Annotated in this window: 44 protein-coding genes, 1 tRNA gene and 1 pseudogene; 28 read left to right on the forward strand and 18 right to left on the reverse strand. The window is 65.7% G+C overall.

The window, feature by feature from the left end; translation table 11 throughout:
- Positions 1–349 precede the first annotated feature (349 nt).
- A complete protein-coding gene (locus JO236_RS03205; protein WP_293324627.1) occupies positions 350–1,441 on the forward strand; it encodes a calcium:proton antiporter in 1,092 nt (363 codons plus the stop codon).
- Positions 1,442–1,590: 149 nt separating this feature from the next.
- Here JO236_RS03205 and JO236_RS03210 read toward each other — a convergent pair whose 3' ends face one another.
- On the reverse strand, positions 1,591–2,046 hold the full coding sequence (locus tag JO236_RS03210; protein ID WP_293324630.1) for a peroxiredoxin: 456 nt from the start codon (positions 2,044–2,046) through the stop codon (positions 1,591–1,593).
- Between the two features lie 63 nt (positions 2,047–2,109).
- Here JO236_RS03210 and JO236_RS03215 point away from each other — a divergent pair, with 63 nt between their 5' ends.
- From JO236_RS03215 to JO236_RS03265, 11 genes are all read left to right on the forward strand, one after another.
- Complete coding sequence (locus tag JO236_RS03215) at positions 2,110–3,660, forward strand: anthranilate synthase component I (protein WP_293324633.1); 1,551 nt, start codon at positions 2,110–2,112, stop codon at positions 3,658–3,660.
- Positions 3,653–4,315: a TIGR02234 family membrane protein gene (locus tag JO236_RS03220; RefSeq protein ID WP_293324635.1), complete on the forward strand. Its 663-nt coding sequence runs from the start codon at positions 3,653–3,655 to the stop codon at positions 4,313–4,315. The genes JO236_RS03215 and JO236_RS03220 overlap by 8 nt, the downstream gene beginning before the upstream one ends.
- Positions 4,316–4,406: 91 nt before the next feature.
- Complete coding sequence (trpC, locus tag JO236_RS03225) at positions 4,407–5,225, forward strand: indole-3-glycerol phosphate synthase TrpC (RefSeq protein WP_293324638.1); 819 nt, start codon at positions 4,407–4,409, stop codon at positions 5,223–5,225.
- 35 nt (positions 5,226–5,260) lie between these two features.
- The gene (gene trpB / locus JO236_RS03230) at positions 5,261–6,571 is read left to right on the forward strand and encodes a tryptophan synthase subunit beta (RefSeq protein WP_293324640.1); all 1,311 of its coding nucleotides are present in this window, start codon (positions 5,261–5,263) and stop codon (positions 6,569–6,571) included.
- Positions 6,568–7,371: a tryptophan synthase subunit alpha gene (gene trpA / locus JO236_RS03235; protein WP_293324643.1), complete on the forward strand. Its 804-nt coding sequence runs from the start codon at positions 6,568–6,570 to the stop codon at positions 7,369–7,371. The genes trpB and trpA overlap by 4 nt, the downstream gene beginning before the upstream one ends.
- Before the next feature lie 2 nt (positions 7,372–7,373).
- Positions 7,374–9,212 (forward strand): prolipoprotein diacylglyceryl transferase, encoded by a 1,839-nt coding sequence (locus JO236_RS03240; RefSeq protein ID WP_416362141.1) that lies wholly within the window; start codon positions 7,374–7,376, stop codon positions 9,210–9,212.
- 101 nt (positions 9,213–9,313) lie between these two features.
- Positions 9,314–9,727 carry a DUF2752 domain-containing protein gene (locus JO236_RS03245; protein ID WP_293324646.1) on the forward strand — a complete coding sequence of 138 codons (414 nt, stop codon included), beginning with the start codon at positions 9,314–9,316 and terminating at the stop codon, positions 9,725–9,727.
- A gap of 122 nt (positions 9,728–9,849) precedes the next feature.
- Complete coding sequence (pyk, locus tag JO236_RS03250; RefSeq protein WP_293324648.1) at positions 9,850–11,268, forward strand: pyruvate kinase; 1,419 nt, start codon at positions 9,850–9,852, stop codon at positions 11,266–11,268.
- Positions 11,269–12,135 (forward strand): acyl-CoA thioesterase II, encoded by an 867-nt coding sequence (locus JO236_RS03255; protein WP_293324650.1) that lies wholly within the window; start codon positions 11,269–11,271, stop codon positions 12,133–12,135.
- 53 nt (positions 12,136–12,188) lie between these two features.
- Positions 12,189–13,541 carry a bifunctional lysylphosphatidylglycerol flippase/synthetase MprF gene (locus tag JO236_RS03260; protein WP_416362139.1) on the forward strand — a complete coding sequence of 451 codons (1,353 nt, stop codon included), beginning with the start codon at positions 12,189–12,191 and terminating at the stop codon, positions 13,539–13,541.
- A gap of 66 nt (positions 13,542–13,607) precedes the next feature.
- Positions 13,608–14,966: an HNH endonuclease signature motif containing protein gene (locus tag JO236_RS03265; protein WP_293324656.1), complete on the forward strand. Its 1,359-nt coding sequence runs from the start codon at positions 13,608–13,610 to the stop codon at positions 14,964–14,966.
- Here the strand turns inward: JO236_RS03265 and cydC are convergent.
- The 7 genes from cydC to JO236_RS03300 form a co-directional block, all read right to left on the reverse strand.
- Positions 14,938–16,617: a thiol reductant ABC exporter subunit CydC gene (cydC, locus tag JO236_RS03270; protein WP_293324659.1), complete on the reverse strand. Its 1,680-nt coding sequence runs from the start codon at positions 16,615–16,617 to the stop codon at positions 14,938–14,940. The genes JO236_RS03265 and cydC overlap by 29 nt on opposite strands.
- On the reverse strand, positions 16,604–18,178 hold the full coding sequence (gene cydD / locus JO236_RS03275; protein ID WP_416362140.1) for a thiol reductant ABC exporter subunit CydD: 1,575 nt from the start codon (positions 18,176–18,178) through the stop codon (positions 16,604–16,606). Before cydD ends, cydC begins: the two co-directional genes overlap by 14 nt.
- Positions 18,179–18,242: 64 nt before the next feature.
- Positions 18,243–19,313: a cytochrome d ubiquinol oxidase subunit II gene (cydB, locus tag JO236_RS03280; protein WP_293324662.1), complete on the reverse strand. Its 1,071-nt coding sequence runs from the start codon at positions 19,311–19,313 to the stop codon at positions 18,243–18,245.
- 20 nt (positions 19,314–19,333) lie between these two features.
- Positions 19,334–20,791, reverse strand: a complete 1,458-nt coding sequence (locus JO236_RS03285; RefSeq protein ID WP_293324665.1) for a cytochrome ubiquinol oxidase subunit I — start codon at positions 20,789–20,791, stop codon at positions 19,334–19,336.
- 97 nt (positions 20,792–20,888) lie between these two features.
- Complete coding sequence (locus JO236_RS03290) at positions 20,889–21,491, reverse strand: HdeD family acid-resistance protein (RefSeq protein WP_293324668.1); 603 nt, start codon at positions 21,489–21,491, stop codon at positions 20,889–20,891.
- Positions 21,492–21,542: 51 nt separating this feature from the next.
- Complete coding sequence (locus JO236_RS03295; RefSeq protein ID WP_293324671.1) at positions 21,543–22,898, reverse strand: adenylate/guanylate cyclase domain-containing protein; 1,356 nt, start codon at positions 22,896–22,898, stop codon at positions 21,543–21,545.
- A gap of 45 nt (positions 22,899–22,943) precedes the next feature.
- A tRNA-Leu gene (locus tag JO236_RS03300) sits at positions 22,944–23,020 on the reverse strand.
- Between the two features lie 72 nt (positions 23,021–23,092).
- Between JO236_RS03300 and JO236_RS03305 the strand changes: the two genes are divergently transcribed.
- The gene (locus tag JO236_RS03305; RefSeq protein ID WP_293324674.1) at positions 23,093–23,704 is read left to right on the forward strand and encodes an ANTAR domain-containing response regulator; all 612 of its coding nucleotides are present in this window, start codon (positions 23,093–23,095) and stop codon (positions 23,702–23,704) included.
- A gap of 69 nt (positions 23,705–23,773) precedes the next feature.
- On the opposite strand, the gene JO236_RS03310 is transcribed toward JO236_RS03305, so the two are convergent.
- On the reverse strand, positions 23,774–24,976 hold the full coding sequence (locus tag JO236_RS03310; protein ID WP_293324677.1) for a lipid-transfer protein: 1,203 nt from the start codon (positions 24,974–24,976) through the stop codon (positions 23,774–23,776).
- A complete protein-coding gene (locus JO236_RS03315; RefSeq protein WP_293324680.1) occupies positions 24,973–25,416 on the reverse strand; it encodes a Zn-ribbon domain-containing OB-fold protein in 444 nt (147 codons plus the stop codon). The genes JO236_RS03310 and JO236_RS03315 overlap by 4 nt, the downstream gene beginning before the upstream one ends.
- 145 nt (positions 25,417–25,561) lie before the next feature.
- Between JO236_RS03315 and polA the strand changes: the two genes are divergently transcribed.
- The 3 genes from polA (at position 25,562) to coaE (ending at position 31,053) form a co-directional block, all read left to right on the forward strand.
- Complete coding sequence (polA, locus tag JO236_RS03320) at positions 25,562–28,234, forward strand: DNA polymerase I (protein WP_293324745.1); 2,673 nt, start codon at positions 25,562–25,564, stop codon at positions 28,232–28,234.
- Between the two features lie 121 nt (positions 28,235–28,355).
- On the forward strand, positions 28,356–29,801 hold the full coding sequence (gene rpsA, locus JO236_RS03325; protein WP_293324682.1) for a 30S ribosomal protein S1: 1,446 nt from the start codon (positions 28,356–28,358) through the stop codon (positions 29,799–29,801).
- A gap of 22 nt (positions 29,802–29,823) precedes the next feature.
- Positions 29,824–31,053: a dephospho-CoA kinase gene (gene coaE, locus JO236_RS03330; protein WP_293324685.1), complete on the forward strand. Its 1,230-nt coding sequence runs from the start codon at positions 29,824–29,826 to the stop codon at positions 31,051–31,053.
- A gap of 42 nt (positions 31,054–31,095) precedes the next feature.
- Here the strand turns inward: coaE and JO236_RS03335 are convergent, their stop codons facing one another.
- Together JO236_RS03335 and JO236_RS03340 are read right to left on the reverse strand one after the other, a co-directional pair.
- The gene (locus JO236_RS03335; protein WP_293324687.1) at positions 31,096–31,878 is read right to left on the reverse strand and encodes an Fpg/Nei family DNA glycosylase; all 783 of its coding nucleotides are present in this window, start codon (positions 31,876–31,878) and stop codon (positions 31,096–31,098) included.
- 172 nt (positions 31,879–32,050) lie between these two features.
- Positions 32,051–32,719, reverse strand: a complete 669-nt coding sequence (locus JO236_RS03340) for a LuxR C-terminal-related transcriptional regulator (RefSeq protein ID WP_293324690.1) — start codon at positions 32,717–32,719, stop codon at positions 32,051–32,053.
- A gap of 120 nt (positions 32,720–32,839) precedes the next feature.
- On the opposite strand from JO236_RS03340, the gene JO236_RS03345 reads away from it, so the two are divergent.
- The 3 genes from JO236_RS03345 (at position 32,840) to JO236_RS03355 (ending at position 34,220) form a co-directional block, all read left to right on the forward strand.
- The gene (locus JO236_RS03345) at positions 32,840–32,995 is read left to right on the forward strand and encodes a DUF6131 family protein (protein ID WP_293324693.1); all 156 of its coding nucleotides are present in this window, start codon (positions 32,840–32,842) and stop codon (positions 32,993–32,995) included.
- A gap of 107 nt (positions 32,996–33,102) precedes the next feature.
- Complete coding sequence (locus tag JO236_RS03350; protein ID WP_293324695.1) at positions 33,103–33,678, forward strand: hypothetical protein; 576 nt, start codon at positions 33,103–33,105, stop codon at positions 33,676–33,678.
- On the forward strand, positions 33,675–34,220 hold the full coding sequence (locus JO236_RS03355) for a hypothetical protein (RefSeq protein WP_293324698.1): 546 nt from the start codon (positions 33,675–33,677) through the stop codon (positions 34,218–34,220). Before JO236_RS03350 ends, JO236_RS03355 begins: the two co-directional genes overlap by 4 nt.
- Positions 34,221–34,287: 67 nt before the next feature.
- Here JO236_RS03355 and JO236_RS03360 read toward each other — a convergent pair whose 3' ends face one another.
- Positions 34,288–34,743 (reverse strand): DUF402 domain-containing protein, encoded by a 456-nt coding sequence (locus JO236_RS03360; RefSeq protein WP_293324701.1) that lies wholly within the window; start codon positions 34,741–34,743, stop codon positions 34,288–34,290.
- A 132-nt stretch (positions 34,744–34,875) separates the two neighbouring features.
- Positions 34,876–37,500 (reverse strand): FHA domain-containing protein, encoded by a 2,625-nt coding sequence (locus JO236_RS03365; protein WP_293324704.1) that lies wholly within the window; start codon positions 37,498–37,500, stop codon positions 34,876–34,878.
- 291 nt (positions 37,501–37,791) lie between these two features.
- On the opposite strand from JO236_RS03365, the gene JO236_RS03370 reads away from it, so the two are divergent.
- The 3 genes from JO236_RS03370 (at position 37,792) to JO236_RS03380 (ending at position 43,541) form a co-directional block, all read left to right on the forward strand.
- Positions 37,792–39,846: a serine/threonine-protein kinase gene (locus JO236_RS03370; protein ID WP_293324707.1), complete on the forward strand. Its 2,055-nt coding sequence runs from the start codon at positions 37,792–37,794 to the stop codon at positions 39,844–39,846.
- 114 nt (positions 39,847–39,960) lie between these two features.
- Positions 39,961–42,123 carry an excinuclease ABC subunit UvrB gene (uvrB, locus tag JO236_RS03375; RefSeq protein ID WP_293324710.1) on the forward strand — a complete coding sequence of 721 codons (2,163 nt, stop codon included), beginning with the start codon at positions 39,961–39,963 and terminating at the stop codon, positions 42,121–42,123.
- The gene (locus JO236_RS03380) at positions 42,120–43,541 is read left to right on the forward strand and encodes an MFS transporter (protein ID WP_293324713.1); all 1,422 of its coding nucleotides are present in this window, start codon (positions 42,120–42,122) and stop codon (positions 43,539–43,541) included. Before uvrB ends, JO236_RS03380 begins: the two co-directional genes overlap by 4 nt.
- Positions 43,542–43,782: 241 nt before the next feature.
- On the opposite strand, the gene JO236_RS03385 is transcribed toward JO236_RS03380, so the two are convergent.
- The gene (locus JO236_RS03385; RefSeq protein ID WP_293324716.1) at positions 43,783–45,348 is read right to left on the reverse strand and encodes a glycosyltransferase family 39 protein; all 1,566 of its coding nucleotides are present in this window, start codon (positions 45,346–45,348) and stop codon (positions 43,783–43,785) included.
- Positions 45,349–45,611: 263 nt separating this feature from the next.
- Between JO236_RS03385 and JO236_RS03390 the strand changes: the two genes are divergently transcribed.
- Positions 45,612–46,052, forward strand: a complete 441-nt coding sequence (locus tag JO236_RS03390) for a universal stress protein (protein WP_293324719.1) — start codon at positions 45,612–45,614, stop codon at positions 46,050–46,052.
- 333 nt (positions 46,053–46,385) lie between these two features.
- Here the strand turns inward: JO236_RS03390 and JO236_RS03395 are convergent, their stop codons facing one another.
- On the reverse strand, positions 46,386–47,063 hold the full coding sequence (locus JO236_RS03395) for an MBL fold metallo-hydrolase (protein ID WP_293324722.1): 678 nt from the start codon (positions 47,061–47,063) through the stop codon (positions 46,386–46,388).
- A 98-nt stretch (positions 47,064–47,161) separates the two neighbouring features.
- On the opposite strand from JO236_RS03395, the gene uvrA reads away from it, so the two are divergent.
- Positions 47,162–50,074: an excinuclease ABC subunit UvrA gene (uvrA, locus tag JO236_RS03400; RefSeq protein ID WP_293324725.1), complete on the forward strand. Its 2,913-nt coding sequence runs from the start codon at positions 47,162–47,164 to the stop codon at positions 50,072–50,074.
- A 138-nt stretch (positions 50,075–50,212) separates the two neighbouring features.
- Here uvrA and JO236_RS03405 read toward each other — a convergent pair whose 3' ends face one another.
- Positions 50,213–50,443 carry a hypothetical protein gene (locus tag JO236_RS03405; protein WP_293324728.1) on the reverse strand — a complete coding sequence of 77 codons (231 nt, stop codon included), beginning with the start codon at positions 50,441–50,443 and terminating at the stop codon, positions 50,213–50,215.
- 156 nt (positions 50,444–50,599) lie between these two features.
- Complete coding sequence (lysX, locus tag JO236_RS03410; RefSeq protein ID WP_293324731.1) at positions 50,600–53,926, reverse strand: bifunctional lysylphosphatidylglycerol synthetase/lysine--tRNA ligase LysX; 3,327 nt, start codon at positions 53,924–53,926, stop codon at positions 50,600–50,602.
- Positions 53,927–54,333: 407 nt separating this feature from the next.
- Here lysX and infC point away from each other — a divergent pair, with 407 nt between their 5' ends.
- The 4 genes and pseudogenes from infC to JO236_RS03430 form a co-directional block, all read left to right on the forward strand.
- Entirely contained in the window at positions 54,334–54,918 is a 585-nt protein-coding gene (infC, locus tag JO236_RS03415; protein WP_293324748.1) for a translation initiation factor IF-3, read from the forward strand.
- A 32-nt stretch (positions 54,919–54,950) separates the two neighbouring features.
- Complete coding sequence (gene rpmI / locus JO236_RS03420) at positions 54,951–55,145, forward strand: 50S ribosomal protein L35 (protein ID WP_293324735.1); 195 nt, start codon at positions 54,951–54,953, stop codon at positions 55,143–55,145.
- 56 nt (positions 55,146–55,201) lie between these two features.
- Positions 55,202–55,591 carry a 50S ribosomal protein L20 gene (gene rplT / locus JO236_RS03425; protein ID WP_293324737.1) on the forward strand — a complete coding sequence of 130 codons (390 nt, stop codon included), beginning with the start codon at positions 55,202–55,204 and terminating at the stop codon, positions 55,589–55,591.
- A gap of 14 nt (positions 55,592–55,605) precedes the next feature.
- Positions 55,606–55,703 (forward strand): annotated as a pseudogene (locus tag JO236_RS03430) (RNA methyltransferase); the annotation flags it as partial.

The raw sequence follows: 55,703 nt of genomic DNA on the forward strand, positions 1-55,703 counted from the left end.
TGCCAGGCCTTCGCTTAGTGCCATGGGTGCATGCTACTGAGGTGATCGGCGGAGTACCCGAGCAATATGAGATCCGGCGCCGCCGGACGGGGCCGGGGCGGCCCGCCGGCACAGTCCTCTGGTTCCGGCAGCTATGGCACCTGAGCGTGTGGGGTAACGTAATCGGTTGTGGCATAGCTCTATTCGTCAAGTCCTGCTGTATGTGTACCGAATTATACTGCCGTTCAATATGATTCGCCGGTTGATCCGAGCCTGCAGACGCCCGGGCGACGTCCGATTCCAGGCCGCGGAAGGCGTGCCCGGTGGCTGATCGCGCCACATATGCTGACGTCGGCCAGAATGGCGGGCGATGCTGAAACGAGTGTCCTGGACCGTCGCCGTGCCCGTGCTTGCCCTCATCGCGCTGGCGTTGACGTGGGGCGAGGAGATCGGAACGCTACCCGCGTTGGCGGAGGCGGTGCTGCTGGGTGGGGCCGTGCTGGCGGCCGTCGAGCATGCCGAGGTGGTCGCGCACCGGGTCGGCGAGCCGCTCGGATCACTGGTGCTCGCGGTCGCAGTGACGATCATCGAGGTCGCGCTCATCCTCACGTTGATGGCGTCTGGCGGGACCGAGGCGACCACGCTCGCCCGGGACACAGTGTTCGCGGCGGTAATGCTCACCACCAACGGGATCGCCGGTTTGTCACTGCTGCTCGGTTCCCGGCGGTATGGCGTGACGGTGTTCAATGCCGAGGGCAGCGGCGCCGCACTGGCCACGGTAACCACGCTGGCGTCACTCAGCTTGGTGCTGCCCACCTTCACCACCACTTATCCGGGCCCGGAATTCACCCCCGGCCAGCTCGCCTTTGCCGCGATCGCCTCACTGGTGCTCTACCTGCTGTTCGTCTTCACCCAAACTGTGCGGCATCGCGACTTTTTCCTGCCGGTTGCGCAAGAAGGCCAAGAATTCGTGTTCGAGGACGGGCGGCATGCCGATCCGCCGAGCAATGGAGCGGCGCTGGCAAGCCTCGGGCTGCTACTCGCCGCGCTGGTCGCGGTAGTGGGTTTGGCCAAAGCGGAATCGCCTGCCCTGGAACGGGTGGCGAGGGCTGCGCAATTGCCGCATTCGTTCGTCGGCGTGGTGATCGCGGCCCTGGTGTTGCTTCCCGAGACACTGGCGGCGGTGCGCGCGGCACGCCAAGGCCGCATCCAGATCAGCCTCAACCTGGCCTACGGCTCCGCAATAGCGAGCATCGGGCTCACCATTCCGGCCATCGCGCTCGCGTCCATATGGATTACGGGCCCGTTGGTGCTCGGCCTCGGCGCCACCCAGTTGGCGCTGCTGGTGCTCACCGTCGTGATCAGCGTGCTGACCGTGGTCCCCGGGCGGGCTACCCGCCTGCAGGGCGAGCTGCATCTGGTGGTGCTCGCCGCATATGTGTTTCTTGCGATCAGCCCGTGACTGGGCGGCGAGGTCGGGGAGCAGGCCAGGTCGGGCGAGCAGACCAGGTGGGGCGAGCAGACGCAAAAGCACCCAAATCGCTGCGATTTTGGGTGCTTTTGCGCCTGCTCGCGGAGGGGGCGTTACCGCGCCTGCTCGCGCAGGGGGCGTTACCGCGCCTGCAGCTTCTCCAACGCTTTGTCGGCGTGGCTGTCCATGCTGATTTCGCTGGAAATCACGTCGAGCACCTTGTAATCGGTGTCGATGACAAAGGTCGTTCGCTTGACCGGCATCAATTTGCCCAGCAGACCGCGCTTGACGCCGAACTGAGTGGCTACGGTGCCGTCGGCATCCGATAGCAGCGGATAGTCGAACTTCCGGATGTCGGCGAATTTCGCCTGCTTCTCGACGGGATCGGTGCTGATGCCGACCCGGTTGGCGCCGACCGCAGCGAATTCTTTCGCCAAATCGCGAAAGTGGCAGGCTTCCTTGGTGCAGCCCGGAGTCATGGCGGCCGGGTAGAAGAACAGCACAACGGGCCCGTCGGCCAGCAGTTCGCTGAGCTTGCGCGGTTTCCCAGTCTGATCGGGAAGTTCGAAATCGGCCACCGTGTCACCAGTTTTCATGGCCGCCAGGCTACGCCCAGCGTGCTGGCGGGCCGGGCGACCCCCGTCTGCGAAAATGGTGCCATGCCCGCCAACCTTGCCGCCACAACTTCACGTGTGGAATTCCGCGTGCTGGCGGCCGAGCATCGGGTGGTTCCGGTGACACGCAAAGTCTTGGCCGACAGCGAGACTCCACTGTCGGCATACCGCAAGCTCGCCGCCAACCGTCCGGGGACGTTTTTGCTGGAGTCCGCCGAAAACGGCCGCTCGTGGTCCCGGTGGTCCTTCATCGGGGCCGGCGCCCCGACGGCGTTAACGGTGCGCGACGGCCAAGCGGTCTGGCTGGGCACGGTACCCAAAGACGCGCCCACCGGGGGCGACCCGCTAGCAGCGTTAGCAGCCACCCTCGAGCTGCTAGCCACCGAACCCATGCCGGGCCTGCCGCCGCTGTCGGGCGGCATGGTTGGCTTCTTCGCCTACGACATGGTGCGCCGGCTGGAGCGTTTGCCGGAACTGGCCGTCGACGACCTGCAGCTTCCGGACATGCTGCTGCTGCTGGCCACTGACGTCGCGGCGGTCGACCATCATGAGGGCACCATCACCCTGATCGCCAACGCGGTGAATTGGAACGGCACTGACGAGCGGGTCGACCGGGCCTACGACGACGCGATCGCCCGGCTGGACGTGATGACCGCGGCGCTCGGTCAGCCGCTACCCTCCACGGTCGCCACGTTCCGCAAGCCGGAGCCGCGACACGCCGCGCAGCGCACCGTGGAGGAATACGGCAAGATCGTCGACTACCTGGTGGAGCAGATCGCCGCAGGGGAAGCTTTCCAGGTGGTGCCGTCGCAGCGCTTCGAGATGGACACCAACGTCGATCCGATCGACGTGTACCGGATACTGCGGGTCACCAACCCGAGTCCCTACATGTATCTATTGCAGGTACCGAATAGTGATGGCGCGACTGACTTTTCGATCGTCGGGTCCAGTCCTGAGGCGTTGGTCACGGTGCACGACGGGCGGGCGACGACGCACCCGATCGCCGGAACCCGGTGGCGCGGCGACACCGACGAAGAGGATCAGCTACTGGAAAAGGAGCTACTGTCCGACGACAAAGAGCTGGCCGAGCACCTGATGCTGGTCGACCTGGGTCGTAACGACCTGGGCCGGGTCTGCACACCCGGCACTGTCCGCGTGGAGGATTACAGCCACATCGAACGCTATAGCCACGTGATGCACCTGGTTTCGACGGTGACCGGAGCGCTCAGTGCGGGCCACACCGCTCTGGACGCGGTGACCGCCTGCTTCCCGGCCGGCACACTCTCGGGCGCCCCGAAGGTCCGGGCCATGGAGTTGATCGAAGAGGTCGAAAAGACGCGTCGCGGCCTGTATGGCGGCGTGGTCGGCTACCTCGACTTCGCCGGTAACGCCGACTTCGCGATCGCCATCCGCACCGCGCTGATGCGTGACGGGACGGCCTATGTCCAGGCCGGCGGCGGGGTGGTCGCCGACTCCAACGGCACTTACGAATACAACGAAGCGCGCAATAAGGCGCGCGCGGTGCTGAATGCGATCGCCGCCGCCGAGACGCTGACCTCTCCCGACGGCGGCCAGAGCAGGGGCCATAGTGGCTGAAACCAGGCCCGGCCGCCTGACGATCGGGATCGCGCAGTTGCTGCTGGTGTTCGGCGCCACGGCGGTGTGGACGGCGTCGCGGCTGCCGTGGGTGGTCGTCCGGGCATTCGACGGTTTGGGGCCGCCGAAGTCGGTGACGCTGTCCGGCGCCTCCTGGTCGACGGCTTTGCTGCCGATGGCGGTGCTGCAGCTGGCCACCGCCATCGCGGCGCTCGCGGTGCGTGGCTGGGCGCTGCGCGCGTTGGCGGTGTTGTCGGCGATGGCAAGCCTCGCGGTCGGCTATCTCGCGATCAGCCTGTGGGTCGTACCGGATGTGGCCGCGCGCGGCGCCGATCTCGCCCACCTCCCGGTGATGACGCTGGTGGGGAGCGAACGGCACTATGCCGGCGCCGTCGCCGCGCTCGTCGGAGCGGTGTGCGCGGTGGTCGCGGCCGGCTTGCTGATGCGTGTGGCTTCGATTTGTGCGCCGGCGGACACCGCCACGACGACGAAGTATGCAGCGCCCGCGGCCCGACGGGCGAACGCCGCACAGCGCGCGGACGAGACGCAGACCCAAATGTCGGAGCGGATGATGTGGGATGCGCTTGACGAGGGTCGCGACCCGACCGATCGACCACGCGATTCGGACACGGGAGTCAACACCGAGGGTCGGTGACGGACGGTGCGCCGTAGGTCGCTACCCTTCAGGGACGTCGTCGAAACCGGCTGGGGACCGGTTGGGTGACCGCGGGAAGGGAAGCCACAGGATGTGTCCGGCAACCGTGCTTGACTCCATCATCGAGGGAGTCCGGGCCGACGTTGCTGCGCGCGAAGCGCGCGTGAGCCTGTCCGAGATCAAGGCCGCCGCGGCCGCGGCGCCACCACCGCTCGACGTAATGGCCGCCTTGCGGGAAACCGGAATCGGGGTCATCGCGGAGGTCAAGCGGGCCAGCCCGTCGGCGGGTGCGCTGGCGGCGATTTCCGACCCGGCAAAACTTGCCCGCGCCTACGAGGATGGCGGCGCCCGCATCATCAGTGTCCTGACCGAAGAGCGGCGTTTCCAGGGCTCACTCGACGATCTCGACACCGTGCGCGCAGCGGTGTCGATTCCGGTGTTACGCAAGGATTTTGTCGTGCAGCCTTATCAGATCCACGAGGCGCGCGCGCACGGTGCCGACATGCTGTTGCTTATCGTCGCCGCGTTGGATCAGTCGGCGCTCGTGTCGATGCTGGACCGCACCGAATCTCTCGGCATGACCGCCCTCGTGGAAGTGCACACCGAAGAGGAAGCTGACCGCGCACTGAAGGCCGGAGCGAACGTAATCGGGGTCAACGCCAGGGATCTCAAGACGCTCAAGGTCGACCGGGATTGCTTCTCGCGAATCGCCCCGGGGCTGCCCAGCAAGGTGATCAGGATCGCCGAATCCGGTGTGCGTGGGCCGGCGGATCTATTGGCGTATGCCGGCGCGGGTGCGGACGCTGTGCTCGTCGGTGAGGGTCTGATCAAAAGCGGCGACCCCCGTGCCGCCGTTGCCGATCTGGTCACTGCCGGAACCCATCCGTCCTGCCCGAAACCGGCTCGCTGACCGTTGATGAGCCGCGTGCGCATCGAGCCTTGGTGATGGCAGATTTAGCCCGTCCGGACCTTCCGCGTACGAGTGCCGCTGTCTCAGAACCCACCCGCCACGATCCTGACCCGGGTGGCCATTTCGGCGTTTACGGGGGACGTTACGTCGCGGAGGCCTTGATGGCGGTGATCGAGGAGGTCACTGCCGCCTACGAAAAGGAACGCGTCAATCCGGATTTTCTTGACACCCTGGATAAGTTGCAGACGCACTATGCCGGCAGGCCGTCTCCGCTGTACGAGGCCAGTCGACTCGGCGAATACGCCGGTTCGGCCCGTATCTTCCTCAAGCGGGAAGACTTGAACCACACCGGTTCTCACAAGATCAACAACGTGCTCGGTCAAGCCCTGTTGGCCAAGAGAATGGGCAAGTCGCGGGTGATCGCAGAGACGGGCGCCGGTCAGCACGGCGTGGCCACGGCCACCGCTTGCGCGCTGCTGGGGCTTGAGTGCGTCATTTACATGGGTGCCGTCGACACCGCGCGACAGGCGCTCAACGTGGCCCGGATGCGGTTGCTCGGCGCCGAGGTCGTCTCGGTCGAAACCGGTTCTCAGACACTCAAGGACGCCATCAACGAGGCGTTCAGGGACTGGGTCACCAACGCCGACAAAACCTATTACTGCTTCGGCACCGCCGCCGGACCGCATCCCTTCCCGACGATGGTGCGTGATTTCCAGCGGATCATTGGCTTGGAGACACGCACCCAGATCCAGGAGCAGGTCGGTCGGTTGCCGGATGCCGTCGTGGCATGTGTCGGTGGAGGATCCAACGCCATCGGGATCTTTCACGCTTTCCTCGACGATCCCGAGGTGCGCTTGATCGGGTACGAAGCGGCCGGCGATGGCGTCGAAACCGGCAGGCACGCAGCGACATTCACCGGAGGGTCGCCGGGGGCGTTTCAGGGATCGTTCTCCTACCTGCTGCAGGACGAGGACGGGCAGACTATCGAATCCCATTCGATATCAGCGGGTCTGGACTATCCGGGGGTGGGCCCGGAACACGCTTACCTCAGGGAGACCGGACGCGCCGAATATCAGCCGATCACCGACGCCGAGGCGATGGACGCATTCGGCCTGCTGTGCCGGACGGAAGGCATCATCCCGGCCATCGAGTCCGCACACGCGGTGGCTGGCGCCCTCAAGTTGGGTGCCGAGTTGGGTAGCGGTGCCGTCATTGTGGTGAACCTGTCGGGCCGCGGCGACAAGGACGTGGAAACGGCCGCCACGTGGTTTGGTCTGTTAGGGTCCGGCGACGATACGGTCCGCGGAGCGGACGGCGGAGGCGGCGGGCGATCGGACCTGAGATGACGGTGGGACAGAGCAGGCTGGGGCCGGTTTTCGAGGCGTGTCGTGCCGACAATCGCGCAGCGCTGATTGGTTATCTGCCCACCGGATACCCAGACGTGCCGACGTCGGTGGCCGCGATGACAGCGCTCGTCGAATGTGGTTGTGACATAGTCGAAGTCGGGGTGCCGTATTCGGACCCGGGGATGGATGGACCGACTATCGCCAGGGCGACAGAAGCGGCACTACGCGGCGGGGTGCGTGTGCGTGACACCCTGGCCGCGGTCGACGCCATCAGCGCGGCCGGCGGACATGCGGTTGTGATGACATACTGGAATCCTGTGCTGCGCTACGGAGTTGACGCGTTTGCTCGCGATCTGGCATCCGCCGGTGGGCATGGACTGATTACTCCTGATCTGATTCCCGAAGAGGCACAACAGTGGATGGTGGCATCCGAGGAGCATCGATTGGACCGCATTTTTCTGGTGGCGCCGTCATCGACGCCGGAGCGTTTGGTGACCACGGTAGGGGCGTCGCGCGGATTCGTCTACGCGGCGTCGACGATGGGGGTAACGGGGGCCCGCGACGCAGTCTCGCAGGCCGCCCCTGAGCTTGTGGCCAGGGTGAAGACGGTGTCCGAGATACCCGTCGGCGTCGGCCTGGGCGTGCGGTCGCGCGAACAGGCGGCGCAGATCGGTGGCTATGCCGACGGCGTCATCGTCGGGTCGGCGCTGGTATCGGCGCTGGGTGACGGCTTGCCCGGTCTGCGTGCGCTGACCGAAGAGTTGGCTACCGGTGTGCGCCAACGGGTGCCGGCGTGTTGAGCATGTTGCCCACTTATATCCCCAGTCCGTCGCAGGGCGTCTGGCACCTGGGGCCGTTGCCAGTTCGCGCTTATGCGTTGTTCATCATTGCGGGCATCGTGATTGCGTTGCTCATCACGGACCGACGCTGGGCGGCGCGTGGCGGCGAGCCTGGCGTCGTCTACGACATCGCGCTGTGGGCCGTGCCCTTCGGATTGGTCGGAGGCAGGCTGTATCACTTGGCCACCGACTGGAGGACGTATTTCGGACAGGGTGGGGCCGGGCTCGCCGCAGCGTTGCGAATCTGGGATGGGGGCCTGGGTATCTGGGGCGCCGTGGCCCTCGGTGGTGTCGGCGCGTGGATCGCGTGCCGGCGGCGTGGAATTCCGTTGCCGGCCTTCGGCGACGCGCTTGCTCCCGGACTGGTTTTGGCGCAGGCCATCGGTCGACTGGGAAACTATTTCAATCAAGAGCTGTATGGCAGGGAGACCACGATGCCGTGGGGCCTGGAGGTCTTCTATCGCCGGGACCCCGCGGGCTTCGAGGACGTGCATTCGCTCGACGGCGTCTCCACCGGGCAGCTGGCGTATGTCGTACAGCCGACGTTTCTTTATGAATTGATTTGGAACGTACTGGTTTTCGTTGCACTGATCTATATCGACCGGCGGTTCACGTTGGGTCATGCGCGACTGTTTGCCCTCTACGTTGCGGGTTATTGCACCGGTCGTTTCGTTGTCGAACTGCTTCGTGACGACACGGCCACGCACATTGCGGGGATCCGAGTCAATTCCTTCACATCGACTTTCGTGTTCATCGGTGCCATCGTCTACTTTCTTGTGGCGCCCAAGGGGCGCGAGGAGCCAGCGAGCCTACGTGGCACCCAGGCACCAGAGCCTGAGCCCGCGACCGTTGCGGCAGCTGCTGGCGGAGACGCGGGGACTGCGGGCGATGCTCCCGAGCCCGACCCCGAGACCGAGCCCGACGAAGCGGAACCCGTGGAGGGTTTAGCGAACGAGCCTGAGGGCGAAGAGCCTGAGGGCACCTCGGCGGAAGCCGAAACTGAAGAGGCGGAAGCGCCGGAGGCTGAAGAGGCCGGGACTGAAGAGGCCGAAGTGGTGGAGTCCGAGGCTGTGGAGCCTGAAGTTTCGGACGCCGTGGCGGATGAAGCTGGGGCCGAGGAGCCATCAGCCGAAGAGCCTCAAGACGCCGAGCCAGAAACCGAAGATGCCGGAAAGGCCGACGAGCCCGAGGACACCGCCGAGCCAGAAACCGAAGAGGCCGAAGACGCGGACGAGCCCGAGGACACCGCCGAGCCGGAAATCCAACAGGCCGAAGAGGCCAAAGAGCCCGAGGCGCCAGAGTTTACGCCAATGGAAGCTCAGGTTCCGAAGCCTGCGGCCGACGACGATCAGGCCGATGAGCCGGACGCCGCAGAGCCGGAAGAGCCGGACACCGAAGAACCCGACGACGCACAGCCGGAAACCGAAGAACCCGACACCGAAGAACCCGACACCGAAGTGCCTGATACTCAAGAGTCCGACGGCGAGTCAGCTGCTGAGCGGACCGATGTCGACGAGTCTGACTCGGTAGAGCCGAAAGATGAAGAATACGAGGCTGATTCGGACGTACAGGACGCTGGCGCCGAGGCGGGTGAAGGCGAAGAGTCCGGCGCCCCCGACGTCGTGGTAGGGGATGGCGAAAGCGAGCCAGCATCGGAAGCCGAGGAATCCGCCCCGGACTCCGAAGAACCGGCTGACGAGCAGGCCGACAGCCAAGCCGCGCGGGATGCCGACACGGAAAAGCCGTCGGCCACCGTCGAGTCGAGGCGTCGGTGGAGCTTCAGACGGAGAAGTCGCCGATAGCACCGGCTTTATCGGGCTCCGGCACGAGCGGGTTCGATCTGGCATGCTGAAGACCGTGACGATTCACGACGTCCGCGACCCGCAGGGCCGCCCACTGCGCAATGGCATCTGATCGGGCCACCCGGCACGACCATGGTCGTACGTACGGCGCGGCCGCTTCGGGTGTGCTGCTGGCCGGGACGCTCGGCTACATCGCGCTAGAGGACCCCCACAAGACCGATTCGGCATACCCGCTGTGTCCGTTCAAGTGGGCCACCGGCTGGAACTGCCCATTCTGTGGCGGTCTCCGGATGACGAACGATCTGCTGCACCTTCATTTGCCGGCCGCCATCAACGACAATGTCTTCGCGTTGGTCGGCATCCCGCTGCTGATCGCCTGGGTGGTTGTGCGGCGCAGGCTTGGCCGGCCGGCGTTTACCATACCGGCGATGGTGACGATCGTCACCGCGACGGTGGCTTGGACGGTGTTGCGGAACCTGCCGGGTTTTCCGTTGGTTCCGACGATCAGCGGGTAGCCGCGGGACGCGGGCCGGATCGCCGGCCTGCGCGGCGTGGTGAACAACGGTGCGACCTTGGTGCTCAAAGCGTCACAAGCTCGGAACCCCGCCGACAACGAGCGCGACTATGCTAGGGCGTCGTGACAAGACGCGGAAAGATCGTCTGCACCCTTGGGCCAGCCACTCACAGCGACGACCTGATCTTGGCGCTGGTCGAGGCCGGAATGGACGTCGCCCGGCTGAACTTCAGCCACGGCGACTATGCGGACCACAAGGTGTCCTACGACAGGGTCCGGGCCGCTTCCGACGCAACCGGCCGCGCCGTCGGTGTCCTCGCCGATCTGCAGGGCCCGAAGATCAGGCTGGGGCGCTTCGCGACTGGGCCGACCTACTGGGCCGACGGTGAAACGGTCCGCATCACCGTTGCGGACTGCCCGGGCAGCCACGACAAGGTTTCCACCACTTATAAGAAGCTGGCGCAGGACGCCGCCGTGGGCGACCGGGTCCTGATCGACGACGGCAAGGTCGGACTGATCGTCGACGGCATCGACGGCGACGACGTCGTCTGCACCGTCACCGAGGGTGGCCCCGTCAGCAACAACAAGGGCATGTCGCTGCCCGGGATGGACGTGTCGGCTCCGGCTTTGTCGGACAAGGACGTCGAGGATCTCACCTTCGCCCTCAACCTCGGCGTCGATCTGGTCGCGCTGTCCTTCGTGCGTTCGCCGTCCGACGTCGAGCTCGTGCACGAAATAATGGATCGAATCGGGCGTCGCGTTCCGGTGATCGCCAAGTTGGAGAAGCCGGAGGCCATCGACAACCTGGAAGCCGTCGTCCTGGCGTTTGACGCGATCATGGTGGCCCGCGGCGACCTGGGCGTCGAGCTGCCGCTGGAAGAGGTTCCGCTGGTGCAGAAGCGGGCCATCCAAATGGCTAGGGAGAACGCCAAACCCGTGATCGTAGCGACCCAGATGCTCGACTCGATGATCGAGAACTCGCGGCCGACGCGGGCCGAGGCCTCCGACGTTGCCAACGCGGTGCTCGACGGCGCCGACGCCTTGATGTTGTCCGGGGAAACATCGGTGGGGAAGTATCCTCTCGCGGCGGTGCGAACGATGTCGCGGATCGTCTGCGCGGTTGAGGAAAACTCCACGGCCGCACCGCCTTTGACGCATGTGCCGCGGACCAAGCGAGGGGTGATCTCGTACGCCGCCCGTGACATCGGCGAGCGCCTCGACGCCAAGGCACTCGTCGCGTTCACCCAGTCGGGGGACACCGTGAAACGGCTGGCGCGCCTGCATACTCCGCTCCCGCTGCTGGCCTTCACCGCGTGGCCGGAGGTGCGCAGTCAACTCGCAATGACCTGGGGCACCGAAACGTTCATCGTGCCGAAGATGGACTCGACCGACGAGATGATCCGCCAGGCCGACAAGTCGCTGCTCGAACTCGGCCGCTATAAGCGGGGCGATCTGGTGGTTATCGTCGCCGGCGCGCCGCCCGGCACGGTGGGTTCGACCAACCTGATCCATGTGCACCGGGTCGGCGAGGACGACCTTTAATTGTCCGATTTCGAGGAACTGCTGGCGGCACTAGACCTCAACCGCAAAGCCGACGATCTATTCGTCGGATCCCATCCCAGCAAGAACCCGATGCGAACGTTCGGCGGGCAGCTCATGGCGCAGTCGTTCGTCGCAAGCACCCGCACGCTGACTCGTGACGAACTACCGCCCAGCGCGTTGTCGGTGCATTTCGTCAACGGCGGTGATACGTCGAAGGACATCGAATTCCACGTCGTCCGGCTGCGCGATGAACGACGCTTCGCCAACCGCCGCGTCGACGCGGTCCAGGACGGCGTGCTGTTGTCGACGGCGATGGTCTCTTACATGTCCGGCGGCCGCGGATTGGAGCATGCCGTTCAGCCGCCCGAGGTACCGAAGCCGCATACCCAGCCGTCCATCGGTGAGTTGTTGCGCGGCTATGAGGAGACCGTGCCACACTTCGTCAACGCGCTGCAACCGATCGAGTGGCGCTACACCAATGATCCGGCCTGGGTGATGCGGGACAAGGGGGAAAGCCTTGCGTACAACCGGGTTTGGGTGAAGGCGCTGGGCGCTTTGCCCGACGACCCCGTGCTGCACACAGCGACGATGGTCTACTCATCGGACACCACGGTGCTCGACTCGGTCATCACCACCCACGGGTTGTCCTGGGGCTTCGATCGCATCTTTGCGGCGTCCGCCAACCACTCGGTGTGGTTTCACCGACAGGTCAACTTCGACGACTGGGTGTTGTATTCGACGTCGTCCCCGGTGGCCGCGGACTCGCGGGGGCTGGGCACCGGGCATTTCTTCGACCAGTCCGGACAGCTGATCGCCACGGTGGTTCAGGAAGGCGTATTGAAATACTTTCCGCCTCCGCGCCGATAGATACGGGCGTAACGTGCCTGTAGGCGGCTAATTCAGCGCATCGGGAGGTGAGGGTGAGCCAACCGCCCGTCAGCGTCGTACCGGGGCTGGGCGAACGCGTTGTCGTTCACCTGGATTCACGCGGGGCCCGATGGGTTGGGGCATCGGCCGTGCTCGGCGCGGCATGTTGGTTGATCGCAGGAAACCGGCCGGGATGGTCGCTGACCGTGCTGGCGGCGGTGACGCTGATCGCTCGCGGCATCTTCCTCGGCCGTCCGGTGACGGCGATGCATGCGACGGCGGCGATGTTGGTGCTGACCGCTGGTCTCAGTGCCCACGTGCTGTCCATCGATCTGCTCGGTGACGCGCTGGTCGTCGGATCGGGACTGGTGTTGATGTGGCCGACGTCGGCGCGGCCGCGACCCGACGACCTTTCTCGGATCTGGGGATTGGTCAACGCCACCAGCGGAGATCCGTTGGCACCGTTCGTCATGCAGACAGGCAAGTGCTACCACTTCAGCGCGTCTGGCGCTGCGGCCCTGGCCTACCGGACCCGGATGGGATTCGCGGCGGTCAGCGGCGACCCGATCGGTGACGAGACCCAATTCGCCGGACTGGTTGCCGACTTCGCCGCGACGTGTCACACCCACGGCTGGCGGATCGCTGTAGTGGGGTGCAGCCAGCGGCGACTCCCGCTGTGGGGCGATGGCGCCGCGCTCGGACAACCGTTGCGGCCCATACCAATCGGCCGCGACGTCGTCGTCGAGGTCGGTGCCTTCGACATGACGGGGCGCAAGTTCCGCAATCTGCGGCAGGCCGAACACCACACGTACAACATCGGCATCACGACCGAGATCGTCGACGAGCAGGAACTGGGCGAGAGGCAGCGCGCGGAGCTGAGAGAAATGTTGCTGGCGTCGCCGAAGGGGGCGCACACCGATCGCGGTTTTGCCATGAGCCTGGACGGCGTGCTGGAGGGGCGATACCCCGGGATGAAGCTGATTATCGCGAGGGATGCGTTTGGCCGGGTGCAGGGCTTTCATCGTTATGCGATCGCAGGCGGCGGCAGCGACTATTCCCTCGACGTACCGTGGCGCCGTCGCGGTGCCCCCAACGGGATCGACGAGCGGCTCAGTGTTGACATGATCGCCGCCGCTAAGATCGCTGGCGCACAGCGGGTTTCGTTATCGTTCGCGGCCTTTCCGGACATTTTGGACGAGGAACCACGAGGCAAGCTGGAACGCCTGTTTCACAGCGTGCTTCATATCTTTGACCCGTTGATCAGGCTGGAATCGTTGGACCACTACGTGCACAAGTTCCATGCGCTAGATGAGCGGCGATACGCGCTGATCTCGATGGCACAAGTCGTTCCGCTAATATTCGTGTTGCTCTCGCTGGAATTCTTTCCACGCCGGCGACACCTGTGAGCGGCAGACGGCGCAGCGGCCACTCGCGCGGATAAAGATGTCAGTGGGTGGTCGTAGGATTCGAACATGCATTCGGACAGGGACTCGATCGTGGAGGCGTTCGATGCGCTTGATGCCGCGGTCTCTGCTGTGTGCGGGTTGTCGTTTGACGTCTTGACCACTCCGGAGCGGTTGCGGGCACTCGAGCGCCTGGAACGGGTGGCGCGTCGGCTGCCAGTACCCGGGCATGTGTTGATCACGGGGCTCCTTGAGCAGGCCAGTGAGGAGGAGTTGGGTGGCAAGCTGCGCGCGGTGTTGGCCGACCGGCTGCGTATCACCTCCGCTGAGGCCGGCCGGCGCATCGGTGAAGCCGAAGAGCTCGGAGCGCGCCGGGCGATGAGCGGGGAGCCCTTGGCCCCGCAGCTGGCCGCGACCGCGGCCGCTCAGCGCGACGGGCTGATCGGGCAGGGGCACCTGAAGGTGATCCGTGGCTTTTTTACCCAGGTGCCCGCCGAGGTGGATGTGTTGACTCGGGCGGCCGCTGAGGCCGACCTGGCCGGCAAGGCCAGCAGATACCGGCCTGATGAGTTGGCCAAATACGCCAACAAGCTGATGGATTGCCTCAACCCGGATGGCAATTTCACCGACGAGGACCGCGCGCGTCGGCGCGGCCTGCTACTCGGTGAGCAGGGATACGACGGGATGTCGCGGCTTAGTGGCTATGTGAACCCCGAACTCCGGGCCACCATCGAGGCGGTACTGGCCACATTGGCCGCCCCGGGTATGGCCAACCCCGAAGACGACGTGCCGGTGATCGACGGGGCTCCCTCAGAGGACACAGCGCGCCGGGATCTGCGCAGTCAACCCCAACGCAATCACGACGGCCTGCTGGCCGGACTGCGCGCCCTGCTGGCCTCCGGCCAGCTCGGCCAACACCACGGCCTGCCGACCACCCTCATCGTCACCACCACCCTCAAGGAGCTGCAAGCCGCCGCGGGTAGAGGGCTAAGCGCCGGGGGCACCGTGGTGCCCATGAGTGATCTGCTCCGCCTGGCCGGCCACGCCCACCACTACCTGGCCGTTTTTGAAGGCGCCAAACCGCTGGCCCTGTACCACACCAAACGACTCGCCACCCCCGCCCAGCGAATCATGCTGCTGGCCAAGGATCGCGGGTGCAGCAAACCCGGTTGTGATGTGCCCGGCTACTGGACCCAGGTCCACCACGTCCAAGGCTGGGCACGCACCCGCCGCACCCACATCAACGAACTCACCCTGGCCTGCGGCCCCCACAACCGACTCGCCGACAAAGGCTGGACCACCCGCACCAACACCAAAGGCGACACCGAATGGATCCCCCCACCCCACCTCGACCACGGCCAACCCCGCACCAACACCCTCCACCACCCCGAAAAACTACTCAGGCAAGACGAAGACGACGAACCATAGCTGCGGCGCTCTTTGGCGACACCGACCCAATGCGTAGTTCAGGCGAACCAATGTCGTCGGGCAAGTGGTGGGTGGCCACCACGACCGTTCTGTCGCCGCTGATCAGCCGGGAGCCCAGCAGATCACGCAGTACGCGGTCGGCGTCGACCGCGTCCAGGTGCTCGGTGGGCTCGTCCAGCAGCACGATCCGGGCGGGGGAGAGCACCGCCCGAGCCAGCAGTAGCCGCCTACGCTGACCCGCCGAGACCGCTTGCGCGCCACCGATTAACACTGTCGACAGTCGTTGCGGCAGGCTGTCCAGCCAGGCACTCAGGCCCACCGCGTCGAGGGCCACGATCAGTTCGTCGTCAGCGCAGTCACCGCGCGCCACCAGCAGGTTATCCCGAATGGTGGTCGCAAAGATGTGCGCGTCCTCAGCGAAAAAGGCTACAGCGCGCGGCAATTCGCGCTCATCGAAGCGGCCAAGGTCGGTTCCGTCCAGCGTCACCTGTCCGCGCAGCGGCGGAAGTAGCCCGGTGAGTGTCATCAGCAGCGTCGTCTTGCCCGAGCCGCTGGGCCCGGTGACCGCTAGCCGAGCACCCGGCGGGAGGTCAATGGTGACCGGCGTGGACCGCAAATGCTGGTAACCCGAGGTTGCGTCGGCGGTGAGTCGCCCGGTGGCTACCGGCACCGGCAGGGTTCGCGCCCTTTCGGTGCGGTCCGCGGGAACCAAGTCGAGCAGTCGGCGCGCGGCCATCTGCGATCGGGCGAGTTGGATCGCGGCGGCAGGCAGCGCGGTCGTCGCCTCGAATGCGGACAGCGGCAACAACATCAGCACGGCCAGCGTGGTGGGCGCGACCGTGGGCGCTATCCAACTCCCGGTCACCACCGCGCCCAGCACACTCATCCCTATCGCCGCGGTCGGCATCGCCTCGGCGACAGCGGCGGGTCTGGCCGCCGCGTCAAGGGCATTGCCCCAGGCGCGCTGCTGGCGCCGCGACTCAACGATGATGTGGGGCAAGGCACCGGCCACGCGAAGCTCGGGCGCGTGTTCGAGCGCGATCATAGCGGAGGTGTCGCGTTCCGAATGATACTGTCGTGCAACGGCTTCCTGTGCCACCGCGGCCCGGGCGGCCAGCCAGGGTGCGACGACACCGGCCAGCACCAGGCAGATCGCCAACACCGTCGCGGCAGGCGGTGAAATAGTGGCGACCACCCCGGTGGCCGCCAGCGCCAGCAACGCCGCGACACCGATCGGCACCACAGCGCGTACCAGCACGTTGGCCAGTTCGTCGACGTCGGCACCCACGCGCGCCACCAGTTCACCGCTATGCAGCCGTACGGCGGCCGCCGGCGGACCGTGCGCAAGCCGGTGATAGATCCGCGCGCGGGCCGTGCTTGCCGCGCGTAAGGCGGTGTCGTGCGAGGCCAATCGCTCGCAATAGTGCAGTACGCCACGCGAAATCGCGAACGTTCGCACCGCCACGACCGCCACGGACAGATCGAGCACGGGCGGCATCTGCGACGCGCGGGTGATCAACCATGCCGACAGACCGGCCAGCGCCAGGGCGCTACCCAACGACAGGACCCCAAGGACGATTGCGAGCAGAATGCGGGGCGCTCGGGGACGCAGCAGAATCGAGGCTGCCCGCAGCGGATCAGACCGCCGCATAATGCGACACCTCCATGACCCGGTCGCCGATCGCCAGGACCGCATCGCGATGCCCGACGACAACCACGGTGGCGCCCGAACGGGCACGCTCGACGATGGCCCGCAACACCCGTGCTTCGGTGTCAGCGTCCAGGTGAGCGGTGGGCTCGTCGAGCAGCAACACCGGGGCGGCGGATCCCAACGCCCGCGCCAGGCCGAGGCGTTGGCGCTGCCCCAATGACAGCCCGACGCCGCCGCGGCCGAGCACGGTGTCCAACCCTTGCGGCAGCTCGGCCACAACAGCGTCGAATCCGGCAGCCTTACAGGCGCTTTCGAGGTCGTCCAGATTGCCCAGCAGCAGGAGGTTGTCCCGGACCGTCCCCGGGATCAGCACCGGGCGTTGGGGCAGCCAGGACAACTGCCGCCACCACGCGTTCGGTTCCAACTCGGCGACGTCGACTCCGGCCACGGTGACCCGGCCGGATGACGGCACGGTGAGCCCGGCGATCGCCTGCAGCGTCGTGCTCTTGCCCGCACCGTTTCGTCCGGTCAGCACCGAGACGGCGCCGGGCTCGAGCACCGCGCTGAGATCGTCCGGGGCGCGACCGTCTCGGCCTGCGACGCTCAGGTTTACCAGCCGGATCTGGGCTCCGCGCGCGCTGACGAGCTGGTGCCGGGCCGTGGTTGTGCTCGGCTCGCCGATGAGCGCGAAAGCTTTGTCAGCGGCGGCCCTACCGTCCTGGGCGGCATGGAATTCCACGCCGATTCGGCGCAGCGGCCAGTACACGTCGGGCGCTAACAACAGCACCGTCAAACCGGTGACCAGGGTCATCTCGCCGAACACCAGACGCAGGCCAATCCCGACCGCGATCAGGGCCACACCTAGCGTGGCCAACAGTTCCAGCACCAGGGCCGACAGGAACGCGATCCGCAGTGTCGCCATGGTCGAGCGTCGGTGGGCGGCACCGAGTTCCGCGATGCGGTGTTCGGGTCCAGAGGCGCGGCCCAGCGCCCGCAACGTGGGGATGCCGGCGATCAGATCCAGCAGATGAGTCTGCAGGGTGGTCATGGCATCCAGAGCCGCGGCCGAGCGCTCTGCGGTCGTCAGCCCGATCAGCACCATGAAAATCGGGATCAACGGCAGCGTGATCGCCGCGATCAGAGTCGATTTCAGGTCGTAACAGCCGATCACCACGACGGTGGCCGGGGTCAGGATCGCGGCAAGCAATAGCGCGGGAAGGTAACCCGTGAAGTAGGGACGCAAGCCGTCCAGGCCGCGCGTCACTACGACCGCGGCGGCGTCCCGCTGTGTTGCCAGTTCGTTGGGTTGCCGCCCGGTGACTGCGGCCAGGACCTGACCGGAAAGATCGGCGATCAGCGCGCTCGCGCCCCGCTGGCCCAGCCGCGCCTGCAGCCAGCGCGCCACCGCGCGGGTTGCCCACAGCGCCAACAAGATTGACAACGGTCCAAGCAAACGGCGCGGATCACGCACCCAATGGTCGCTGACGACGCGCGCAACGATGTTCGCCAGCACGACCGCTGAGCCGATCGCACAACCCGAGATCACCACTCCGGAAGCCACAGTGGCGACCAGGTAGCGCCGTAACGCGGCCGAAGCCCGCCACAGCCGCGGATCAACGGGTCCGCTAGAGCTTTTGGTGCTCAGGAGTCCTGCCTCTGGTTAGGCCGATCGGCGCAGGTATCCGCTCTGCCGAGATCCGTTGCCGGAAAACCCAGTACGTCCACGCCTGGTACACCACCGTCAAGGGCGCGAAGAACGCCGTCACCCACGTCATGATCTTGAGTGTGTAAGCGGTCGACGAGGCGTTGTAGATCGTCAGGCTCCATTGCTTGTTCAGCGTGGAGGGCACCAGATTTGGGTACAGGCAGCCGAACAGCAAGGTCACGACGGCAGCTACCACCAGGGCCGTGCATACGAACGCCCATCCGTCGGACATCCGCCGCCACACCAACAGCACCGCTGTCAACAGCGCGGTCACCGCGATGCCCAGCAGCACCCAGGTCCAATCCTTGCCGTGGCCAAGCTGCGTCCAAACCCCAAATCCCGCAACCAGTCCCGTCGCCGGAAGCGACAACCGCACTGCAAACCGATGGGCGTCGTCGCGGATGGGGCCGGAGGTCTTCAACGCGACGAACACGGCGCCGTAGAACAAAAACAATCCGGCCGTGGCCAGACCGCCCAGCAGCGTATAGGCGTTGAGGACGTTGGTGATCGACAGATGCACGTGAGCGCGGGCGTCCACCGGCAGTCCGCGGACGAGGATGGCGAAGGCCACACCCCAGAGCACCGCGGGCAACCAGGATCCCGCGGCGATACCGAAATCGGCCCAGGTGCGCCACTTTGTGTCGTCGATCTTGCCGCGCCATTCGATGGCGACCGCGCGCACGATCATGCCGAAAAGGATCGCCAGCAGCGGTAGGTAGAGCGTCGAGAACACGGCGGCGTACCAGCCCGGGAATGCGGCGAACATCCCTGCGCCGGCGGTGATCAGCCAGACCTCGTTGCCGTCCCAAACGGGACCGATGGTGTTCAGTGCGGCGCGCCGGTGCGTTTCCCGGTCACCCGTGCCGCGTTTTAGGGCAGTGCGGGCGAACGGCTCCATCAACATACCCACCCCGAAGTCGAAACCCTCGAGGATGAAAAACGCTAGGAACAGCACCGCGATGATGCCGAACCACAACTCGTGGAGATCCACCGCTCAGCTCCTTCCCGGGGTCAATACGCAAACGACAGCGGCGCTACTTCGTCATCGCTAGGAGCTTGCGGCGCAGTGGGTTCCGCATCGTGTTCCAGCGGACCCTCGACGATGTAACGCTTCAGCAAAAAGAACCAGCCGACCGCGAGCACCGCGTATACCAGGGTCAGCGTCACCAGCGAAGTGACGACCATCCCCGAGGCGTGGTGGGAGACGCCCGCGGCGACAGTCAGTCGAACTTGTTGATCACCGGTCGGGTTAGGAACGACGATCCATGGCTGACGCCCCATCTCGGTGAACACCCAGCCGGCGCTGTTGGCCAGGAACGGGGTGGGGATGGTCAACACGGCCAGCCGGGAGAACCAACGCTGGTTGGGAATCCGCCCGCCGCGGGTGAGCCACAACGTCATTAGCGCGAACAGCACCGGAACCGTCATGAACCCGATCATCGCGCGGAACGACCAATAGGTGACAAAAAGGTTGGGCCGGTAGTCGTTTGGCCCGAATCGCTGTTGGTAGTCCAGCTGCAGATTGCGGACACCCTGCAACGTGACATCGCTCGTCCGGCTTTGGGCGAGGAACGGCAACACATAGGGCACCTGGATGACACGAGTCAGGTTGTCACAATTGTTCTGCCTGCCCACCGTGAGGATGGAGAAGTCCGGATCGGTCTCGGTATCGCACAGCGATTCTGCCGACGCCATTTTCATCGGTTGCTGCACGAACATCAGCTTCCCCTGGTGGTCGCCGGTGAAGAACAAACCGACCGTCGCAATCAGCGCGACCCAACATCCCAGAATGGCTGCCGGACGAAACATGTCGCGCGTGCCGGGCCCTGTAGTGATGGTGTTCGACCGGACTAGCCACCAGGCGCTGACTGCAGCCACGAAAGTCCCCGCGGTCAGCAAAGCGCCGGCGACGGTGTGGGCAAACGCCGCTCGCGCAGTGTTATTGGTCAGCAGCGCGACGATGCTACTCAACTCGGCGCGCCCCGTCGCAGGGTTGTAGTGCGCGCCAACTGGGTGCTGCATAAAGGAATTCGCGACGATGATGAAAAACGCGGAAGCGTTGACCGACACCGCGACAATCCAGATGCAGCCCAGGTGCACCAGTCGGGACAGTCTGCTCCAGCCGAAGATCCACAGTCCGAGGAAGGTGGATTCGAAGAAGAAGGCCATCAGACCCTCCATCGCCAGTGGCGCCCCGAAGATGTCGCCGACGAACCGGGAATACTCGCTCCAATTCATCCCGAATTGGAATTCCTGCACTATTCCGGTTGCCACGCCGATGGCGAAGTTGATCAAGAAGAGTTTGCCGAAGAACTTCGTCAGGCGATACCACGCGGTCTTGCCGGTAACTACCCACACTGTCTGCATGATGGCGATCAGTGGGGCCAGGCCAATGGTCAGCGGTACGAAAATGAAGTGGTAGACGGTGGTGATACCGAACTGCCACCGCGAAATGTCGACGACATTCATCTGTCATCTCCCGGTGCTACGGGCTGGTTCGTAAACTACGACATAGTGTAGTAGATGCGCGCGATCAACGCTAGGGCGGGTTTGTCGAATGCCGGATTTACCCGCCGAGCGTGTTGGACGCCTTGCGGATTCCGAACGACGAGACGATCTCGAAAACTCCGATGACGATCAGCCAGATCCCGACCACCTCGGCCAGCAGCAGGATGGTGCCGAATGGCGAGCCCAGCATGATCATGCCCGCCAGCAGGCTCATGATCCCGACGAAGATCTCCCAGGCCCGGCCGGGCAGCTGGGGGTCACTGATGGCCGAGACCGTCGTTGCCACCCCGCGGAAGATGAAACCAATGCCAATCCAGATCGCCAGCAGGTAAACGGCGGTCGCTTCTTCTTTGCCGAAATGACGAAAAGCCATCATCGCCAGGATCAATGACGCTGCGCCGCTGATGAATAACAGGATTCGGCTGCCCGCGGTGACGTGCAGGCTGAACGCGAACACGACCTGCGCGATGCCGGTGATCAACAGATAGACGCCGAATGCGACTGCGGCGGCCAGAACCGTTTTACTTGGCCAGGCCAGGATCGCGACGCCTACGATCAGCGACAGAATTCCGGATATCAGCGTCGATTTCCACAAATGCGGCAACAATCTTGGAACTTGTATCGTCGCGGGAGTTGTTTCCATGGGCGCAGTGTGACACATCAGCCGGGCCTGGCATAGGCCCTCAACGACACCGGTTTGGGTGGCCGAAAGTCACACGCGGGCGGCGCGTGATTCCGTGCTCGTCTGATCGGCGTCCAGATCGAAAGATGCCGGGGTTGTTTCCTGAGTTGCCTTGCGCCCGACCAGATACCAGGTGCGCATGATGCCCTTGCCCTTGACGTCTATCAGGCCGCGTTCCTGGAGCACAAAGTTAGCCTTCAGGCGCTCGTAGGTAATCTCCGGCACTTGGATCCGTCCCACCGAATCGGTGGTTTCCATCCGGGATGCGACGTTGACCGCGTCGCCCCACACGTCGTAGAAGAACCTGCGTGAACCCACCACTCCTGCGACCACGGGCCCGCAGGCCATACCGATGCGCAGTGGGACGGATTGGCCATGCGGGTCTTTCAATTCGGCAGCGACTTCGGCCATTTCGATCGCGAAGTCTGCCAGCGCTTCGGCGTGGTCGGGCCGGGGGCGGGGCACGCCGCTGACCACCATGTAGGAGTCGCCGCTGACCTTGATCTTCTCCAGCTCGTGCTTGTCGACCAGCGCGTCGAACGCGCTGTAGAGCGTGTCGAGGAACCGCACCAGGTCGGCGGGTGCCGTACTGCTGGCGCGCTCGGTGAAGCCGACGATGTCGGCGAACAGCACCGATGCCTCGTCGTACTTGTCAGCGATGACGTCGCGCTCGGGTTCTTTGAGGCGCTCGGCGATGCTGACCGGCAATATGTTGGCGAGCAGGACTTCTGAGCGCTGGTACTCGGCCTCCATGACCGCTTCGGCGCGTTCGGTATCGCGCAGCGCGAACCACACCGACACGAATGCCATCAGGAAGGCGGCGCTGGTCGTGACCGCGAAGCTGATCGACATTGCCATCGCGGGCTCGACGCCGGTCGAGCGCGGAACGAACATCTGCAACGTGATCGCCAGCCCGGCGCCCATTGCCGCCAACAGCAAGGCCAACCGGATGCGTTCGATGCCCAACTGCAGCACCACCAGGCTGGCGCCGGTCAGCAGAAAATACTGCACGCCGGAACCGGTACCCAGGTCCCAGCAGATGGCGAAGACCACGACATACGCAGACAAGATGAAGGTAAGTGGCGCAATGAGGCCGCCGAAGCGCTGCAGGAACGGGACCATCGCGAAAATGATGCCCGCGGCGAAGTTGATCAACTGGGTCCGCCACACCGGGGGGCCGGGCCAGAAGCCGAGGAGTGCGAAGCAGATGCACACCCAGACCGCCATGACGGCGGTGATATTGAGCACTCGGACACGTCGGGCGGCGCTGTCGGCATAGTGCTCGGTTCGCGCGCGGGTCTCGGCCTGCACGGCCGCTACGCAATTTGGTCGTCGCGTCGAGCCAACCGATGTGCCCGGTGCGGCGCGGCATTTCTTGGTCGCCACCTTGAAAGCGTAACCGCTGAGCTTGTGGTTTATCGAGATCCGGCCTGGTGCCCTCGGTGAGATTCGAACTCACACTGGACGGGTTTTGAATCCGTTTCCTCTGCCAGTTGGGATACGAGGGCTTATTCCGGAGTTCCACCTTAGATGAACCCCCGACGTCGCAAGTCGCACCCGTTCACGACAGAATGTCCGTCATGACGGGCCCCACGACCGACGCAGACGCCGCGGTGCGGCGCCGCGTCCTCATCGCTGAAGACGAAGCGCTGATCCGCCTGGACCTGGCAGAGATGCTGCGAGAGGAGGGTTACGACATCGTCGGCGAGGCTGGTGACGGTCAGGAGGCCGTCGAGCTGGCCGAGCGGCATAAGCCCGACCTGGTGATCATGGACGTGAAGATGCCCCGGCGCGACGGAATCGACGCGGCGTCGGAGATAGCTAGCAAACGCATCGCCCCGATCGTGGTGCTGACCGCGTTCAGCCAGCGCGATCTCGTCGAACGCGCCCGCGACGCCGGCGCGATGGCCTACCTCGTCAAGCCCTTCACGATCAGCGACCTGATCCCCGCCATCGAATTGGCCGTCAGCCGCTTCGCCGAGATCGCCGAGCTGGAGCGCGAGGTGGCGACGTTGTCGGACCGGCTGGAGACCCGCAAGCTCGTCGAGCGCGCCAAAGGCTTGTTACAGGCGAAGCAGGGCATGAGCGAGCCCGAGGCTTTCAAGTGGATTCAGCGCGCCGCGATGGACCGTCGGACCACCATGAAGCGGGTGGCCGAGGTGGTCCTGGAAACCCTCGACACGGGCGAGTAAGCGGCCGAGCAGACGCGAAAGCCCCGAAATCGGGCCGATTTCGGTGCTTTCGCGTCTGCTCGGCACCCCTTAGCGCGCGACAATCACCGACGAGCCGTGCCCGAACAAGCCCTGGTTGGCGGTGACGCCGACGGTGGCGTTCTCGACTTGACGGCCAGTCGCGTGACCACGCAGTTGCCAGGTCAACTCGCAGACCTGGGCGATCGCTTGCGCGGGAATGGCCTCGCCGAAGCAGGCCAGCCCGCCAGACGGGTTGACCGGGACCCTGCCGCCAAGAGTCGTCGCGCCGCTGCGCAGCAGCTCCTCGGCTTCGCCCTTGGCGCACAGCCCCAGGTGTTCGTACCAGTCGAGTTCCAGCGCGGTGGACAGGTCATAGACCTCGGCCAGGCTCACGTCCTCGGGTCCGATGCCCGCTTCGGCGTAAGCCGCGTCGAGGATCTGATCCTTGAACACCCGGTCCGGCGCCGGCACCGCGGCAGTGGAATCCGTTGCGATGTCGGGCAATTCAGGCAAGTGCTGCGGGTAGCGGGGGGTCACCGCGCTCACCGCGCGCACCGAAGGAACGCCGTCGAGCGAGCCGAGGTGCTTACGGGCGAAGTCGGCGCTGGCCACGATCAGCGCCGCCGCGCCGTCGGAGGTGGCGCAGATGTCGAGTTGCCGCAACGGGTCGGCCACCACGGGGCTGGCGAACACGTCGTCCACCGACGACTCCTTGCGGTAGCGGGCATTCGGGTTCTGCAGGCCGTGTCGCGAGTTCTTCACCTTGACCTGCGCGAAGTCCTCGGGCGTCGCGCCGTAAAGGTCCATCCGGCGACGTGCCAGCAGCGCGAAATACACCGGGTTCATCGCGCCTATGAGGTGGAACCGCTGCCAGTCGGGGTCGTTCTTGCGTTCCCCGCCGACCGGCGCGAACGCACCCTTCGGGGTGGTGTCGGCGCCGATCACCAGCGCGACGTCACAGAAACCGGCCAGGATCTGCGCGCGCGCGCTCTGCAGCGCCTGGGAGCCGCTGGCGCATGCGGCGTAGCTGGAGCTGACCGGGACGCCGTTCCAGCCCAGCTTCTGCGCGAACGTCGACCCGGCGATGAAGCCGGGGTAGCCGTTGCGGATGGTATCGGCACCGGCGACGAGCTGGATCTGCCGCCAGTCCAGGCCGGCCTCGCTCAGTGCGGCCCGCGCCGCGACCACACCGTATTCGCTGAAGTCTCGGCCCCACTTGCCCCAGGGGTGCATTCCGACGCCGAGGATGTAGAGCGGATCGGGAGTGCTCATTCGGCGCACCTCCACGCGTGCACCATGCGCTCCACACCATCGTCATCGGTGTACAGCGGCATGGTGGTCAGCTCCATGTCCATCCCGACCTTGAGGTCGGTGGCCAGCGTGCCCTCGACCACCTTGCCCAGCACGATCAGTCCCTCGTCGGCCAGCTCGACGGCGGCGATGGCGAACGGTTCGAAGGGGTCTGGGGCGGGATATGGCGCCGGTGGGGGATAACGGTTTTCGGTGTAGCTCCACAACTTTCCGCGCCTGGACAGGGCAACGGGCGCTAGTGTGTCGCTGTCGCAGGCCGGGTTTGGGCAGTTGTTCTCGCGCGGCGGGAAGACGTAGGTGCCGCACAGGGGGCACTTACCGCCGATCAGATGCGGGTTTCCGGCGTCATCGGTGGCGAACCATCCCGCGATTGCGGGTTCTTGGCTGGTGAGCTCTGGCACCTGGCAAGAGTACCCAGCCAGGACACGGAACTGAAACGTGTTGCAATTCCGCCGGCCTCAGAACCCGTCAGACCCGGTGCTTAAAGTGAAAGCCGTGCCCGCTCCCCCTGTTAAGGCCACTGAGGCTGAGCCCAAGCCGACGTTGATGCTGCTCGACGGCAACTCCCTGGCGTTCCGGGCGTTCTATGCGCTGCCCGCGGAGAACTTCAAGACCCGGGGCGGGCTGACCACCAACGCCGTCTACGGCTTCACCGCCATGCTGATCAACCTGCTGCGCGACGAGGCGCCGACGCACATCGCCGCCGCCTTCGACGTATCGCGGCAGACGTTCAGATCCGAGCGCTACCCCGAGTACAAGGCCAACCGCTCCTCGACCCCCGACGAGTTCCACGGCCAGATCGACATCACCAAGGAAGTCCTTGACGCACTGGGCATTACGGTGCTCGCCGAGCCAGGGTTCGAGGCCGACGACATCATCGCGACGCTGGCCACCCAGGCCGAAAACGAGGGCTACCGGGTGCTGGTGGTCACCGGCGACCGCGACTCGCTACAGCTGGTCAGCGACGACGTGACCGTGCTGTACCCGCGCAAAGGCGTCAGCGAGCTCACCCGCTTCACCCCGGACGCCGTCGTCGAGAAGTATGGCTTGACCCCCATGCAGTACCCCGACTTCGCCGCCCTGCGGGGCGACCCCAGCGACAACCTGCCCGGCATTCCCGGCGTGGGGGAGAAGACCGCCTCCAAGTGGATCGTCGAGTACGGCTCGCTGCAGGAACTCGTCGACAACGTCGATTCGGTGCGCGGTAAGGTCGGCGACGCGTTGCGAGCCCACCTGTCCAATGTGGTGCGCAACCGTGAGCTCACCGACCTGGTCAAGGACGTGCCGCTGGCCCACACGCCGGACACGCTGCGGCTGGCCCCCTGGGACCGCGACCACATCCACCGGCTTTTCGACGACCTGGAATTCCGGGTGCTGCGCGACCGGCTGTTCGACACGCTGGCGGCCGTCGAGCCCGAGGTCGAGGAGGGCTTCGACGTGCGCGGCGGCGCGTTGGAAACCGGTACGGTGCGAACGTGGCTGGCCGAGCACGTCGCGGACGGCACCCGTTCCGGCCTGACGGTGGTAGGCACTCACCTCCCGCACGACGGCGACGCCACCGCGTTGGCCATCGCCGCTGCGGACGGGGAAGGCGGCTACATCGAGACCGCCGCGCTGGCCCCCGATGACGACGCGGCGCTGGCCGATTGGCTGGCCGACGCCGGCAAACCCAAAGCCCTGCACGAGGCCAAGCTGGCCATTCACGACCTGGCGGGTCGCGGCTGGACGCTGGGCGGCGTCACCTCCGACACCGCGCTGGCGGCCTACCTGGTGCGGCCCGGGCAACGCAGCTTCGCCCTCGACGACCTGTCGTTGCGCTACCTGCGTCGTGAGTTGAGAGCGGAAACACCTGAGCAGCAACAGCTTTCACTCCTCGACGACGACGCATCGGATGTTCAGGCGGCACAAACGACGATCCTGCGGGCCCGCGCCGTCGTCGACCTGGCCGATGCCCTGGACGCCGAACTGGCCCGCATCGATTCCGCCGCGTTGCTGGGCGAGATGGAGCTGCCGGTCCAGCAGGTGCTGGCCGACATTGAGGCCGTCGGTATCGCCGTCGATCTGGGCATGTTGACCGAGTTGCAGAGCCAGTTTGGCAACCAGATCCGCGACGCGGCGGAAGCCGCTTACGCCGTGATCGGCAAGCAGATCAACCTCGGTTCGCCCAAGCAGCTACAAGTGGTGTTGTTCGACGAGCTGGGCATGCCGAAAACGAAGCGAACCAAGACGGGCTACACCACCGACGCCGATGCCCTGCAGTCGTTGTTCGACAAGACCGGCCACCCGTTCCTGCAGCACCTGTTGGCCCACCGCGACGTCACCCGCCTCAAGGTCACCGTCGACGGGCTGCTGAACTCGGTGGCCAGCGACGGGCGGATCCACACCACGTTCAACCAGACCATCGCGGCGACCGGCAGGTTATCTTCCACCGAACCCAACCTGCAGAACATCCCGATCCGCACCGACGCCGGTCGGCAGATCCGGGACGCGTTCGTCGTGGGCTCGGGCGGGGCCGGGGCCTACTCGGAGCTGATGACCGCGGACTACAGCCAGATCGAGATGCGGATCATGGCGCACCTGTCGCGTGACGAGGGCCTGATCGAGGCGTTCAACACCGGCGAGGACCTGCACTCGTTCGTGGCTTCGCGCGCGTTCGGCGTGCCGATCGAGGAGGTCAACGCCGAGTTGCGGCGCCGGGTCAAAGCGATGTCGTACGGACTGGCCTACGGGCTGAGCGCTTACGGGTTGGCCGCTCAGCTCAAGATCTCCACCGAGGAAGCCAAGGTCCAGATGGACCAGTACTTCGCCCGATTCGGCGGCGTGCGGGATTACCTGATGGATGTCGTCGAGCAGGCCCGCAAGGACGGCTACACCTCTACGGTGCTGGGCCGCCGGCGCTACCTGCCCGAACTGGACAGCAGCAACCGCCAAGTGCGCGAGGCGGCCGAGCGTGCCGCGCTCAACGCCCCGATCCAGGGCAGCGCGGCCGACATCATCAAGGTGGCGATGATCGAGGTGGACAAGGCACTCAAGCAGGCGGGACTGGCGTCGCGCATGCTGCTGCAGGTGCACGACGAGTTGCTGTTCGAGATCGCGCCCGGTGAGCGCGAGCAGGTCGAGGCGGTGGCGCGCGAGAAGATGGGCGGCGCCTATCCGCTGGATGTTCCGCTCGAGGTATCTGTGGGTTATGGTCGCAGCTGGGACTCGGCGGCACACTAGGGTCGCGCGATAGATCGCGCATGTCGGCCGGGTTTGTCCTGCTTGTGTACCGTCGAGTAGCCTCGACAGGTAAATCCTGATCTGTCCCTACGACCCAACCTGTCCGGAGCAACCCAACAATATGCCGAGTCCCACCGTCACCTCGCCGCAAGTAGCCGTCAACGACATAGGCTCCAGCGAGGACTTTCTCGCAGCAATAGACAAAACGATCAAGTACTTCAACGATGGCGACATTGTCGAAGGCACCATCGTCAAAGTTGACCGGGACGAGGTGCTCCTCGACATCGGCTACAAGACCGAAGGGGTCATCCCCGCCCGCGAACTATCCATCAAGCACGATGTCGACCCCAACGAGGTCGTTTCCGTCGGCGACGAGGTGGAGGCCCTGGTTCTCACCAAGGAGGACAAAGAGGGCCGGCTGATTCTTTCCAAGAAGCGCGCGCAGTACGAGCGCGCCTGGGGCACCATCGAGGCGCTCAAGGAGAAGGACGAGGCCGTCAAGGGCACGGTTATCGAGGTGGTCAAGGGTGGCTTGATCCTCGACATCGGGTTGCGCGGCTTCCTGCCCGCCTCGCTGGTCGAGATGCGACGGGTCCGGGATCTGCAGCCGTATATCGGCAAGGAGATCGAGGCCAAGATCATCGAGCTGGACAAGAACCGCAACAACGTGGTGCTGTCGCGACGGGCCTGGTTGGAGCAGACCCAGTCCGAGGTGCGCAGCGAGTTCCTGAATCAATTGCAGAAGGGCACCATCCGAAAGGGTGTCGTCTCCTCCATCGTCAACTTCGGAGCCTTCGTCGATCTTGGCGGTGTCGACGGTCTGGTGCACGTCTCCGAGTTGTCCTGGAAGCACATCGACCACCCGTCCGAGGTGGTCCAGGTCGGCGACGAGGTGACCGTCGAGGTGCTCGACGTCGATATGGACCGCGAGCGGGTCTCGTTGTCGCTCAAGGCCACTCAGGAAGACCCCTGGCGCCACTTCGCCCGCACCCACGCTATCGGGCAGATCGTGCCGGGCAAGGTCACCAAGCTGGTTCCGTTCGGCGCGTTCGTCCGCGTCGAGGAGGGCATCGAGGGCCTGGTGCACATCTCGGAGTTGGCCGAGCGCCACGTCGAGGTGCCCGACCAGGTGGTTGCCGTCGGCGACGACGCGATGGTCAAGGTCATCGACATCGACCTGGAGCGTCGTCGGATCTCGTTGTCGCTCAAGCAGGCTAACGAGGACTACACCGAGGAGTTCGACCCCGCCAAGTACGGCATGGCCGACAGCTACGACGAGCAGGGCAACTACATCTTCCCCGAGGGCTTCGACGCCGAAACCAACGAGTGGCTCGACGGATTCGATGCCCAGCGCAACGAATGGGAAGCCCGCTACGCCGAGGCCGAGCGCCGGCACAAGATGCACACCGCGCAGATGGAGAAGTTCGCCGCCGCCGAGGCCGTCGATCAGGGCGGCAGTAGCCAGCCGCCGTCCAGCAGTGGGCCCTCGGACAAGGCGGCGGGCGGGTCGCTGGCCAGCGACGCCCAACTCGCCGCGCTGCGGGAAAAACTCGCCGGCAACGGCTGATTCCACTGACCGCATCCGGGTAATGCTGCGCATCGGGCTGACCGGCGGCATCGGCGCCGGCAAGTCGGCGGTGTCGTCCACCTTCGCGGACTGTGGAGGGATCGTCGTCGACGGGGATGTCATCGCCCGGGAGGTGGTCGAGCCCGGCACCGAAGGCCTGGCGTCGCTGGTCGAGGCGTTCGGCGACGACATTCTGCTCTCGGACGGGGCGCTGGATCGTCCCGCCTTGGCGGCCAAGGCTTTTCGAGACGACGAGGCGCGCCAAAAGCTCAATGGCATCGTGCACCCGCTGGTAGGCAAGCGGCGGGCGGAGATCATCGCCGCCGTGGCGGACGACGCCGTTGTGGTGGAAGACATTCCGCTGCTCGTGGAATCCGGGATGGCGCCGCTGTTTCCGTTGGTCGTCATCGTGCACGCCGATGTCGACGTGCGCGTGCGACGGTTGGTCGATCAACGTGGCATGGCCGAGGAGGATGCCCGGGCCCGGATCGCGGCCCAGGCTACCGACGAGCAGCGCCGTGTCGTCGCGGACATCTGGTTGGACAACTCGGCCAGCCCAGAGGACTTGGTGCGATGCGCCCACGAGGTGTGGAACGACCGAATACTGCCGTTTGCACACAACCTGACCGAGCGGCAACCCGCACGCGCACCCGCCCGTTTGGTGCCGGCCGATCCGACTTGGCCGGAACAGGCGCTGCGCATCGTCAACCGGTTGAACACCGCGTGCGGCCACCGCGCGCTGCGGGTCGACCATATCGGGTCGACCGCGTTTTCCGAGTATCCGGACTTCCTTTCCAAGGACGTCATCGACATCCAGATCACCGTCGAATCACTAGAGGTCGCAGACGAACTCGTCGATCCGTTGCTGGCCGTGGGCTACCCGCGCCTCGAGCACATCACCGAGGATGTCGCCAAGGCCGATGCCCGCAGCACCGTCAACCGTTTCGACCACGGCGAGGACCCGACGTTGTGGCACAAACGAATTCACGCCTCGGCCGATCCCGGCCGACCCACGAATGTGCACCTCAGGGTGGACGGCTGGCCCAATCAGCAGTTCGCGCTGTTGTTCGTCGACTGGTTGAAGGCCAATCCAGCTGTGCGCGAAGAGTACCTGGCAGTGAAACGCGACGCCGAGACCGCCGGGGGCGGGGATACCGGCCGCTACGTCGCGGTCAAGGAGCCGTGGTTTGTCGAGGCGTACCGGCGCGCGTGGGAGTGGGCCGACACGACCGGCTGGAACCCAGCTGGCTAGTCGGATCGCCCGTCCTCCTCGGTTCGTTGCAGGACCGCATCGTCATCGGGCGGGCTGACAGTGCGGGCACCAGAAGGTTGTTCGCCCATTCATGCGGCTTCGATTCAGGTGTGTACCGCAGCGGGGACAGCAGGGATCCGGATCGTCGCGGACGCCGGCAAGCCAGCGGGACGATCGGGGCACCCGGCCGTGTCGCACTGCGGTGCGCAGCACCTGGGTTGTCGCGCCGTGCAGTCGCTTCAGCTCATCACCGGTTAGCGCCGCGACCCGTCGCGACGGCAGAATCCGGGCGCACCAACAGATTTCGTCGGTGAGCAGGTTGCCGAGCCCGGCGATCACCGATTGATCCGCCAGCGCGGCCTTCAGCGACCCCCGACGGCCGGACAGTGCATCGCGAAACTCTGGCAGGCCAATCCCTAACGCGTCGGGCCCCAATGGGCCAGTGATGCGCGCGATGTCGTTCGCGTCGGCGGCAAGCCAGACGCCACGCAATTTGCGCAGGTCCGCATAGCGCAGGTCACCGCGGTCCAGCACCAGCACCAGCCGCTCATGCGGCTCGCGCTCGGTGCCCTCATCGGCGTAGTAGGGATGGCCAGTCATCCCGCTGTGTATGAGCAACGTCGGGCCGTCGGTAGGCAGCATCAGCCATTTGCCGTGCCGGTGTGGCTCGCCGAAGCGCCGACCGTTGAGCCGGCCGAATAGTGCTGCGGCCGTGGTGTTTCGCAGAATGCCCGGATCGCTTACCTGGACGCGCCGCACCCGGCGGCCGGGGAGCGTGCGGGCCAGCTCGCGCCGAAAGCCTTCCACGTCAGGCAGCTCAGGCACGAAATTTCGCCAGGTGTTCTGTAGGGCGGGATGGTGACCTGGCGTCCGGCGCCACGGCCATCAGCGCGTGCGCGTTTCGCATGATGTCCGGGTAGACGCGCTTGCCGTTCTCATTGCGGGCGAGCTGCGGGCTGGCATACCCGGGGGTTCCCCAGTCTCGGGTGCAGAAACTTCAGGGGCCACCCCGCCAGTGATCGATGCGGTGATGGTCAGGAGTGAACCCGTGATCGACGCCCCACAGCACGGCTTGGGTGCGGCTGCCGACGCCAAGCTTGCGATAGATCGTGCGGATGTAGGACTTTACGGTGTTGGGGCTCAGGTATGTCAGCCGCGCAACGTCGGCGTTGCTCATGCCCTGGGTGATCAACGCCAGGATCTCCGCCTCGCGGTCGCTGAGCCCTTCGCCGCGTCCGGGCCAGTCCAGCCCGGGCACGCTGCGTGCCCGGGCCGTCACCTGACTGATGACGGTCTCGCCGGCATGGACGGCCTCGAGGGCAGCGACCAACTCGCGCGCGGGCAGTGTCTTGGACAAATATCCGTTGGCTCCATGCTGCCGCGCGCTTTCGATGAGATCGGGATGAAAGTTCCAGGTGTAGACCACAACTCGGCGCGCTTGAGGATTGGCGACCAGGACGCCGATCTCTTCATGATCGGATTCGGGCTGGGCGAACGAGTCATATAAGACGATGTCGACGGCGTCTTTGACGGGCATGGTGGAGTCGAGTTCTGCAATGACAACACGGTCGCGATATGGCTCCAGCATGTTGGCCACACCCTTGACCACGACGTCGTAGTCGTCGACGAGCGCAACGGTGATAGGCGCTCGAGAGGGTGCGGGCATGCCAGGAAGATTACCTCCCTAGGGGTGTATTACTACCGCCCTAAAGGGTGGTGCACTGGATCAGAAGCCGGGCCAACCGGCCCGAACGTTTCACAGTCACACGCGAACGAAAGGTTTGCCATGATCATTCTCGGCCTCATCCTGCTGGTCGTCGGGTTCGTGCTGAAGATCTCGATCCTGTGGACCCTGGGCATCATCCTGGTCGTCATTGGCGCGATCCTGGCGATCCTGGGCAGCACCGGGCGCGCTATCGGCGGCCGCCGGCACTATTTCTGACGCCCCCTCGACCACGCCTGCCCGGCACATCCGTGCTGCGCATCACAAAAAGGCGTTTGCGTCGGCGTCGCTGAGGTTATTCGACATGAGTACGAGAGGAGCGCGAAATGCCCGTTTGGCAAGTGATTCTCATCGCGGCCATCGTCGTCATCGTGGTCGCAGTGGTGGTTGTCGCGGCGAGTGTGATCAACAGTCGCAGTAAAACAAAGCGGCTCAAGGAGCACTATGGCCGCGAGTACGAGCGGCTGGTGTCCCAGGCCGGCAGCGAGAAGGCGGCTGAGAAGGAACTCACCGCCCGCGAGCGTAAGCGGGACAAACTCGACATTGTGCCGTTGACGCAGTCGGCGCTGTCGGATTTCACCACCCGCTGGCACGAGGTACAGACCAGGTTCGTGGACAGTCCGTCAACTGCCGTCGGTGTTGCGGATCGTCTGGTGACCGATGTGATGCGCGAACGGGGTTATCCCGTCGACGATTTCGAGCAACGGGCGGCTGACATCTCGGTAGACCATCCGCAGATCGTAGAGAACTACCGCGCCGCGCACGGCATCTGTCTGTCGCAGCAGCACGGCGATGTCAGCACCGAGCAGCAGCGGGCGGCGTTCGTGCACTATCGGGCGCTGTTCGAAAAGTTGCTGGAAACCAATACCGGCAGCGACAGGTCACAGGAGGCAAGCGCATGACCACGCATGAACAACAAACACTGCACGACGAGTCGCAGAGCCAGGTCACCGAGACGGACCCGTCGCTCTCACCCGAGGCCGAAGTGTCAACTCCGCCCAGCGCGCCATCGCGGGATGTCGGCCAGGAGCAGAACCTGAGCCAGGAGCGAGACCTGAGCCAGTCCGCCCCTGTACCGGAGGAACCCTCGACGGTTTCCGAGGGAACGTCGGCTCAGGGTGAGGCCACGACGGTGTCGGCGCAGCCGGCAGAGGCCAACCGCGAAACATCGCTGGAGGAAACGCTTTTCGGCGACCACGAACTCGCGGAATTGCGCGGACGGTGGGCTGGCGTACAGGCGGCCTTCGTGGACGATCCCAAAGAATGTGTACAGAAAGCGGACGTCCTTGTCTCCGACCTCGTTGAGCAGCTCACGAGCGGGTTCGCCCAAGCGCGTTCGCGTCTCGAGGAGCAGTGGGCACAAGGCCAGGAAGCCTCCACCGAGGACCTGCGTGTTGCCCTGATGCACTATCGCGAGTTCTTCGAGCGATTGCTCGCGGTGTAGTCGGGCCGTCGCATCCCCGTCGAGCGTGAACTGAGGGCGAGATTTTTGGCGGATTCTCGCCTTCAGTTCACGCTGGGCGAACCGGGTCCGGCCGCCAGCTGAGCTGCATGCCATTGGTGACCAGCCAGGCGCTCAGGTCGTAGTTGTTGCGGGCGAGGCCGTCGACGGCATGCATGGCGCGCCGTATCGCCCGCTCGGCAACCTCGGAGGTCAGGAGGCCGAGGCGGCTGGCGTCCAGGAGCTCGTCGATATCCGCTACCTCCACGCCTTTGCCGGTGCGCACGACGATGTCCAGATAGTGGTCCTCGGAATGCCAAGCGTCCGGTCCGGGGGTGTACTCGCCCACATCCAGGTAGTAGTCCTGGTCCCGCTCGTAACCCGGGTTGAAGTGAAACACAGTGGCGCGCAACCCCAATGACGGCAACAACCACGACTCGAGGTAGTGAAACTGCGCCCGGCCGGGGGCGGGCCGCGCGAGGTAGAGCCCCCACGGCCGCACCGCGTAGACGTCGACGGCCCGCACGATGCCCTTCGGATCGGTGTTGGTACAGGCGACCAGGTCGAACGTCTCGTGCTTGGGCGGGTGGATGTCCTCAGCCTAGCGGCGATCGCAAGGGCGGCGGAGCCGGTTGCGGCGGGTCGCCGCCATGCAGCTCTAGCGCCTTAAACGGATCCTCCACCGCACGAACGTGCCGTAGAACAGCGACAGCGCTGCCAGCGCGCCCATGTCGAGCGCCCAGATCTTCGGGGCGTGTTGCCAGAAGCGGTCCTGGGGCAGCAGGGAACTGGGAATCAGGGCCCGCAGGTCGACTGTCGAGGCGGCCGCCGCATAACCCCAACGCGACGGCACCGCCCCCGCCACCTGTTCGAGCACCATCCGGTTGGTTACCGGGACCATCCCGCCGCACAGCACCAGCTGCACCATGATCGAGACCACAAACAGCGGCATAATCTGCTCACTAGAGCGCACGAGCGACGAAATAAGCAGGCCCAGCATCGCGGAGGCCACACACGTCGCGGCCACGGCCGTGAATAGCTCGACGCTGGCCGCGATAGTGCTGTGACCCATCACCACGGCGCCGCGGGTCGGCGCGCCCTTGCCGACCACGACGATCGCGGTCGTAATAGCGGCCTGCAGGACGGCGAAGACGCAGTAGACGCCGGTCTTGGCGAGCAGATAGGCGCTGGTGGACAGGCCGACCGCCTGTTCTCTCTGGAAGATGGGGCGTTCCCCGACCAGGTCGCGGATGGTCAACGCGGTGCCCATGAAGGCCGCGGAGTTGAGCAGCAGGTTCAGTATCTGCGCGGCTTCGTCGGGAGGGCTGGCGTGTTCGCCGGCGATGTGGAAGCCGGTGCTACCGGGAACCGTCAACGACAGCGCACCCAGGATGAACGGCAATAGCGCCAGGAACAGGAAGTAGGCGCGGTCGGAGACCACCAGGCGGACCTGCCGGCGCGCGATCGTGGAGACCTGCCGTCGCAGGCTGGTGTGCACCGGCTTACCCAGCTGGGTTGGCTCAGCGTCCTGTTCTGAGCGCTTCGCGGGTGGGTTCGGGGTCCGGTTCTGCTCGAGGAAGCGTCGGTTGGCTTCCTCAGGGTCGGCGCCGACCTTGGTGAAGATCTTGGCCCAGTTGGTGGTTCCCATCGCCTCACCGATACGGTCGGGCGGCCCGCAGTACGCCGTCTTCCCGCCGGGCGCCACCAACAGCAGCTGGTCGCAGATGTCCAGGTAGGACAACATGTGTGTGACCACGATCACCACGCGCCCGGCGTCGGCCAGCTGCCGCAGCATGGTCATGACCTGGTGGTCAAGCGCGGGGTCCAGGCCCGAGGTGGGCTCGTCGAGGATCAGCAGTGACGGGCCGGTGAGCAGTTCGAGCGCCACCGACGCGCGTTTGCGCTGACCGCCGGACAGCTTGTCCACCCGGGTGTCGGCGTGCTTGGTCAGGTCGAGTTCGTCCAGCACCTTGGTGACAACGCGGGCGCGGTCGGCTTTGCTGGTGTCCGGCGGCAGCCGCAATTCGGCGGCATAACCCAGTGCCTGGTTCACCGTCAGCTGGCGGTGCACGACGTCGTCCTGCGGCACCATCCCAATCCTGCTGCGCAGCGACGCGTATTCGGCGTGAATGTCGTGGCCTTCGAACGTCACCGAGCCGGAGCTGGGACGCGCGTAACCGGCAATCAGCCGGGCCAGCGTGGTCTTGCCCGCGCCGGACCCGCCGATGACCGCGGTCAACGTGCCGGGCCTGGCGACCAGCGAGATGTCGTCGAGCAGTTGTTTGCCGCCGTCAACGCTGTACTTGACCTCGCGGACCTCCAGCCCGCCCGTGCGGGTCTCCACCTCGGCACGCGGGACCAGGGTGCTGTTGCTGAACACCAGGTCGACGTTGCCGATGGTGACGACGTCACCCTCGCTCAAGATGGCCGACCCGATCCGGGTGCCGTTGACGAACGTCCCGTTGATGCTGCGGTCGCGGATCTCGGTGCCCAGCGGCGTCAGCGTCAACGTCGCGTGCTCCCGGGAGGCCAGCACGTCGGAGATGACGATGTCGTTGTCTTCGGAGCGCCCGATCGTGACCGAGCCGGGGGTCTTCGTGGGACCAGGGGCCCTGACCGGTCGTGGGGACAGGAACTTCACCATCCGGGTGGCAAGGTTGGACACGTCGGACCCCCCGGCGTCGATCACCGTGAACTCCGTGGGCGGTGTCGGGGTCGGAGCGCGACCGGTGTTGACCACCGTGAGCTCTTCGGGCGGGGCGGGCCGCGCGGGCACCTTGGGCGGCGCTTGATGTGGACCCGCGGCCGGATGCCTGGGCGGCGGCGGTGCGGGCGGCCCCGGCCTGGACCGACCGCGAGGCGCGGGCGGGCGTGTGGACGGCGCGGCGGGTTCGGTGGCCAGGGTCCAGGCCAGGGTCGGCGGCCCGGAGTCCAGCGTCGGCCTGGTCCGCGGTGGCGCGCCGGTGCTGCCGCGGTGGCGCCCGATCTCGAAGGTCAGCCGCGGCCCCTGCGGATTGCCGACGTTGATGCTCTGGCCGTCGTGGATATCGACCACCGGCATCCGGTAGCCGTTGACGTAGGTGCCGTTCAACGACCCGTTGTCGATGGCAAGCCACCTGCCCTGCTCGAATCGCACGATGAGGTGAGCGCGGGATATCCGCGGGTCCGGAATACGCAGGTCGGCGTGCAGGTCACGTCCGACGATAACCTCTTGACCTGCCGCGAAGGACCGCTGCGCACCGTTGTGCCGAATGGTCAGCGCGGGCGGGGCGGGTCGACTCACCACACCAGTATCGTTGGACCGTCTGAGAGCTCCCCAAGGGACTCGCCCGTGGCTTGGCTTTGTTTCGATTTGGCCACTCATAGGTTTTTCATAGCCTGCAACTGCCAAACGCCAACTCGGATCCGGCATCATTCGAACGTGAGGGGTGTCCGGAGCGCCAATCGTGCTGGCCGCGAGAACTCGGGAAAGCGCCGGCGAAACAGCACTGGCCCCATCCCGCAGGGTGTTCGGTATCACAAGATTGGTGGAGATACCCGCCGCTAGTGCCGCAAGACAAGGGGGTGAAGGTAGATGGATGAGCTACACGGAGGAACCCGACGCCTGGGCGCCGGACGACGGCTGCTGAGCAACCCGCGACTGGCGCGTGGAGCCCTGCGCGCGGGCTTCCAGTCGCTGCCTTCAGCGACCGTCGGAAACCTGCTGCGCCGCGTCCCGCCGGTCAATTCGGCGCCGAGTGCCGAACCACCGGAAGCAGTTTCGGGGGCCGGGGCCCCCGATGACGTCAAACCCTCGCGCATTGCCAACGGCGCGCCGTTTGCCGGCTATACGATCCTGCGACCCCTCGGCGCGGGCGGCATGGCGGAGGTGTATCTGGCCTTGCATCCCCGGTTGCCGCGTCGCGATGTGATCAAGGTCCTCGCCGAGGCGATCACCGCCGACCGTGAGTTCCGCGAGCGGTTCAACCGGGAAGCCGACCTTGCCGCGACACTGTGGCATCCGCACATCGTCGGCGTCCACGACCGCGGTGAGTTCAACGGTCAGCTCTGGATCTCGATGGACTACGTCGAGGGCACCGACGCCGCCCGACTGGTGAAAGAGCGCTACCAGGAAGGTCTTCCGGCCGAACAGGTCGGCGACATCGTCCACGCCGTCGCGGGTGCACTCGATTACGCCCACACTCGCGGCTTGCTGCACCGCGACGTCAAGCCCGCCAATATCCTGCTCACCCACCCGGATGACGGAGAACAACGAATCCTGTTGGCGGACTTCGGCGTAGCTCGCCACCTCGCCGACATCAGCGGTATCACCGAGACCAATGTCGCCGTGGGAACGGTCGCCTACGCCGCCCCCGAACAGTTGACGGGCTGCAACATCGACGGGCGGGCAGATCAATACGCTTTGGCGGCAACGGCATTCCATCTGCTGACCGGTGCCCCGCCGTTCCAGCACTCCAACCCGATCGCGGTGATCAGCCAGCATCTGCACGACGATCCGCCCCGGCTCAGCGACTACCGTCAGGACCTGGCGCACCTCGACGAGGTGTTCTTCAAGGCGCTGGCCAAGGATCCCGAGGATAGGTTCGACCGCTGCCGGGACTTTGCCGCCGCGTACAAGGCCGCCTGTGGTGAGCCTGGCCTCCCGGACGCCGAACGGCCGGCTTCCCCGCGGCGCCGCCGACGCCGCGTGGTTGCGGCTGTGACACATAGGTTCTCGTCGCGGACGCGGTGGGCGGCGGCGGTGGTTTCGGCGGTACTCATCGCGGTTGCCGCGACCTGGTCGATTCTCTACTCCTTCCAGCCGGACAATCCGCAGCCCAACGCCGCGCTGGCGTCGAAACCCTCGGCGCCCGCGGCCAGCAGTGTCCCCGCGGGCTCCCGGGTGCTCAACGGCACCTACCGGTTGGACTACGACCGTTCCAAGAAGACCACCAACGGCGTCCCCATCCGGCACGACGTCGCCACCAGCGACTGGTGGGCCTTTCGTTCCGACTGCACCACCAGCGGGTGCGCGGCCACCGGCACCCAGCTGGACGACGCCACCCACCAGGTGGCCAACACCGCCGACGGCGGCCAGACCGATGTGCTGCGGTTCGTCGGCGGGTATTGGCAGGGTGCGCCGCAGCAGGCGCGGGTGGGCTGTCACCAGCCGAACGGGCAGGTCACGGCGACCCAGCAGGAGACCATCGCGTGGTCGCTGGCTCCCCAGGCCGACGGCACGCTGCGCGGCACCGAGACCCAGACCGTCCTGTCCAACGAGTGCGGCGCACAGGGCGCGGTGGTCCGAATTCCGGTAGTCGCCACGCGGGTCGGCGACGTGCCGCCGGGCGTGAACTTGGCGGATCCCGCGCAAGCCGCCACCACGACCGCTCCGGCGGCCAGGCCGTCGCCGCCCGTCCTCGGCGGTGTGTGCAGCGACGTCGACAAACTGGCCTACGACCCGACCAGCAATCAGCAGGTCGTCTGCGAAGGCAACACCTGGGACAAGGCGCCGATCACGTCGGGCGTGCACGCCGCGGGTAGCTCGTGTGACCTGCCCGACGTCCCGGTGTTCGCGGTGTCCACCTCGAACGACGGCTACCTGCTGCAGTGCGACCCCGTCTCGCGCCTGTGGACGCGCCACAGCTAGTTCCCGGGCTGCCCGTCAGCGTGCGCGTCTGTACGGCGGCTCGCCGCTGAGGCTGGCAGTCTGTGCACGCTCGCGACGGGCAGCTTGTCGGTGCCGGGCTCTACCCTGGTTGGCATGGCCTTCGCCACCGAACATCCCGTCATCGCGCACTCCGAGTACCGTGCCGTCGAGGAGGTCGTGCGCGTCGGCGGCCGCTTCGAGGTGGTCAGTCCGCACGACCCGGCCGGCGACCAGCCCGCCGCCATCGAGGACCTGGAGCGGCGGATTCGGGCCGGGGAGCGTGACGTGGTGCTGCTCGGCGCCACCGGCACCGGAAAGTCGGCGACCACCGCCTGGCTTATCGAACGCCTCCAGCGACCAACGCTGGTCATGGCGCCGAACAAGACCCTAGCCGCCCAGCTGGCGAATGAGCTGCGAGAGATGTTGCCGCACAACGCAGTTGAGTACTTCGTATCGTACTACGACTATTACCAGCCCGAGGCGTATATCGCGCAGACTGACACCTACATCGAAAAGGACAGCTCCATCAACGACGACGTTGAGCGCTTACGGCACTCGGCGACGTCGTCGCTGCTGTCCCGGCGCGACGTGGTGGTGGTCGCCTCGGTGTCCTGCATCTACGGCCTGGGCACCCCGCAGTCCTACCTGGACCGGTCCGTGGAACTGCAGGTCGGCACCGAGGTGCCGCGTGACGGCCTGTTGCGGCTGCTGGTCGACGTGCAGTACACGCGTAACGACCTGTCGTTCACCCGTGGCTCGTTCCGGGTGCGTGGCGACACCGTGGAGATCATCCCGTCCTACGAGGAGCTGGCGGTCCGCATCGAGTTCTTCGGCGACGAGGTCGAGGCCCTCTACTATCTGCATCCGCTGACCGGCGAGGTGATCCGCCAGGTCGACTCGCTGCGGATCTTCCCCGCCACCCACTACGTCGCCGGCCCGGAGCGGATGGCCCACGCGATCTCCACCATCGAGGAGGAGCTCGCTGAGCGGCTCGCGGAACTCGAAGGTCAGGGCAAGCTGCTGGAGGCTCAGCGGCTGCGGATGCGCACCAACTACGACATCGAGATGATGCGGCAGGTCGGGTTCTGCTCGGGCATCGAGAACTACTCGCGCCACATCGACGCACGGCCCGCCGGCTCGGCGCCTGCAACGTTGCTCGACTACTTCCCCGAGGACTTCCTGCTCGTCATCGACGAGTCACACGTCACCGTGCCGCAGATCGGCGGCATGTATGAGGGTGACATGTCCCGCAAGCGCAACCTGGTCGAGTACGGCTTTCGGCTGCCGTCGGCGGTCGACAACCGCCCGCTGACCTGGGAGGAGTTCGCCGACCGGATCGGGCAGACGGTTTATTTGTCGGCCACGCCGGGTCCTTACGAGTTGAGCCAGGCCGGTGGCGAGTTCGTCGAGCAGGTGATCCGGCCGACCGGTCTGGTGGATCCGAAGGTGGTGGTCAAGCCGACCAAGGGCCAGATCGACGACCTGATCGGTGAGATCCGCAAACGCGCCGACGCCGACCAGCGGGTGCTGGTCACGACGCTGACGAAGAAGATGGCCGAAGACCTCACCGACTACCTCCTGGAGATGGGGATCCGGGTGCGCTACCTGCACTCCGAGGTCGACACGCTGCGTCGGGTGGAGTTGCTGCGGCAACTGCGGCTGGGGGACTACGACGTGCTGGTCGGCATCAACCTGCTGCGCGAGGGCCTCGACCTGCCCGAGGTGTCGCTGGTGTCGATTCTGGACGCCGACAAGGAAGGCTTCCTGCGGTCGTCGCGCAGCCTGATCCAGACCATCGGTCGCGCCGCCCGCAACGTCTCCGGCGAAGTGCACATGTATGCCGACAGCATGACCGACTCGATGAAGGAAGCCATCGACGAGACCGAACGGCGCCGGGCCAAGCAGATCGCCTACAACGAGGCCAACGGCATCGACCCGCAGCCGCTGCGAAAGAAGATCGCCGACATCCTCGATCAGGTCTATCGCGAGGCGGCTGACACTGATGCCGGCGAGTCCGTCCCGATCGGCGGGTCGGGCCGCAACGCGTCCCGCGGGCGCCGCGCTCAGGGCGAGCCGGGCCGGGCGGTCAGCGCCGGTGTGGGCCGCGACACCGCCAGCATGCCGCGAGCCGAACTGGCCGATCTGATCAAGGACCTCACCGCGCAGATGATGGCCGCCGCTCGTGACCTGCAATTCGAACTGGCCGCGCGGTTCCGAGACGAGATCGCCGACCTGAAGAAGGAGCTGCGTGGGATGGACGCCGCGGGCCTGAAGTGACCGACACCGCCAGCGACACGGGCAGTTGGCGGCAGCTGCTGGGCCCATATCTTGGGGCATCCGTGGTGCTGGCGGGTGGCGTCGGGCTCTACGCGACCAACGAATTCCTGACCGTCAGCCTGCTGCCCAGCACGATCGCCGAAATCGGCGGCGCCCGGTTGTATGCCTGGGTGGTGACGCTGTACCTGGTCGGTTCGGTGGTGGCCGCGGCCGTGGTGAGTTCGCTCCTGCTGCGCATCGGGGCACGCGCGTCGTTCCTGACGGGACTGGCCGTGTTCGGTGTCGCCAGTCTGGTCTGCGCGGTGGCACCCAACATGGAGGTGCTCATCGCCGGACGTGCCCTGCAGGGAGTGGCGGGCGGTCTGCTGGCCGGCCTGGGCTATGCGCTCATCAACACCGCCCTGCCAAGGTCGCTATGGACCCGCGGCTCTGCGCTGGTGTCCGCGATGTGGGGAGTCGCGACCGTAGTCGGACCCGCGATGGGCGGTCTTTTTGCGCAATTCGGGTTGTGGCGCTTGGCATTTGCGGCCATGGCAATCCTGACCGCGTTGATGGCCATCTTGGTGCCGATCGTGCTGTCCGCGCACCGGGCCGGCCCGGTCGGTGAAGCGTCCACACGGCCCGCGCTGAAGGTGCCGGGGTGGTCGCTGGTGTTGATGGGTGGTGCCGCAATTGCCGTCAGTGTGGCGCAACTACCGCACAACGTCGTAGCGACGGGCGGGCTGCTGGCCGCCGGCCTGCTGCTGATCGGAGTTTTTGTGGTAGTCGATCGGCGCAGCCGGGTAGCGGTGTTGCCGCCCAGCGTCTTTGGCTCTGGACCGTTGAAGTGGATCTATCTGAGCATGGCGGTTCTGATGATGGCCGTGATGGTCGACACGTACGTGCCACTGTTCGGTCAACGGCTCGGGCACCTGAGTCCGGTCGCGGCGGGGTTCCTGGGCGCGGCGCTGGCCGTCGGCTGGACGGTGAGCGAGATCGTCAGCGCCGCGGTGAACGATTCTCGGGTCATCGGACGCATGCTGCTGGCCGCGCCGCTGGTGATGGCGTCGGGTCTGGGGATGGTCGCGCTCACGCAGCGCGCCGACGCGCCGATCGGGGTGGTCCTCATCTGGGCGGTGGCTTTGCTGGTCGCCGGGATTGGCATCGGCATGGCTTGGCCGCACCTGTCGATGCGCGCCATGGACTGCGTCGAAGCCCCAACCGAAAGCGGCACGGCAGCGGCCGCCATCAACATCGTGCAGCTGATCTCCGCGGCCTTCGGCGCCGGCCTGGCCGGCGTGGTGGTCAATGGCACCGAACATGGCGACCTGCCAGCGGCGCGGTGGTTGTACGCGGTGTTCGCGGCGCTTGCGGCAGTAGGGGTTTTGGCTGCACCAAATGCGATCGGCCGCACGCCGCGGAAGTGGTCACGGTTTTGACGATGCCCGACGACTCTTATCCGGATGAGTCTGTGTTCAGCGACGTACAAACGCACAGCCGTCGGCCGGCAACCCAGTGTGAATCCTGCGACGCGACACGCTGATTCGGCGTCGTGTGGTTCACACTCGCGCGGATGGCTGACAGTCGCACAGCCGACTCAGTCGTTCGGAGATGAGGTGCGGCCGCCTTGCGCGCCCCCGAACAGACCATCCGCGAGCCAGATCTGCATGCCCGTCTAGCTCATCTCGTTGACTTGACGACCTGGGAGTAGTTGAACTGCCAGCGCTCCACGACGTGGAAGCCGAGATAGCCGGGGAATCGGTAGGCGGGCGCGCGTCCGAAGGTCGACCCTGGCGGCAACGACTTTCCCTGTTGATGGTCGGGTAGCGATCTGTCTCGGTCGGTGATCGTCCACAGCGCGGGGCATTTGTTGATCTTGGCCGTCGTCAGCCACACCGCGACGTGGCCGTCCCACAGAGCGCCGACATCGGGTCCGTAAAAGCCGCGCTCGACGTCGATCACCGAACGAAAAGCCGCCGGCCGGGTGGCCAGCAGCGCGCGAATCGGCCCGGGCTTCCAGACCACGGTGTTGTCCACCAGCAGGCAATCCCCGGGCGCCGCGTGGCCGCTGATCACGTCGGCAACCTGGCTGTAGTCCCAGCCCTCCTTGGCATAGGGCCCGCGTTGGGTGAAGTAGTAGTTCGGAAACGCGGCGGCCGTGAACGCCAGCACAACGCCGGCGATGGGCCACGGCTTTCGGGCGAGCGTGACGATGCAGACCGCCAGGACCACGGCCGCGGCGGGAGCCGTGACGATCAGGTAACGCGGGTAGTACATGGGTTCAACCAGCCACGAGTAGATCAACACGGCCGCCGTCGGGATGACGATCCACGCCGCGCACACCTGTAATAGTCGCCGGGCACCGCCACCCGGCCCGGCTGCTCCGAGCGCACGCGCGACGACCGCGGCGACGACGGTGACGCCCGACAGGATGGCGAAGGGAACGCTGTGATCGAAGTACTGCCGATGCACCACGTCCAGGAAGAGGTTCCTGCTCAACCCCGCAATCCACGCGACCTGGAAAGCCTGACCGTGGGCGAACAGCAGGAATCGGGTCAGGATCCCCAGCGCCACCGCAGAGCTGACCAACCACCGGACAACGATGCCTCTGCGCGGGGCCAGCCGCGGCAGGATGGCGGCATATGCCAGCACCAAGAGCACCGAGTTGATGCTGATCAGGACCGACAACACCAGCAGCAACGCGTAACCCACCCACAGCCGGGGCCGGTTGCGCCGCGCCGCCGCAACGAGCAAGACCGTCAGCCAAACCGCCGCCGCCACGGACAGCGCCGAGGACCGGGCTTCGATCCCGGCCCACGTCACTCGCGGCAGTATCGCGAAGACAACGCCGGCGCACAGCCCCGTGGCCCGGCTCTGCGGCACGAACTGTCGGGTGAAAACCACGACGCCGGCCGCAGCGCCCCCGATGGCGAGCGCGCTCGGAACACGTGACCAGAATTCCGTCGGCGGAAAAATAGCGAACCAGGCCTGCATCAGCAGGTAGTACAGGCCGTGTACGGCATCGATGTGGCCCAGCAGCTTCCAGAGCTGCGGCAATGACCTGCTCGCCGCCGAAATCGTCGCACCTTCGTCGAACCAGAGCGACGGCCTGCTCGCCCAGGCGGCGCTGATAACCGTGGCCAGCACGGCGACCGCCCACGGATCGAGCAGCCTCCCGTCGGGGCGGGGACTCGCAGAATCCCCAATGACCTGCGCCGTTGGCTGCTCGATGGTCTGCGAGGGCATGATGCTTGTCACTGTAGAGTCCGCCCGATGAGCCTGGTCAACGCCGACCCATGCCGGCTTCGGAAAGGGTTGCGCGGCAAAGCTTTCCCCATCGGGCCTGGGCATTCGCACGTAGTGTCATCCGCAGTATTGTCGGTCGCCATGCCCTGACCGGGCAAATTGAGGCTTGCGCCACGTCGCAGCGGTGTCGCTTAATCTGTCCTTTTGGACACTGCACGCGATACTGTCTTGGGTTGGCTGGGCAAACGACACTTGGAGGGTAAATGGGTGCCTATGGGACCGTGGTCGTAGGGACCGACGGCTCGGACTCGTCATTCCGCGCGGTGGACAAGGCGGCCGCCATTGCCGGGGCCGACGCAAAGTTGATCATCGCGTCGGCGTACTTGCCTCATCACGACGATGGCCGTGCGGCCGACGTGCTGAAGGAAGAAAGCTACAAGGTGACGGGCACCGCCCCGATCTACGAGATCCTGCACGACGCGAAGGAGCGGGCCCACAACGCCGGTGCCAAGAACGTCGAAGAGCGCGCGATCGTCGGCGCTCCGGTCGACGCGTTGGTCCACCTCGCCGAGGAGGTCAAGGCCGATTTGCTGGTCGTCGGGAACGTCGGCCTCAGCACCATCGCCGGCCGACTGCTGGGATCGGTGCCGGCCAACGTGTCGCGTCGGGCCAAGGTCGATGTGCTGATCGTGCACACCACCTGAGCGGGCCTACCAGCCCCGTCGCGCCAATCGCCCAAGTCGGGGCGTTCGACTCCCAACGCCAGTGTCCCTGGTTTGTGACGTCGTCAAGCTAGTCGAGCTTCAGGCCACACTCACATCTTCGACGCCGCCGGGGGCCGGGCTAAGTGGCAGCGCCTTGTTGGGGCGGCTCCGCCGCCGTGGCGGCCACGGCGCCTCAGGCAGCGGCGGCGGGACCGCCGACGCCGGCACAGGTGGCCACGGCGGCTAGCACCGGCTAACGCCGGCGACGCTGAGAATCCGTTGGCGTGGCCGTCCTGTTTTACCAGGCATGAGCCGCTGGACAGCACGACGGAATTACCAGCCGCGTTCGCGCCACTCCGCTAGATGTGGTCGCTCGTTGCCGAGATTGGTGTCGTCGCCGTGGCCGGGGTAGATGATCGTGTCGTCCCCGTATCGGGCGAAGACCCTGCTTTCGAGGTCCCCCATCAGCGAATCGAACTCGTCCGGCTGTGTCGTCCGTCCAGGACCGCCCGGGAACAGGCAGTCGCCGGTGAACAACTGCGTGACGTTGCCGGTGGCAGGTCCGTTCAGCGCCAGCGCGACGGAGCCGGGGGTGTGCCCCCGCAGGTGGATGACGTCAAAGGTCAGCTCGCCGATCCGCACGGTGTCCCCGTTGGCCAGCAAACGGTCCGGTTGCACCGGCAGCGGGTCGGCGTCGATCTCGTGGGCGGCGGTGGGCGCCCCGGTGGCCTCGGCCACCGCTTGCAGCGCCTGCCAGTGGTCGAAGTGCTGGTGGCTGGTCACGATCAGCGACACCCGTGGCGCGTGTTGGCGGATCAGGTCGATCAGAACGTCGGCGTCGTTGGCCGCGTCGATGAGCAGCGTCTCCTCGGTCGCCGAACAGGTCACCAAATAGGCATTGTTGTCCATCGGGCCCACCGACGCCTTTAGAATCGTGGCGCCGGGCAGGCTGCGTCGGGCCGCGGTACCCGGTTCCACGTGTCCGGTGTAGTTGTCGTCTAGGACGGTCATAGCGGTCACGTTACTGGTCCCGGAATGCTTGTCGGTATGGCCACATAGCATGGGAACGAGTTCTGTGTGCGAAGGGGATCCATCATGAAAGGGCTTGAGTGGCTGAGCGCCTGATCATCAAGGGTGCGCGCGAACACAACCTGCGCGGCGTCGACCTGGACCTGCCCCGCGACGCCCTGATCGTTTTCACCGGGCTGTCCGGGTCGGGCAAGTCCTCGCTGGCATTCGACACCATCTTCGCCGAAGGGCAGCGGCGCTACGTCGAGTCGCTGTCGGCCTATGCTCGCCAATTCCTCGGGCAGATGGACAAGCCCGACGTCGACTTCATCGAGGGGCTGTCGCCCGCGGTGTCCATCGACCAGAAGTCGACCAACCGCAACCCGCGCTCGACGGTGGGGACCATCACCGAGGTGTACGACTATCTCCGTTTGCTGTATGCGCGGGCCGGCGCGCCGCACTGCCCGATCTGTGGTGAGCGGATCGCCCGCCAGACGCCCCAGCAAATCGTGGACCAAGTGCTGGCGATGGAGGAGGGCATTCGGTTCCTGGTGCTCGCACCGGTGGTACGCACCCGTAAGGGCGAGTTTGCCGACCTGTTCGACAAGCTCAACGCGCAGGGCTACAGCCGGGTACGGGTTGACGGCGTGGTGCACTCGCTGACCGACCCGCCGAAGCTGAAGAAGCAGGAAAAGCACGACATAGAGGTGGTGGTGGATCGCCTGACCGTCAAGGTCACCGCCAAGCAGCGGCTCACCGACTCTGTGGAGACCGCGCTGAACCTTGCCGACGGCATCGTGGTGCTTGAGTTCCCCGACGATCGTGACGACCACGACCGCCCGCGTGAGCAACGGTTCTCCGAGAAACTGGCCTGCCCCAACGGCCACCCGCTGGCTGTGGACGACCTGGAACCGCGGTCGTTCTCGTTCAACTCGCCCTACGGTGCCTGTCCCGAATGCACCGGCTTGGGCGTCCAGAAAGAGGTCGACCCCGATCTGGTGGTGCCCGACCCGGATCGCACGCTGGCCGAGGGCGCGGTCGCGCCGTGGTCGACGGGCCATACCGCCGAGTACTTCGTGCGCATGATGGCCGGGCTCGGTGACGCACTCGGCTTCGACGTGGACACGCCCTGGCGCAAGCTGCCGCTCAAGGCGCGCAAGGCAATCCTGGAAGGCTCCACCGAGCAGGTGCACGTGCGGTATCGCAACCGCTACGGCCGAACCCGTTCGTACTATGCGGATTTCGAGGGCGTGCTGGCGTTTCTGCAGCGCAAGATGGCCCAGACCGAGTCCGATCAGATGAAGGAGCGCTACGAGGGCTTCATGCGCGATGTGCCGTGCCCGGTGTGTGAGGGCACTCGGCTCAAGCCGGAGATCTTGGCGGTGACGCTGGCGGCCGGGGAGCGCGGCGCCAAGTCCATCGCCGAGGTGTGCGAGTTGTCGATAGCGGACTGCTCAGATTTTCTCAACGCGTTGACGCTGGGTGCTCGGGAGGAGGCCATCGCCGGGCAGGTGCTCAAGGAAATCCAGTCGCGGCTCGGCTTCTTGCTCGACGTCGGGCTGGACTACCTGTCGCTGTCGCGGGCGGCTGCCACATTGTCCGGCGGTGAGGCGCAACGCATCCGGCTGGCCACCCAGATCGGCTCAGGGCTGGTCGGCGTGCTCTACGTGCTCGACGAGCCGTCCATCGGGCTACACCAGCGCGACAACCGTCGTCTCATCGAAACCCTCACCCGGCTGAGGGATTTGGGCAACACACTGATCGTCGTCGAGCATGACGAGGACACCATTGAGCACGCCGACTGGGTCGTCGACATCGGGCCCGGGGCCGGCGAGCACGGTGGCCGCATCGTGCACAGCGGGACCTATGGCGATCTGCTGTCCAACACGGACTCCATCACCGGCGCCTACCTTTCGGGCAAGGAGAGCATCGAGATGCCCTCGATGCGGCGTCCCATCGACAAGCGGCGTTTGCTCACCGTCGTCGGCGCGCGCGAACACAACCTGCGCGACATCGACGTGTCATTCCCGCTCGGCGTGCTGACATCGGTGACGGGCGTGTCCGGTTCCGGCAAGTCCACGCTGGTCAACGACATTCTGGCCGCGGTGCTGGCCAACAGGCTCAACGGGGCCCGGCACGTACCGGGCCGCCATACCCGCGTCACGGGTCTGGATCATCTGGACAAGCTGGTGCGCGTCGACCAGTCGCCGATCGGGCGTACGCCGCGCTCCAACCCGGCCACCTATACCGGGGTGTTCGACAAGATCCGCACCCTGTTCGCGGCCACCACCGAGGCCAAGGTCCGGGGTTATCAACCCGGCCGGTTCTCGTTCAACGTCAAGGGGGGCCGCTGCGAGGCATGCACGGGCGACGGCACCATCAAGATCGAGATGAATTTCCTGCCCGACGTGTATGTGCCGTGCGAGGTGTGCCACGGTGCCCGCTACAACCGGGAAACCCTCGAGGTGCACTACAAGGGCAAGACCATCTCCGAGGTGCTGGACATGTCGATCGAGGAGGCGGCGGAGTTCTTCGAGCCGATCTCAGGCATCCACCGCTATCTGCGCACGCTGGTCGACGTCGGCCTGGGCTACGTCCGGCTAGGGCAGCCCGCGCCCACGTTGTCCGGCGGTGAGGCGCAGCGGGTCAAGCTCGCCTCCGAGTTGCAGAAACGCTCGACGGGCCGCACGATCTACATCCTCGACGAGCCCACCACCGGTTTGCATTTCGACGACATCCGCAAGCTGTTGAACGTGATCAGCGGCCTCGTCGAAAAGGGCAACACGGTGATCGTGATCGAACACAATCTGGACGTGATCAAGACGTCGGACTGGCTCGTCGACATGGGTCCCGAAGGCGGTGCCGAGGGCGGAACCGTTGTCGCCCAAGGAACTCCGGAGGACGTCGCCGCCATACCAGAGAGCTACACCGGGAAGTTTCTCGCCGAGGTTCTGAACGCGGCGCCCGCCAGCACGCCGCCGCGTTCGGGCAAGCGCCGCAAAGTCAGCGCCTGAATCGGCTTTGCGCGTCGAGCCTGCGTTCGTGGCATCGATCCTGCGCTCAGGGCTGGCTTCTCGCGATTTTCACGCCGTGGCCGCAGGATCGATCAGCGGTTAAGCGGAGCCGGCAGGTGCCCAACCAAGTGCCGGGCCTTACTCATCGGTGCGCATCGATTCCCGGATCTGCGCCAGACGCTCGGCCGCCGCTCGCTGACGTTCCTCGTACTGCTCCTCGACCTCGCGACCTTCCTGGCTCTCAGAAGCAAGTTCGGAAGCGCCCGCCGCGCTGCCGTAGCGGCTTTGGATCTTCTCGCGGACCGATTCGAAGGTCGGTACACCTGAGTCGTCATAGCCGGGGTCGGGAGTTGTCGGTTCGTCGGGCATGTCTGACAGGCTACTGGGGTTGTCGTTTCGACATTGTCCGCGATGGGGCCACCGTCAGCCGCCGTCATTTCGGCAGTTTTGCTGCCATGGCGTCAGCAATCTGACCGGCTTGATCCTCGACTTTGAGTCCGCAAGCCAAAACGCGTCCGAGGTCCGCTAATGCGGCTTAGCCAGCGGGAATGGCAGCGTCTCGCGGATGCTGCGACCGGTGACCAGCATGACCAGACGGTCTACGCCCATCCCCAGGCCGCCGGTCGGTGGCATCGCATACTCCATCGCCTGCAGGAAGTCCTCGTCGAGCTCCATTGCCTCGGGGTCGCCGCCGGCTGCCAACAGCGACTGCTCGTGCAGACGGCGCCGCTGCTCCACCGGGTCGGTGAGTTCGCTGTACGCCGTTGCCAATTCGACGCCCCAGGCCACCAGGTCCCAGCGTTCGGCGACGCCGGGCTTGCTGCGATGCGGGCGGGTCAACGGCGATACCGACGTCGGAAAGTCGATGTAAAACGTCGGCTGCTCGGTCCGCGCCTCGACCAGGTGCTCATAGAGCTCCAGCACCACCGCGCCCGCATCCCAATGCGCTCGGTACGGAACACGCACAGCATCAGACAACTTGCGTAGCTTGGTCAGACCCGTGTGCGCGCCGACCTCTACGCCGAGCGCTTCGGACACCGCCTCGTGCACGCTCTTTACCGGCCACACCCCCGAGATGTCGACCGGTCTGAGGCCGTCACTGGCATCGTCGGTCTTGGGTCGCATCACGGTTGGCGTTCCATGGGCGGCCTGGGCTGCGTTCTGGATCAGCTCGCGGCAGCCGTCGATCCACACTCGGTAGTCGGCGTGCGCCTGGTAGGCCTCTAGCAAGGTGAACTCCGGGTTGTGACTGAAGTCCACACCTTCGTTGCGGAACGCGCGCCCCAACTCGAACACCCGCTCAACACCGCCGACACACAGCCGCTTCAGGTACAACTCTGGCGCGATGCGCAAGAACAGGTTCATGTCATAGCTGTTGATATGTGTGACGAAGGGCCGGGCGGTAGCCCCGCCGTGGATCTGCTGCAGGATCGGGGTTTCGACTTCGATGAATCCCTTGGCGAACAGCGTTTCCCGCACCGAGCGTAATACGTTGCTGCGGGCGGTGATCAGGCCGCGCGACTCGGCGTTGACCGCCAGATCGACGTAGCGAGTCCGCACCCGCGACTCCGGATCGGTCAGGCCCTTCCACTTGTTCGGCAAGGGCCGCAGGCACTTACCGATCATTCGCCAGTCGCGGACAATCAGTGATTGCGCGCCCTTTTTGCTGAAGCCCATCTGCCCGGTCATCTCGACCAGGTCGCCGAGATCGATGGCCGCGGTGAAGTCCGCGGTGCGGCCGCACTGCAGGACTGAATTGTCCAGCAGCACCTGCATTTCCCCCGACCAATCCCGCAAGTGCGCGAACAGCACGCCGCCGTAGTCGCGTATCCGCAGGATGCGTCCGGACACCGAGATGGTGTCCTTGCCGTCCGCGTCTAGCGCCTGGGCGACCGTGTGGCTGGGCGGAGATCCCACAGGGTAAGCGTCAACGCCGGTGCGCTGCAACGACCTCAGCTTGGTCATCCGGACCCGGACCTGCTCGGGCAGACGGGCTTTCGTCTCGACTGCGGCGGCTTCGTCGCTGCGTTGCTGTAGTTGGCGCACATCCGGGGTCGACCCGTCGGCATGCAGCAGGCCGGATTCGACCAACCGTTCCGGCACGGCCGGATGGTGGCCGGTGTGTTCCTTTTCGCGTCGATTGAACGGCAGCACCAGGAAACCCTCGGCGAGGGCCGAGGCCACCCCGACCCGCGGAATCAGCCGGGCGTCCTCGTAGCAGGCGTACCGCGGCACCCACTCGGGCTGGTATTTCATGTTCGAGCGGTACAAGGTCTCCAGCTGCCACCATCGCGAGAAGAACAGCAAGAAGCCCCGCCACATCCGCGCGACCGGTCCGGCGCCGAGTTGGGCACCCTGCTCGAACGCCGACCGGAACATCGCGAAGTTCAGCGAAATGCGGGTCAGGCCAAGGCTTTCCGCGTTTAGCGCGAGATCGCTCACCATGAGTTCGATGGTCCCGTTGGGTGATTGCGGAGAACGTCGCATCAAGTCCAGCGAAACTCCGGTGTTTCCCCACGGCACCAACGACAGCATCGCGACCACCTCGTCGTTGCGGTCGATCGCCTCGACCAGCAGGCAGTCGCCGTCGGCCGGATCACCCAGGCGGCCCAGGGCCATCGAGAAGCCGCGTTCGGTTTCGGTGTCCCGCCAGGCGTCGGTGCGCGAAATGGTGTCGGCCATTTCCTCGGCGGAGAGGTCGCGATGGCGCCGGATGCGTACAGTCAGACCGGCCCGGCGCGCCCGCGTCACCGCTTGACGAACGCCGCGCATGTCCGGGCCGGACAACTTGAAGTCGGCGGTGTGCAAGATGGCCTCGTCACCCAGCTCCAGGGCGTTGAGTCCGGCATCGCGATATACCGGGGCCCCTTGGGAACTGGCGCCCATGACGCCGGGCGCCCAGCCGTAGGTTTGGCACAGGTCCAGCCATGCCGCGATGGCCTGCGGCCAGGCCCTGGGATCGCCTACAGGGTCCCCGCTGGCCAGGCAGACCCCGACCTCGACTCGATAGGTGACGGCGGCCCGGCCGCTTGGCGCAAACACCACCGACTTGTCCCGGCGGGTGGCGAAGTAGCCCAGCGAGTCGCTGTTGCCCCACAGTTCGAGCAGCCCACGGATAGCGGACTCGTCCTGACCGGTCAGCGCGTTGTCGGCGCGCTGGGACTGAAACAGCACGATGGCGGCGGCGATCAACGCGAGGGCTCCGAACAACCCGAAGACCGCATTGAGGAACGGGTGCGGCCTACCGGTGAACAGGTCCGGGTCGGCGAGGGCAAAGCCGACCACCCGGTTGGCCACGTAGGGCAAGCGGTCCTGCCGCGCCAGCGAGCCCGGGAACATCTCCACCAGAACCCAGGACGCCAGGATTCCGAGGACGGCGCCGGCGAGAAGCACCGCCGCGGCCTTGAACAGTGCTCCCCTGCGGACCTTGGCCCAGAACTCCCGATAGGCCAAGACGAGCAGGACGATCGCGATCACGTGTACCGCGAATCCGAGGTTTTCGCCGAAGTTCTCCGCTGCGGTGTTGCCGCCGGCGGCGATGTCGGCCACGTTCAGCACCGCGAACAGGACGAGGTTGCCGACCAACAACAGCCAGGCGATGCGTTTGCGCGCGGTCAGGGCGGCGGCCAGCAGCGCAAGGATGAACGACCACGCAAAGCTGGTGTCCGGAAAGTTGAACAGGTAGTCGTTGATGAACTCCCGCGGAACCTTGATCAGGTACCGGATCAGCGGTGACACGCTGGCCAGCAGCGACATGGTGGCGATAACGCCGACGGTCCAGCCGGCGGCGGCAGGTACCCAGCGAAACCGGGAACGCGCCCGATTGGCTGAACGCGGCGTAGCGAGTGTCACAGACCGCGAGGATATTCCTTCAACCCGTGAAAATCCTGGCGAAGCGCCAAGACATGGTGGCGCGTTTGCAGATCCCCTCGTCGATCGCTCTGATCGGCAGCGTCCCGATCTACGCCTCGTGGCTGCTAGACTGACCTTCGCGACCATCCCGGCGAACGCCAGGGACAGTTAAGTGGAGTCCCACTCCCACCGCTAGCCACGAAACGCTTTCCAGGCTATGCGGTCCGGTCACAGGCATGTGGTAATGCCTGTTCCGCGCATGGTGCGGGCGGCTCGAGCCGCGATCGGTCGGCATTGGGCCCTGCTTATGCAGGGCTTTTTTGCTGATGGCGTGGCATTTCCTCGCTGCTGAATCCCGACGCTTTCCCGTCGCTGGTCAGAACTGGAAGACCATAAAGGGAGGCCCCATCAGCACTGAGACCCGCGTCAACGAGCGCATTCGCGTACCTGAAGTTCGACTGATCGGCCCGGGGGGGGAGCAGGTAGGCATCGTGCGTATCGAAGACGCACTCCGCGTTGCCGCGGACGCCGATCTCGACCTTGTCGAAGTTGCTCCGAACGCCAGACCGCCGGTCTGCAAGATCATGGACTACGGGAAGTACAAGTACGAGGCGGCGCAGAAGGCGCGCGAGTCCCGCAGGAACCAGCAGCAGACCGTCGTCAAAGAGCAAAAGCTGCGCCCAAAGATCGACGACCACGATTACGAGACGAAGAAGGGCCACGTGGTCCGCTTCCTGGAGGCTGGATCGAAGGTCAAGGTCACGATCATGTTTCGCGGACGCGAGCAGTCCAGACCCGAACTGGGTTACCGACTGCTGCAGCGGCTTGGCGCCGACGTCGCCGACTACGGATTCGTCGAAACCTCCGCCAAGCAGGACGGGCGGAACATGACGATGGTGCTGGCACCGCACCGCGGCGCGAAGACCCGCGCTAGGGCGCGGCACCCGGAGGGACCCACGGCGGCAGGCGACGGCACCGCCGCACCGAACTGACAAGCAAAGAGCTACACAGAACAAGAGGACACATGCCCAAGGCCAAGACCCACAGCGGGGCGTCGAAGCGGTTCCGCCGTACCGGTACCGGAAAGATCGTCCGGCAGAAAGCCAACCGTCGGCACCTGCTCGAGCACAAGCCGACCAAACGAACCCGGCGGCTCGACGGCCGCACCACTGTTTCGGCCAATGACACCAAGCGGGTCAACTCGCTACTCCACGGCTGAAACCAGCCTCACCATCTACAGACCATTTACTGCCTGAACGAGAGTAGGAACATCCAATGGCACGCGTGAAGCGGGCGGTCAACGCCCACAAGAAGAGGCGCAGCGTCCTGAAGGCCTCGAAGGGCTATCGCGGTCAGCGATCCCGGCTTTACCGCAAAGCCAAAGAGCAGCAACTGCATTCGCTGAACTACGCGTACCGCGACCGTCGCGCGCGCAAGGGCGAGTTCCGCAAGTTGTGGATCTCGCGGATCAACGCGGCCGCGCGGGCCAACGACATCACCTACAACCGCCTGATCCAAGGCCTCAAGGCCGCGGGCGTGGAGGTGGACCGCAAGAACCTCGCCGACATCGCGATCACCGACCCGGCGGCGTTCACCACGCTGGTCGAGGTCGCCAGGGCGGCGCTGCCCGAAGACGTCAACGCCCCCTCTGGAGAGGCTGCCTGACTCCGGGCTCTGCGCTGACCGAGCGCTCGGCCAGGGTGGCCGCGGCGGTCAAATTGCACCGTCCCATCGGTCGACGGCGTGCGGGACGATTCCTGGCCGAAGGTCCCAACCT

The sequence above is a fragment of the Mycobacterium sp. genome (assembly GCF_019247635.1).
In the GTDB taxonomy this organism is placed as follows: Bacteria; Actinomycetota; Actinomycetes; order Mycobacteriales; family Mycobacteriaceae; genus Mycobacterium.

Bases quoted from the DNA above. Each gene is read 5' to 3' on its own strand.
- polA (WP_293324745.1), top strand. From the start codon at position 25,562: ATGCTGCTCGACGGCAACTCCCTGGCGTTCCGGGCGTTCTATGCGCTG.
- rpmI (WP_293324735.1), top strand. From the start codon at position 54,951: ATGCCCAAGGCCAAGACCCACAGCGGGGCGTCGAAGCGGTTCCGCCGT.
- JO236_RS03345 (WP_293324693.1), top strand. From the start codon at position 32,840: ATGATCATTCTCGGCCTCATCCTGCTGGTCGTCGGGTTCGTGCTGAAG.
- JO236_RS03385 (WP_293324716.1), bottom strand. From the start codon at position 45,348: ATGCCCTCGCAGACCATCGAGCAGCCAACGGCGCAGGTCATTGGGGAT.
- trpB (WP_293324640.1), top strand. From the start codon at position 5,261: ATGGCAGATTTAGCCCGTCCGGACCTTCCGCGTACGAGTGCCGCTGTC.
- JO236_RS03240 (WP_416362141.1), top strand. From the start codon at position 7,374: ATGTTGCCCACTTATATCCCCAGTCCGTCGCAGGGCGTCTGGCACCTG.
- cydC (WP_293324659.1), bottom strand. From the start codon at position 16,617: ATGCGGCGGTCTGATCCGCTGCGGGCAGCCTCGATTCTGCTGCGTCCC.
- JO236_RS03390 (WP_293324719.1), top strand. From the start codon at position 45,612: ATGGGTGCCTATGGGACCGTGGTCGTAGGGACCGACGGCTCGGACTCG.
- JO236_RS03285 (WP_293324665.1), bottom strand. From the start codon at position 20,791: ATGAATGTCGTCGACATTTCGCGGTGGCAGTTCGGTATCACCACCGTC.
- uvrB (WP_293324710.1), top strand. From the start codon at position 39,961: ATGGCCTTCGCCACCGAACATCCCGTCATCGCGCACTCCGAGTACCGT.
- JO236_RS03265 (WP_293324656.1), top strand. From the start codon at position 13,608: ATGCATTCGGACAGGGACTCGATCGTGGAGGCGTTCGATGCGCTTGAT.
- JO236_RS03355 (WP_293324698.1), top strand. From the start codon at position 33,675: ATGACCACGCATGAACAACAAACACTGCACGACGAGTCGCAGAGCCAG.
- JO236_RS03245 (WP_293324646.1), top strand. From the start codon at position 9,314: ATGGCATCTGATCGGGCCACCCGGCACGACCATGGTCGTACGTACGGC.
- JO236_RS03210 (WP_293324630.1), bottom strand. From the start codon at position 2,046: ATGAAAACTGGTGACACGGTGGCCGATTTCGAACTTCCCGATCAGACT.
- JO236_RS03370 (WP_293324707.1), top strand. From the start codon at position 37,792: ATGGATGAGCTACACGGAGGAACCCGACGCCTGGGCGCCGGACGACGG.
- JO236_RS03290 (WP_293324668.1), bottom strand. From the start codon at position 21,491: ATGTGTCACACTGCGCCCATGGAAACAACTCCCGCGACGATACAAGTT.
- coaE (WP_293324685.1), top strand. From the start codon at position 29,824: ATGCTGCGCATCGGGCTGACCGGCGGCATCGGCGCCGGCAAGTCGGCG.
- JO236_RS03215 (WP_293324633.1), top strand. From the start codon at position 2,110: ATGCCCGCCAACCTTGCCGCCACAACTTCACGTGTGGAATTCCGCGTG.
- JO236_RS03310 (WP_293324677.1), bottom strand. From the start codon at position 24,976: ATGAGCACTCCCGATCCGCTCTACATCCTCGGCGTCGGAATGCACCCC.
- trpC (WP_293324638.1), top strand. From the start codon at position 4,407: ATGTGTCCGGCAACCGTGCTTGACTCCATCATCGAGGGAGTCCGGGCC.
- JO236_RS03350 (WP_293324695.1), top strand. From the start codon at position 33,103: ATGCCCGTTTGGCAAGTGATTCTCATCGCGGCCATCGTCGTCATCGTG.
- JO236_RS03405 (WP_293324728.1), bottom strand. From the start codon at position 50,443: ATGCCCGACGAACCGACAACTCCCGACCCCGGCTATGACGACTCAGGT.
- JO236_RS03205 (WP_293324627.1), top strand. From the start codon at position 350: ATGCTGAAACGAGTGTCCTGGACCGTCGCCGTGCCCGTGCTTGCCCTC.
- JO236_RS03340 (WP_293324690.1), bottom strand. From the start codon at position 32,719: ATGCCCGCACCCTCTCGAGCGCCTATCACCGTTGCGCTCGTCGACGAC.
- trpA (WP_293324643.1), top strand. From the start codon at position 6,568: ATGACGGTGGGACAGAGCAGGCTGGGGCCGGTTTTCGAGGCGTGTCGT.
- rplT (WP_293324737.1), top strand. From the start codon at position 55,202: ATGGCACGCGTGAAGCGGGCGGTCAACGCCCACAAGAAGAGGCGCAGC.
- JO236_RS03395 (WP_293324722.1), bottom strand. From the start codon at position 47,063: ATGACCGTCCTAGACGACAACTACACCGGACACGTGGAACCGGGTACC.
- JO236_RS03305 (WP_293324674.1), top strand. From the start codon at position 23,093: ATGACGGGCCCCACGACCGACGCAGACGCCGCGGTGCGGCGCCGCGTC.
- rpsA (WP_293324682.1), top strand. From the start codon at position 28,356: ATGCCGAGTCCCACCGTCACCTCGCCGCAAGTAGCCGTCAACGACATA.